Annotated in this window: 55 protein-coding genes (2 of these 55 cut by a window edge); 37 read left to right on the top strand and 18 right to left on the bottom strand. The window is 49.9% G+C overall.

Annotation, left to right across the window (positions count from 1 at the left end):
- From HGH92_RS28995 to HGH92_RS28960, 8 genes are all read left to right on the top strand, one after another.
- Window positions 1–739, top strand: partial view of a TolC family protein gene (locus tag HGH92_RS28995; protein ID WP_211092776.1) — the 3' portion only. The gene continues 716 nt to the left of window position 1, outside the view; only the last 739 of its 1,455 coding nucleotides appear in the window; its start codon lies off the left edge, out of view; its stop codon occupies window positions 737–739.
- 12 nt (window positions 740–751) lie between these two features.
- Window positions 752–1,741, top strand: a complete 990-nt coding sequence (locus tag HGH92_RS28990; RefSeq protein WP_168874301.1) for an HlyD family secretion protein — start codon at window positions 752–754, stop codon at window positions 1,739–1,741.
- On the top strand, window positions 1,738–2,907 hold the full coding sequence (locus HGH92_RS28985) for an ABC transporter permease (RefSeq protein WP_168874300.1): 1,170 nt from the start codon (window positions 1,738–1,740) through the stop codon (window positions 2,905–2,907). The genes HGH92_RS28990 and HGH92_RS28985 overlap by 4 nt, the downstream gene beginning before the upstream one ends.
- A complete protein-coding gene (locus HGH92_RS28980; protein ID WP_168874299.1) occupies window positions 2,900–4,072 on the top strand; it encodes an ABC transporter permease in 1,173 nt (390 codons plus the stop codon). Before HGH92_RS28985 ends, HGH92_RS28980 begins: the two co-directional genes overlap by 8 nt.
- Before the next feature lies 1 nt (window position 4,073).
- Complete coding sequence (locus HGH92_RS34245) at window positions 4,074–5,444, top strand: exonuclease domain-containing protein (RefSeq protein WP_168874298.1); 1,371 nt, start codon at window positions 4,074–4,076, stop codon at window positions 5,442–5,444.
- 85 nt (window positions 5,445–5,529) lie between these two features.
- Window positions 5,530–6,459: a phosphoribosylaminoimidazolesuccinocarboxamide synthase gene (locus tag HGH92_RS28970; RefSeq protein ID WP_168874297.1), complete on the top strand. Its 930-nt coding sequence runs from the start codon at window positions 5,530–5,532 to the stop codon at window positions 6,457–6,459.
- A gap of 104 nt (window positions 6,460–6,563) precedes the next feature.
- Window positions 6,564–8,360 carry an ABC transporter ATP-binding protein gene (locus HGH92_RS28965; protein WP_168874296.1) on the top strand — a complete coding sequence of 599 codons (1,797 nt, stop codon included), beginning with the start codon at window positions 6,564–6,566 and terminating at the stop codon, window positions 8,358–8,360.
- Window positions 8,361–8,517: 157 nt separating this feature from the next.
- Window positions 8,518–8,949: a DUF3276 family protein gene (locus tag HGH92_RS28960; RefSeq protein ID WP_168874295.1), complete on the top strand. Its 432-nt coding sequence runs from the start codon at window positions 8,518–8,520 to the stop codon at window positions 8,947–8,949.
- Window positions 8,950–9,068: 119 nt separating this feature from the next.
- Here the strand turns inward: HGH92_RS28960 and pgi are convergent, their stop codons facing one another.
- Window positions 9,069–10,724 (bottom strand): glucose-6-phosphate isomerase, encoded by a 1,656-nt coding sequence (pgi, locus tag HGH92_RS28955; RefSeq protein ID WP_168874294.1) that lies wholly within the window; start codon window positions 10,722–10,724, stop codon window positions 9,069–9,071.
- Window positions 10,725–10,769: 45 nt separating this feature from the next.
- Complete coding sequence (locus HGH92_RS28950) at window positions 10,770–11,576, bottom strand: tryptophan-rich sensory protein (protein WP_168874293.1); 807 nt, start codon at window positions 11,574–11,576, stop codon at window positions 10,770–10,772.
- 164 nt (window positions 11,577–11,740) lie between these two features.
- On the opposite strand from HGH92_RS28950, the gene prfB reads away from it, so the two are divergent.
- The 3 genes from prfB (at window position 11,741) to HGH92_RS28935 (ending at window position 15,049) form a co-directional block, all read left to right on the top strand.
- Window positions 11,741–12,836, top strand: a protein-coding gene (gene prfB / locus HGH92_RS28945; protein ID WP_168874292.1) for a peptide chain release factor 2 whose coding sequence is annotated in 2 segments (ribosomal slippage) — window positions 11,741–11,800 and window positions 11,802–12,836 — 1,095 coding nt in all. Because the reading frame shifts where the segments join, the coding sequence is not laid out codon by codon here.
- Between the two features lie 102 nt (window positions 12,837–12,938).
- Complete coding sequence (gene pruA / locus HGH92_RS28940; protein ID WP_168874291.1) at window positions 12,939–14,570, top strand: L-glutamate gamma-semialdehyde dehydrogenase; 1,632 nt, start codon at window positions 12,939–12,941, stop codon at window positions 14,568–14,570.
- Between the two features lie 89 nt (window positions 14,571–14,659).
- Window positions 14,660–15,049 carry a hypothetical protein gene (locus HGH92_RS28935; RefSeq protein WP_168874290.1) on the top strand — a complete coding sequence of 130 codons (390 nt, stop codon included), beginning with the start codon at window positions 14,660–14,662 and terminating at the stop codon, window positions 15,047–15,049.
- Window positions 15,050–15,074: 25 nt separating this feature from the next.
- Here the strand turns inward: HGH92_RS28935 and HGH92_RS28930 are convergent, their stop codons facing one another.
- Window positions 15,075–15,590, bottom strand: coding sequence for a peroxiredoxin (locus tag HGH92_RS28930; protein WP_247655069.1), 516 nt, complete (start codon window positions 15,588–15,590; stop codon window positions 15,075–15,077).
- A 247-nt stretch (window positions 15,591–15,837) separates the two neighbouring features.
- Between HGH92_RS28930 and pyrR the strand changes: the two genes are divergently transcribed.
- The gene (gene pyrR / locus HGH92_RS28925; RefSeq protein ID WP_168874289.1) at window positions 15,838–16,368 is read left to right on the top strand and encodes a bifunctional pyr operon transcriptional regulator/uracil phosphoribosyltransferase PyrR; all 531 of its coding nucleotides are present in this window, start codon (window positions 15,838–15,840) and stop codon (window positions 16,366–16,368) included.
- A 50-nt stretch (window positions 16,369–16,418) separates the two neighbouring features.
- The gene (locus tag HGH92_RS28920; protein ID WP_168874288.1) at window positions 16,419–17,354 is read left to right on the top strand and encodes an aspartate carbamoyltransferase catalytic subunit; all 936 of its coding nucleotides are present in this window, start codon (window positions 16,419–16,421) and stop codon (window positions 17,352–17,354) included.
- 78 nt (window positions 17,355–17,432) lie between these two features.
- Here HGH92_RS28920 and HGH92_RS28915 read toward each other — a convergent pair whose 3' ends face one another.
- From HGH92_RS28915 to HGH92_RS28905, 3 genes are all read right to left on the bottom strand, one after another.
- Window positions 17,433–20,825 carry a TonB-dependent receptor gene (locus HGH92_RS28915; RefSeq protein WP_168874287.1) on the bottom strand — a complete coding sequence of 1,131 codons (3,393 nt, stop codon included), beginning with the start codon at window positions 20,823–20,825 and terminating at the stop codon, window positions 17,433–17,435.
- 23 nt (window positions 20,826–20,848) lie between these two features.
- Complete coding sequence (locus HGH92_RS28910; protein ID WP_168874286.1) at window positions 20,849–21,850, bottom strand: FecR domain-containing protein; 1,002 nt, start codon at window positions 21,848–21,850, stop codon at window positions 20,849–20,851.
- Between the two features lie 70 nt (window positions 21,851–21,920).
- Window positions 21,921–22,463 carry an RNA polymerase sigma-70 factor gene (locus tag HGH92_RS28905; protein ID WP_168874285.1) on the bottom strand — a complete coding sequence of 181 codons (543 nt, stop codon included), beginning with the start codon at window positions 22,461–22,463 and terminating at the stop codon, window positions 21,921–21,923.
- A gap of 231 nt (window positions 22,464–22,694) precedes the next feature.
- Between HGH92_RS28905 and HGH92_RS28900 the strand changes: the two genes are divergently transcribed.
- The 13 genes from HGH92_RS28900 to HGH92_RS28845 all read left to right on the top strand — a co-directional run bounded on the left by HGH92_RS28900 (window position 22,695) and on the right by HGH92_RS28845 (window position 36,939).
- Window positions 22,695–23,327 carry a carboxypeptidase-like regulatory domain-containing protein gene (locus tag HGH92_RS28900; protein ID WP_168874284.1) on the top strand — a complete coding sequence of 211 codons (633 nt, stop codon included), beginning with the start codon at window positions 22,695–22,697 and terminating at the stop codon, window positions 23,325–23,327.
- Window positions 23,328–23,755: 428 nt separating this feature from the next.
- A complete protein-coding gene (locus tag HGH92_RS28895) occupies window positions 23,756–24,262 on the top strand; it encodes a hypothetical protein (protein ID WP_168874283.1) in 507 nt (168 codons plus the stop codon).
- Window positions 24,225–24,617 carry a helix-turn-helix domain-containing protein gene (locus HGH92_RS28890; protein WP_211092775.1) on the top strand — a complete coding sequence of 131 codons (393 nt, stop codon included), beginning with the start codon at window positions 24,225–24,227 and terminating at the stop codon, window positions 24,615–24,617. The genes HGH92_RS28895 and HGH92_RS28890 overlap by 38 nt, the downstream gene beginning before the upstream one ends.
- Window positions 24,618–24,763: 146 nt before the next feature.
- Window positions 24,764–25,213 (top strand): hypothetical protein, encoded by a 450-nt coding sequence (locus tag HGH92_RS28885; RefSeq protein ID WP_168874282.1) that lies wholly within the window; start codon window positions 24,764–24,766, stop codon window positions 25,211–25,213.
- 10 nt (window positions 25,214–25,223) lie between these two features.
- On the top strand, window positions 25,224–25,553 hold the full coding sequence (locus HGH92_RS28880; RefSeq protein WP_168874281.1) for a DMT family protein: 330 nt from the start codon (window positions 25,224–25,226) through the stop codon (window positions 25,551–25,553).
- 72 nt (window positions 25,554–25,625) lie between these two features.
- On the top strand, window positions 25,626–26,186 hold the full coding sequence (locus HGH92_RS28875; protein WP_211092774.1) for an RNA polymerase sigma factor: 561 nt from the start codon (window positions 25,626–25,628) through the stop codon (window positions 26,184–26,186).
- Window positions 26,187–26,256: 70 nt separating this feature from the next.
- Window positions 26,257–27,330 carry a FecR family protein gene (locus HGH92_RS28870; RefSeq protein ID WP_168874280.1) on the top strand — a complete coding sequence of 358 codons (1,074 nt, stop codon included), beginning with the start codon at window positions 26,257–26,259 and terminating at the stop codon, window positions 27,328–27,330.
- A gap of 219 nt (window positions 27,331–27,549) precedes the next feature.
- Window positions 27,550–30,789, top strand: a complete 3,240-nt coding sequence (locus tag HGH92_RS28865; RefSeq protein WP_168874279.1) for a SusC/RagA family TonB-linked outer membrane protein — start codon at window positions 27,550–27,552, stop codon at window positions 30,787–30,789.
- 6 nt (window positions 30,790–30,795) lie between these two features.
- On the top strand, window positions 30,796–32,241 hold the full coding sequence (locus tag HGH92_RS28860; RefSeq protein ID WP_168874278.1) for a RagB/SusD family nutrient uptake outer membrane protein: 1,446 nt from the start codon (window positions 30,796–30,798) through the stop codon (window positions 32,239–32,241).
- A gap of 170 nt (window positions 32,242–32,411) precedes the next feature.
- Window positions 32,412–34,898: a PIG-L family deacetylase gene (locus HGH92_RS28855; RefSeq protein WP_168874277.1), complete on the top strand. Its 2,487-nt coding sequence runs from the start codon at window positions 32,412–32,414 to the stop codon at window positions 34,896–34,898.
- 6 nt (window positions 34,899–34,904) lie between these two features.
- A complete protein-coding gene (locus tag HGH92_RS28850) occupies window positions 34,905–35,078 on the top strand; it encodes a hypothetical protein (RefSeq protein WP_168874276.1) in 174 nt (57 codons plus the stop codon).
- Between the two features lie 38 nt (window positions 35,079–35,116).
- Window positions 35,117–35,245, top strand: coding sequence for a hypothetical protein (locus tag HGH92_RS34095; protein ID WP_262888820.1), 129 nt, complete (start codon window positions 35,117–35,119; stop codon window positions 35,243–35,245).
- On the top strand, window positions 35,242–36,939 hold the full coding sequence (locus HGH92_RS28845; RefSeq protein ID WP_168874275.1) for a sodium:solute symporter: 1,698 nt from the start codon (window positions 35,242–35,244) through the stop codon (window positions 36,937–36,939). The genes HGH92_RS34095 and HGH92_RS28845 overlap by 4 nt, the downstream gene beginning before the upstream one ends.
- Window positions 36,940–37,023: 84 nt before the next feature.
- Here the strand turns inward: HGH92_RS28845 and HGH92_RS28840 are convergent, their stop codons facing one another.
- The 5 genes from HGH92_RS28840 to HGH92_RS28820 form a co-directional block, all read right to left on the bottom strand.
- Window positions 37,024–37,875: a DUF2911 domain-containing protein gene (locus HGH92_RS28840; RefSeq protein WP_168874274.1), complete on the bottom strand. Its 852-nt coding sequence runs from the start codon at window positions 37,873–37,875 to the stop codon at window positions 37,024–37,026.
- Window positions 37,876–37,913: 38 nt separating this feature from the next.
- Window positions 37,914–38,570 (bottom strand): response regulator transcription factor, encoded by a 657-nt coding sequence (locus HGH92_RS28835; protein ID WP_168874273.1) that lies wholly within the window; start codon window positions 38,568–38,570, stop codon window positions 37,914–37,916.
- Window positions 38,571–38,703: 133 nt separating this feature from the next.
- Window positions 38,704–39,498 (bottom strand): sensor histidine kinase, encoded by a 795-nt coding sequence (locus HGH92_RS28830; RefSeq protein ID WP_168874272.1) that lies wholly within the window; start codon window positions 39,496–39,498, stop codon window positions 38,704–38,706.
- Window positions 39,485–40,174, bottom strand: coding sequence for a hypothetical protein (locus HGH92_RS28825; protein ID WP_168874271.1), 690 nt, complete (start codon window positions 40,172–40,174; stop codon window positions 39,485–39,487). The genes HGH92_RS28830 and HGH92_RS28825 overlap by 14 nt, the downstream gene beginning before the upstream one ends.
- 9 nt (window positions 40,175–40,183) lie before the next feature.
- Window positions 40,184–40,603, bottom strand: coding sequence for a hypothetical protein (locus HGH92_RS28820; RefSeq protein WP_168874270.1), 420 nt, complete (start codon window positions 40,601–40,603; stop codon window positions 40,184–40,186).
- Window positions 40,604–40,982: 379 nt separating this feature from the next.
- Here HGH92_RS28820 and HGH92_RS28815 point away from each other — a divergent pair, with 379 nt between their 5' ends.
- On the top strand, window positions 40,983–41,873 hold the full coding sequence (locus HGH92_RS28815) for a hypothetical protein (RefSeq protein ID WP_168874269.1): 891 nt from the start codon (window positions 40,983–40,985) through the stop codon (window positions 41,871–41,873).
- Between the two features lie 71 nt (window positions 41,874–41,944).
- On the opposite strand, the gene xerD is transcribed toward HGH92_RS28815, so the two are convergent.
- Entirely contained in the window at window positions 41,945–42,856 is a 912-nt protein-coding gene (gene xerD, locus HGH92_RS28810) for a site-specific tyrosine recombinase XerD (protein ID WP_247655068.1), read from the bottom strand.
- A 63-nt stretch (window positions 42,857–42,919) separates the two neighbouring features.
- Between xerD and HGH92_RS28805 the strand changes: the two genes are divergently transcribed.
- Complete coding sequence (locus HGH92_RS28805) at window positions 42,920–46,387, top strand: pyruvate carboxylase (RefSeq protein ID WP_168874268.1); 3,468 nt, start codon at window positions 42,920–42,922, stop codon at window positions 46,385–46,387.
- A gap of 304 nt (window positions 46,388–46,691) precedes the next feature.
- Here HGH92_RS28805 and HGH92_RS28800 read toward each other — a convergent pair whose 3' ends face one another.
- On the bottom strand, window positions 46,692–47,108 hold the full coding sequence (locus tag HGH92_RS28800) for a nucleoside-diphosphate kinase (RefSeq protein WP_168874267.1): 417 nt from the start codon (window positions 47,106–47,108) through the stop codon (window positions 46,692–46,694).
- Between the two features lie 164 nt (window positions 47,109–47,272).
- Between HGH92_RS28800 and HGH92_RS28795 the strand changes: the two genes are divergently transcribed.
- Together HGH92_RS28795 and HGH92_RS28790 are read left to right on the top strand one after the other, a co-directional pair.
- Window positions 47,273–48,277 carry a DHH family phosphoesterase gene (locus HGH92_RS28795; protein WP_168874266.1) on the top strand — a complete coding sequence of 335 codons (1,005 nt, stop codon included), beginning with the start codon at window positions 47,273–47,275 and terminating at the stop codon, window positions 48,275–48,277.
- A gap of 41 nt (window positions 48,278–48,318) precedes the next feature.
- Window positions 48,319–49,206 carry an FKBP-type peptidyl-prolyl cis-trans isomerase gene (locus HGH92_RS28790; protein WP_168874265.1) on the top strand — a complete coding sequence of 296 codons (888 nt, stop codon included), beginning with the start codon at window positions 48,319–48,321 and terminating at the stop codon, window positions 49,204–49,206.
- 104 nt (window positions 49,207–49,310) lie between these two features.
- Here HGH92_RS28790 and HGH92_RS28785 read toward each other — a convergent pair whose 3' ends face one another.
- From HGH92_RS28785 to folP, 3 genes are read right to left on the bottom strand one after another with little or no spacing between them, the layout of a single operon-like run.
- Window positions 49,311–49,709 carry a thiol-disulfide oxidoreductase DCC family protein gene (locus HGH92_RS28785; protein ID WP_168874264.1) on the bottom strand — a complete coding sequence of 133 codons (399 nt, stop codon included), beginning with the start codon at window positions 49,707–49,709 and terminating at the stop codon, window positions 49,311–49,313.
- Between the two features lie 34 nt (window positions 49,710–49,743).
- The gene (locus tag HGH92_RS28780) at window positions 49,744–50,556 is read right to left on the bottom strand and encodes a diadenylate cyclase (RefSeq protein ID WP_168874263.1); all 813 of its coding nucleotides are present in this window, start codon (window positions 50,554–50,556) and stop codon (window positions 49,744–49,746) included.
- A gap of 20 nt (window positions 50,557–50,576) precedes the next feature.
- Window positions 50,577–51,440, bottom strand: a complete 864-nt coding sequence (gene folP / locus HGH92_RS28775; protein ID WP_168874262.1) for a dihydropteroate synthase — start codon at window positions 51,438–51,440, stop codon at window positions 50,577–50,579.
- A gap of 187 nt (window positions 51,441–51,627) precedes the next feature.
- Between folP and HGH92_RS28770 the strand changes: the two genes are divergently transcribed.
- The 7 genes from HGH92_RS28770 to HGH92_RS28740 all read left to right on the top strand — a co-directional run bounded on the left by HGH92_RS28770 (window position 51,628) and on the right by HGH92_RS28740 (window position 56,588).
- Entirely contained in the window at window positions 51,628–52,179 is a 552-nt protein-coding gene (locus tag HGH92_RS28770; RefSeq protein ID WP_168874261.1) for a DUF1599 domain-containing protein, read from the top strand.
- 53 nt (window positions 52,180–52,232) lie between these two features.
- Complete coding sequence (locus tag HGH92_RS28765) at window positions 52,233–53,315, top strand: BT_3928 family protein (protein WP_168874260.1); 1,083 nt, start codon at window positions 52,233–52,235, stop codon at window positions 53,313–53,315.
- A gap of 6 nt (window positions 53,316–53,321) precedes the next feature.
- Entirely contained in the window at window positions 53,322–54,374 is a 1,053-nt protein-coding gene (locus tag HGH92_RS28760; protein ID WP_168874259.1) for an ABC transporter permease, read from the top strand.
- 128 nt (window positions 54,375–54,502) lie between these two features.
- Window positions 54,503–55,015: an RNA polymerase sigma factor gene (locus HGH92_RS28755; protein WP_168874258.1), complete on the top strand. Its 513-nt coding sequence runs from the start codon at window positions 54,503–54,505 to the stop codon at window positions 55,013–55,015.
- The gene (locus HGH92_RS28750) at window positions 55,005–55,520 is read left to right on the top strand and encodes a hypothetical protein (protein ID WP_168874257.1); all 516 of its coding nucleotides are present in this window, start codon (window positions 55,005–55,007) and stop codon (window positions 55,518–55,520) included. The genes HGH92_RS28755 and HGH92_RS28750 overlap by 11 nt, the downstream gene beginning before the upstream one ends.
- A gap of 40 nt (window positions 55,521–55,560) precedes the next feature.
- Entirely contained in the window at window positions 55,561–56,076 is a 516-nt protein-coding gene (locus HGH92_RS28745; protein WP_168874256.1) for a DUF4252 domain-containing protein, read from the top strand.
- A 2-nt stretch (window positions 56,077–56,078) separates the two neighbouring features.
- Window positions 56,079–56,588, top strand: a complete 510-nt coding sequence (locus HGH92_RS28740; RefSeq protein ID WP_168874255.1) for a DUF4252 domain-containing protein — start codon at window positions 56,079–56,081, stop codon at window positions 56,586–56,588.
- Between the two features lie 9 nt (window positions 56,589–56,597).
- Here HGH92_RS28740 and HGH92_RS28735 read toward each other — a convergent pair whose 3' ends face one another.
- Window positions 56,598–56,885, bottom strand: coding sequence for a DUF721 domain-containing protein (locus tag HGH92_RS28735; RefSeq protein WP_168874254.1), 288 nt, complete (start codon window positions 56,883–56,885; stop codon window positions 56,598–56,600).
- Between the two features lie 114 nt (window positions 56,886–56,999).
- Window positions 57,000–57,671: the 3' portion of a DNA replication/repair protein RecF gene (recF, locus tag HGH92_RS28730; RefSeq protein ID WP_168874253.1), read on the bottom strand. 405 nt of this gene lie beyond the right edge of the window; only the last 672 of its 1,077 coding nucleotides appear in the window; the start codon falls outside the window, past its right edge; its stop codon occupies window positions 57,000–57,002.

Here is a 57,671-nt window from a genome sequence, read left to right as displayed (position 1 = left end):
GGCCAAAGTGTCTTACATACAGGCAACAAACCGCTATAGTAACCTGGAACTGGAAAAAGAAAACGCCCTGCTGGAAATGAACCAGCTGCTGGGCCGCCCCATCGATACGCTCATCACGATCAGTGATACCCTGCGCTATGAACAGGCCTCCGTCAATGCAGGGGAGGAGAACACCTTCTGGCGAAACAATCCTTCTTACCGCCTGCTGGAAAGCAAAACAGACCTGGCCAAAGTAGCGGTGAAGGCTACACGCTCTCTGTCTCTTCCCAACCTGTTCGCTGTCGGCAACGTATCGCTTTATCAGAAAGACCTGCCGGTGACGGTGCCGCCATGGCTGATAGGCGTGGAGCTGCAATGGACGCTTTTCGACGGTTTTCAGCGTAATAAACGCACCAAAGCCAGTAGGGTATTGGTGGAAGAAGCCGCTATGGCCGCCGAAAACACCAGAAGTTCCCTCGAACTGCAACTTCGTGTGGCCTCCAACAAGGTAAAAGCCTTACAGCACGATGTTGCCTCCCTGGACAGCGCCCGGCAACAGGCGCACCTGACCACCACGCTGGTGACAGACCGCATGCAAAATCAGCTGTCGTCCGTGAAGGACGTCAATGATGCGCTGCTGCTGGAAGAAGAGATGCATAAAGTATACTACACCGCTGTACTGGGCTACTATCTCGCATTGGCGGAATACTGGAACGTGGTAGGCACACCGGAATATTTTGCAACATACGTTAACAACTAAACGGTTATATACATGAGTGCCGTATTCAAAAATTACTGGGCATTACTGATACCAGTTGTGGTACTGATCATCGCGCTGATATTTTTCCTGAAGAAGCCCGCTGCTGCAGACAGCACGGTCATTGGTATGGTGGACGCCGATTATGTGGATGTGGCCGCAGAATTTCCCGGCCGGCTGGACAGCCTGCTGGTACAACAAGGCGACACGGTTAAAAAAGGACAGCTGCTCGGCGTGCTGCGGTCTACCGAGATCAACGCCATCCGTAATCAGGCACTGGCGGCCATTGAAGCGGCGCAGAGCCAGTTGCAGCTGCTGGAGAAAGGCGCCCGCCCGGAAGCCGTCAAGGCGGCCGATAACCTCTACAACATCACCCAGGAGCAGTATAAGCTGATGCAGAAAACCTATCAGCGGATGGAAAACCTCTTCAATGATGAAGTGATATCCGGACAGGAAAAAGACCTCGTATATTTTAAATTGCAGGCGGCCAAAAAAGAAATGGAAACGGCCAAACTGAATATGGACATGCTGAAACAAGGTACCCGCCCCGAAATGTTACAGGCGGCTTCAGCGATCCTCAAACAGGCACAGGAAGGGTATAATCTTACGAAGGCCTTATCTGATAATACGTATATCCATGCGCCGTCAGACGGTATCATCTCTTCCATGGTCATCGAAGAAGGAGAGATCGTATCTATCGGTTATCCGCTGATCACCCTGCAGAAGCCCAACACCTACCACGTACGGTTCAATATCCGGCAGGACGATATGAATAAGCTGCCGGTCGGCACCAAAGCCCGGTTGGACATACCCGGGTGCAGCCCTGAAAAATTTGAGGCGGTCGTGTACAAGGTGGCGCCATCGCTGACATTCGCCAACTGGATACCGGTAAAGGAAAAAGGAAAATTTGAACTGCGCACCTTTACCGTAGACCTGAAACCTGTTAACCCTTCCGCTTTGCAGGGATTGCGCCCCGGCATGACGGCTTCGCTCACTATGCCATGATACGCTCCATACTAAAAGTCGCTTTGCGGGAATGGAAACGCATCCTGGCGTTTCCGGTGTACTACCTGGCCATGCTGGTGCTGCCGCCGGTGTTGTGTTTGTTGTATGCCGGCATTTATAATAGACATTTTGCGGAAGACCTGCCGGTGGCTATCTGGGACGAAGCCAATTCACCGCTGTCGCGGCAGTTTACTTTTATGCTGGAACAGACAGAAAGCATTCATATCACACAGCAGGTACAGAGCGAAGGAGAGCTACAGGCCATGCTGCACAACGGCAAAGTGATGGGAGCTATTCATTTCCCGCGCCGGATGGACGAACAGATCAAAAGCCGGCAACCGGTTTACATTACGATCTACACCAACGTATCTTACCTGGTACCGGCAAAGCTGCTCTACAAAGACGCTGCGCAGGTGCTGCTCACCGCCGCCGCAGGGGTGCAGCTGCAAAAGCTCATGAAAACAGGTATGCCCGCCGGAAAAGCCATGGCGCTGGTGATGCCGGTGCAGCTACAATCGTTCACCTTATACAACCCGCGGTACGACTATCAGCAATACCTGGTACCGGGCGTTATTGCGGTGGCCATGCAAATGATGATGATCATGGTGGTGGCGCTGGCACTGAACTACGAGCATAAGACCCACTCACTGGGAGAGCTATACGAAGTGAGCAACGGATCGGCGTCCAATGCCATTATCGGAAAATCGCTGGCCTACCTCACTGTGGCCTGGGTTGACTATATTATGATCACGCTGGTGATCTATCCGTTGTTTGCGGCGGGGGCACAGTTGTTCAGCTGGGGGCTGTTTACCATCTTCACTTTGCTGATGCTGGCCTGTATCAGTGTAGGCATGATGGTGTCTGCCATCTTCAAAGATCTGTTGCTGGCCTGCGATGTGGGCATCTTCTATACGTCGCCTGCGTTTGTGTTCAGCGGGTTTACTTTTCCGCGGTGGGGCATGCCCTGGTATGATCAGTACTACGCGATGATCATGCCGCTGACGCCTTTTGTGGATGCTTTTTTTAAGGTGTATTTTATGGACCTGCCGCTGCGTTATGTTCGGCTGGAAATGGCGCATATGCTGCTGTTTGCCGTGGTCGGCCTGCCGGTGTCCATTGTTCTTTTTCAGCGTACCCTTCAACAATCAACAGTGCAACATGCCTGAGGTGAAAAACAACATAGGCGCATTGTTCCTGCGGGAAATAAGGCTGGTGGCCGGTAATCACAGCCTGTTGCTCACCCTGTTGCTGGCGCCGTTGTTTTATGTTTTCTTTTATGGCACCATCTATAGTTACAAGGTAGAAGAAAAGGTGGTACTGGCCGTGGCAGACGATGACCGGAGCGAGATGTCGCGCATGTTTGTGGAGCAGATGAATAATATGCAGATAGTGGCCGTCATGAGGGCGGCCTCCCTGGAGGAGGCGCAGGAGCAGATGTACAGGGGAGATGCACAGGGGTACTTTTATATCCCCAAAGGGATGCAAAGCAAAGTGCTGTCGTTGCAGCAGGCAGACGTGGTACTGGCGGTGAACGGGGCACGTTTCCTGCCTTCGAGTGAACTGACAGGCGCGATTACACAATTGGGATTGACCATCGGCGCCGGCGTGCGGCTGCAATACCAGGAAAAGATGGGACTCAACTCTACCATGGCCTTGCAGGAAGCGATGCCGGTGAATATTGATTACCGGCCGTTGTATAACCCGCAGGCCAGTTATGGCGGTTTTCTGTTGCCCGTGCTGTTGGTGCTCATCCTGCAACAGACTTTGCTGCTGGGGCTTTCCGGCAGCATCGCGCTGGAACGGGAGAATAATAACATCGGCCGGCTGGTGACGATGGGAGGAGGATTATCGGGCATGCTGTATGGCAAAGCAGCTTTTTACCTGCTGCTGTACCTGGCCTATGCCGCATTTTTTATGACGGTCAACTACCAGGTGCTGCACCTGCCGTTCCGGGGCAGCTACCGCGACCTGGCGGTACTGTTGTTCCTGTTTATCCTGACGCTGATTCCGATGGCCGTTTGGATAGGCACGTTGTTTAAGAGCCAGCTGCTCGCTGCTCAACTGATGGCCTTCTCTACATATCCGTTTTTTTTGATATGCGGTTACGCCTGGCCTTTTGAATCCATGCCGCCGGCATTGCAGGGGCTGTCGTCGTTGTTGCCGCTGACGCCTTTCGTGAAGGTGTATACGTCTGTCGTACAAACCGGTGGCACCCTCCGGGAGCATGCGGGGTCAGTAGTGCATCTGTTGTTGCTGTGGGTGTTTTATCTTTTGCTGGCATTATGGGGATTAAAACGATTGAACAAAAAGCAACAACCTTTATCTTTGTAAGGTGTACGCAATTGTCGATATAGAAACTACCGGGGGCCACGCCAGTGCCAACGGCATTACCGAAATAGCCATCTACCTGTTTGATGGCCGGGAAATCACACAGCATTACCAGACCCTGGTCAATCCTGGAGTGCCTATTCCTTATTACATCGAGTCCCTGACGGGCATCACCAACAGCATGGTGGCCGAAGCACCTCCCTTTGAAGCGGTGGCGCCCCTGATTTATGAGCTGTTGCACGATAAAATCTTTGTGGCGCATAACGTCAACTTTGACTATTCGTTCGTGAAGCACCACCTGGCCGCCGCCGGGCTGGACCTCCAATGCAAGAAGCTCTGTACCGTAAGGCTGGGGAGGAAGATCCTGCCGGGACTGCCTTCCTATAGTCTGGGCAACCTCTGCCGTCATCTGGAAATCCCCATCAATGGCCGTCACCGGGCAGGCGGGGACGCGGAAGCAACAACCAAACTGTTTGCCCTGCTGTTGCAGCAGGATAAAGAGAAAGCCATCGCGGCGGCGCTGAAGGCCGGTTCCAAGGAACAGTTCCTGCCGCCTAACCTGCAACCGGAAGTGGTGAAACAACTGCCCCAGGTGCCGGGTGTCTATTATTTTCATGACGTGAAAGGAAAAGTAGTGTACGTAGGAAAGGCCAAAGACCTGAAAAAGCGTGTCAACAGCCACTTTACAGGGCATAGCGCCAGCCGCCAGCGGCAGAATTTCCTACGCACCGTGTATAATATCACCTATCAGGAAACCGCCACCGATCTGATGGCCTGTATCCTGGAGTCGGTAGAGATCAAGCGCCTGTGGCCTGCTTTTAACGCGGCACAGAAGAGAGTGGAATTCCGTTATGGTTTTTATCTTTTTGAAGACCAGGAAGGATACCTGCGCCTCGCTATCGAAAAAAAGCGCAAGTTCAGTCATCCGGTACATGCCTTTAACCTGTTGATCGACGGGCACCGGCTGCTCAGGGCGCTGATCCGGCAGTTTGAGCTGTGCCCCAAATTGTGTTTCCTGCAAAAGGGCGGTGGCACCTGTGCCGGGAAAACAGCAGCCACCTGTCATGGCGCCTGTGAGAAAGCAGAAGCGCCGGAAGTATATAACCAGCGCGTAAAAGCGGCGATCGCCTTCCTGCAGGAGCAGCAGCCCTCCGTGGTGATCATGGACAAAGGCCGCAACAGCGAAGAACAAAGCTGCATCCTCATGGAGAAAGGCCGCTTCTATGGCATGGGGTATGTGCCGGTGCACCTGCAAACAACGGATGCCGAACAACTGAGGCCTCACCTGACACAGTATCCCGAGAATGAAATCATCATCAGTTTATTGAGGCCATATGCCGGTAACGGGCAACAGTTAGCATCTTCCCCGAAATGAATAGTGAAAAAAAATTGAAATCATGCGATCCGTGATTTACTTTTGCTCGCAAATCACCGATAATTCATTTTTAATTTCATAATTCATGTTAGATTCGAATTTCAAATTCCCGGGTCAGACCGCCTTCTACAAAGGGAAAGTTCGTGATGTGTACACCATCGGGGACAAGTTCATGGTAATGGCAGTAAGCGATCGTATCTCTGCGTTCGATGTGGTTTTGCCCCGCCCTATTCCTTACAAAGGACAGGTGCTGAACCAGGTGGCCGCCATTATGCTGGAAGCTACTAAAGATATCGTGCCTAACTGGGTGAAATCTACCCCGCTGCCTAATGTAACTATAGGTTTGAAATGCGAAACGTTCCCTGTGGAAATGGTGGTGCGCGGCAACCTCACCGGCCATGCCTGGAGAACTTACAAAACAGGTCAGCGTGTACTCTGCGGCGTTACAATGCCGGAAGGGCTGAAAGAAAATGATTTTTTCCCTCAGCCGATCATTACACCTACCACCAAAGCGCACGAAGGTCATGATGAAGATATTTCCCGTGAGGAAATCATCGCACGGGGATTGGTGGGCAAGGAAGACTACGAGCAACTGGAAAAATATGCCCTTGCCCTGTTTGCAAGAGGTAAGGAACTGGCGGCAAAACGCGGCCTGATCCTCGTAGATACCAAGTATGAATTCGGTAAAATCGGCGATACTATCTACGTGATCGACGAAATTCACACGCCGGACTCTTCCCGTTACTTCTATGCAGCCGGTTATGAAGAAAACCAGAAAGCCGGCAAACAGCAGAAACAACTGAGCAAGGAGTTTGTGCGCGAGTGGCTGATGGAAAACGGATTCCAGGGCAAAGACGGTCAAAAGGTACCAGAAATGACCGACGAATTCGTTAACAGCGTGAGCGAGCGTTACATCGAACTGTTCGAAAACATCACCGGCCGCAAATTCGTAAAGGAAGACGTGGCGCCGGAAGCAGCTGAAGCGAAAATCGTGGAAGCGCTGAAACAACTGTAATCAGTAGGATTAAAATATGCAAGAGCGGAGGTCAGAGCATGAGCTTTGATCTCCGCTCTTTTTCGTAAGCTACTTTGGCTTATTTTTGTGTCAAAACATTCCGATTGAAACATCTAGCTGCGCTTAATAAATACTTCGTGTCCAACAAATGGCGCCTTATACTGGGGTTGCTGTTTACGGCCATATCGATTGTCTTCAGTGTCTTTCAGCCTATCATGGTCCGGCAGATCTTTGACCTGTTGTCGCATAATCTTGACGAATACCGCCTGTTAAGCGACACCAGCCTGAAAAGCGCTTTCCGGGCCGACTTCTCCCGTATCCTCGCATTTTATGGCGTGAGCATTTTGATATTTGCCTTGCTGAGCGGCTTTTTCCTTTTCCTGCAGCGGCAAACGCTCATCGTGATGAGCCGGCATATTGAGTATGACCTGAAGAACGAAATTTACCAGCATTATCAGAAGCTGGACCTTAACTTTTTTAAGATGCACCGTACCGGCGACCTGATGAGCCGTATCACGGAAGACGTTTCCCGTGTACGCATGTACGTTGGCCCGGCCATCATGTACGCCTCCCGCACCTTGTTCCTGATCGTTATCATCGTGTACCTGATGCTGGAAGTAAATCCGCTGTTGACCTTGTATACCTTGTCTCCGCTGCCTTTCCTGGCACTGACGATTTATTATGTCAACAAAATCATCCACCGTAAAAGCGAAAGGATACAGGCGGAATTATCCAACATAACGTCCATTGCGCAGGAGTCTTACTCCGGCATCCGGGTGATCAAATCATACGTACAGGAAGATGCCAGCGGACGGCACTTCGAAAGCGCCAGTGAAGCCTACAAGCTCAGTTCTATCAGTCTTGCGAAAACAGATGCGTTGTTTCAGCCTATCATGGCGCTGATGATCGGGCTAAGTGTCATACTCACTATTTTCATTGGCGGTTACCAGGTAATAGCAGGAAATATCACCGTGGGCAACCTCGCTGAGTTTGTGATCTATGTGAACATGCTGATGTTCCCCTTCCTGTCAATAGGCCTGGTGGCAACGATGGTGCAGCGTGCGGCTGCCTCACAGCAACGGATAAACGAATTCCTGAGAATAGAGCCGGACATCAAAGACGAGCCTGGTGCGCATACCGTGCAGCTGGAAGGCGCAGTGCGGCTGGAAGGTGTTACCTTCACCTATCCCCATACCGGTATTACAGCGCTGAAGGATATCAATCTGCATATTGCGCCGGGCCAGAAAGTGGCGGTCATTGGCCGTACCGGTTCAGGCAAGAGCACGCTGGCGCAGTTGCTGATACGGATGTACGATCCGCAGCATGGCCGTGTGATGATGGACACGAATGACGTCCGTTATATGCACCTGGAGCAGCTCCGCAGCCAGATCAGTTATGTGCCGCAGGACGTGTTCCTTTTCTCAGACTCCATTGCCAACAATATCCGTTTTGGTGACCCTGCGGCCAGTTTGCAGGCAGTGCAACAAGCGGCCCGGCAGGCTTCGGTAGAGAAGGACATCCTTGGGTTCAACGAAGGGTTTGATACAGAAATAGGGGAGCGGGGCGTTACCCTCAGCGGCGGGCAGAAACAACGTATATCCATTGCCAGGGCGCTCATTAAAGACCCGGATATCATGATTTTTGATGACTGTCTCTCTGCCGTAGACGCCCGTACGGAAAAAGAGATCATTGGTAACCTGTACGCCTACCTGAAGAACAAAACAGCTATCATTATTACCCACAGGATCTTCTCCCTGTTTGAGTTTGACAAGATCATTGTGTTGGACGAAGGCAGGATTGTGGAAGAGGGAACACATGAGGAATTATTATCATTGAATGGTTACTATGCTGAACTGTACGCAAGACAGCAATCCGGCGATGAAGAAAGTGTAACTGAATAACAATCACGGTCTTGTATAAGCTCTGCCACGGCCTGTTACAGGGTTGTTTTATGATTTTTCAAAATCATTTAAAAATATTTTGATATTTGTAAAACAATAGTATATTTGTTCCTTATTGTAACAGGATTTGATTCGTTAACACTTAAATCTATCAACTGTGGCGTACGAAAACACCAATCAACAGGAAAGAAACAATGATAGCATCTTTTCTAAACGATTGAAAGCGGGCAAAAGAAGGACGTACTTCTTTGATGTAAAGACCACTCGGGGAAATGATTACTTTCTGACCATTACAGAAAGTAAGAAACGTTTTAATGACAACGGCTACGACAGGCACAAAGTGTTCCTGTACAAGGAGGACTTCAACAAGTTCCTGAATGCGCTGACCGAAACCATCAACTACGTTAAAACTGAGTTGATGCCCGATTTTGATTTTGATGCCTACAATCACGATTATGTGCAGGAAGACCAGGAGGAAACAGACGGCGATACTGAGGTGACCCGTACCGCAGAAGTAGCTGCCACTGTTGCTCCGATTGCGGCGTCCGCCCCGGCTTCACATAGCGCTGACGAGGTAGACAAATGGTAAATGTGATTCCCCTGATGAATTAACCAATAACTAACGCAGGAATCACCGTCGTATTAAGTTATAAAAGAATCGCCCACTGAATGTTCAGTGGGCGATTCTCTTTTATGTATAGCCTTGTATTACTGTTTTCTCATGGCTTTGAACGCATTGATCAGTCCGTTCGTACTGGCGTCATGGTTAGACACATAGTCGTCGTTTTGCAGCTCCGGAAGAATTTTGCCGGCCAGTTGTTTACCCAGTTCCACACCCCACTGATCGAAGCTGTAGATATTCCAGATAACACCCTGCACGAAAATCTTGTGTTCGTAGAAAGCGATCAGCATACCGAGGGAACGCGGCGTGATTTCCTTCAGCAGGAAAGAGTTGGACGGACGGTTGCCGGTGAATACCTTATAGGGCAGTACCCGTTTGATCTCTTCTGCTGATGTATTGGCCTGTTGCAGTTCCGCCCGCACTTCCGCTTCCGTTTTGCCGTTCATGAGCGCCTCCGTTTGTGCGAAGAAGTTAGACAGCAGTTTTACGTGATGGTCGCCGATAGGATTGTGGCTGATGGCCGGTGCGATAAAATCGCATGGAATAAGCCGGGTACCCTGGTGTATCAGCTGATAGAACGCATGTTGGCCGTTGGTACCGGGTTCACCCCAAACGATCGGGCCGGTTTCATACTGCACGGGTTGACCGTTGCGGTCCACATGTTTGCCGTTGCTTTCCATATTGCCCTGCTGGAAGTAGGCAGCGAAGCGGTGCATGTACTGGTCGTAAGGCAGGATGGCTTCCGTGGCCGCACCAAGGAAGTTGCCGTTCCAAAGGCCAACCAGCGCCATGATAGCCGGTATGTTACGGTCCAAAGGTGTTTGTGTGAAGTGGTTGTCCGCCGCATGTGCGCCATTGAGCAGTTCAATGAAATGCTCATAACCGATGGTCAGCGCAATGGACAAACCAATAGCGGACCACAGGGAATAACGGCCGCCTACCCAATCCCAGAACTCAAACATGTTGTTGGGATCGATGCCGAAGGCAGTCACGGCTTTCTCGTTGGTAGATAACGCCACAAAATGTTTGGCAACAAATTTTTCGTCTTTGGCATGTTCGAGGAACCAGTTGCGCGCAGTGTGCGCGTTGGTCATGGTTTCCTGTGTGGTGAACGTTTTGGACGCAATGAGGAAAAGCGTTTCCTCGGGAGTCACTTGTTTCAGTGTTTCCACGATATGGGTGCCGTCCACGTTAGACACAAAGTGAGGCTGTATGCCTGGCTTCCAGTAAGGTTTCAGTGCTTCTGTCACCATCACCGGGCCGAGGTCGGAGCCGCCGATGCCGATGTTAACGATATAACGTATAGGCTTTCCCGTGTATCCTTTCCACTCACCGGAATGTATCTGCCGGCAGATGTGGTCCATTTTGTTGAGCACGCCCAGTACGTCTGGCATCACGTCACGGCCGTCGAGCATAACTGGTTTGCCGGAGAAGTTGCGCAGTGCGGTATGCAGCACGGCACGGTTCTCCGTAACGTTGATCTTTTCGGCGCCGAACATGGCCTTGATAGCGGTGTTCACCCCGCACTCATCTGCCAGTGAAAGCAGCAGGCTGCGGGTATCTTCAGTGATCAGGTTCTTGGAATAGTCGAACAGGGTGTCTTCCAGTTGAAGCGAAAACGTTTTAAAACGTTCCTGGTCTTCCATAAACAAGGCACGCATTTGTACCTTTTTCATTTCATCGGCATGTTTTGATAATGCCTGCCACGCTTTGGTGGCCACTGGACTGGTAGATGGAAACATATAATAGCTTTAGTTAATTGCGCCTCAAAAATAATATTTTACTTTTTATGATCGTGGTTTCCTGTACAAATGCCAGGAAATAGCGATCGCGATAATACCAATGGCAATCACACAACAATGAATAACCGGTTGTTGTTCTGTCACACCGGCTTCTCTTCGTTTGACCAGGATGCCGTAGAACGCCCATACTGCCACCAGTGCGTGCAGGATATTGTTACGCCGCAACACCATCAGTATGCTGATCAGTGTGCCCACGGCAATCATGCTGATGGTCCACCATACCTGGAAGGTGACGCTGCCGGTCCATCCCGCATATACCAGCAGGGTCGTGATATTGGCGAGGGTGGCAATGCTGATCCATCCCAGGTAAATACTGAAAGGCACATGGATGAACAGCTTTTCAGGCATGCTGGCCGTAGTGCGGCCAATGCCGATGTTCACATGAATGATAAAAAGCGAAGCGAGTAAAATCAGTATGAGTCCGACGGTGACAGGGATCAGTTCATAATGCCAGGCAAACAGCCAGGTGGCGTTTACCACGCAGCTGATGAGGAACCACTCCTTGACGGCGCCCATTACACGGGCCAGTACGTCCGGACGTTTGCCCGAGAAAGCCAGCCATAGCTGATAGATCACAAAACAAAGTAACGACAGGTAGATAAGGCTCCAAATGGAAAAAGTGAAACCCGGTGGCGTGAAGATGTGGGGGTATTCATCGGATATCTCCCCGGTTTGTTTGCCGTTGATAGGCAGGAGCCATGCCAGCGCATTGGTGGCTATCATCAGCAAAAAAGCAAGGGTATTGAATATCGACTTGTTTTTATAGTGAAGGGTTTCATGGGAGGCCATCATTGCAATAGGAACTTTTTTTAATATTATTTTAAAATATTACCGATGTGGATTCCCGCTCCAGCTGCAAAAATTATGCTAAAGCTATGTTAAAGGATCGCAGCAGCCTATAATCGAATTGAGATGATATTAGCAGAATTGCACATTTTTATATACATTTGCCCGCTATGACAGCAGAGCAACTTAAAGCTATGAGGGACCGTCTTTATGTCCTGGGAGGTTTTCTTTAACGTCCCTGACCGAATAGCTAAAATAGAAAATGACAAACAACTGAGCCTGGCCCCCGGATTCTGGGATGATAACGCCAGAGCTACCTCAATCCTGAAGGAAATCAAGGTAAACAAATATTGGGTTGACCTCTACGATAACGTACAGACTTCTATCGAAGACTCCAGCGTGCTCAATGATTTCTTTAAAGAAGGAGAGGCTACGGAAGAAGAGGTGGAGCAGGCCTACAACACTGCATTGACCGCTTTGGAAGACCTTGAATTCAAATCCACCCTGAACCAGCCGGAAGATGAGATGCCGGCGGTATTGACCATTAACTCGGGAGCCGGCGGCACCGAAAGCCAGGACTGGGCTGAAATGCTGCTGCGTATGTACCGCATGTATGGCGAAAAACAGGGATGGAAAGTTTCGGAAATTGACACGCAGTACGGAGATGGCGCCGGTATCAAATCAGCTACCCTGGAGTTCGACGGCGATTTCGCCTATGGGCACCTGAAAGCGGAAAGCGGTGTACACCGGCTGGTACGTATTTCCCCTTTCGACTCCAACGCCCGCAGGCATACCTCTTTTGCTTCCGTATATGTGTACCCGTTAGTGAACGACACGATCGAGATCGCGGTCAATCCTGCCGACCTGGAATGGGAATTCTACCGTTCCGGTGGTAAAGGCGGACAGAACGTAAACAAGGTGGAAACAGCCGTGCGTCTGAAACACGTCCCTTCCGGCATTATTATCGAATGCCAACAGGCACGTACACAGGGTGAGAACCGCGAAAAAGCGCTCACCATGCTGAAATCACGCCTGTACGAAGAGGAACTCAGAAAACGCGAGGAGCTGAAAAACGCTGCCAACGCCAATAAGCGTAAGATCGAATGGGGTTCCCAGATACGTTCCTATGTGTTCCATCCTTACAAAATGATCAAGGACCACCGCACCGACTATGAAGTAGGTAACGTAGGCCCTGTGATGGACGGTGAGCTGAACGGATTTATCAAGGCTTACCTGATGATGCAGAAGGAAGAGGACAATAATTGATAATTATAGGTAAATAATTAATAGGTTTCTGCTGCAAATTTGACCGTAAATTTGCAGCGGAAACTTTTTTTGTTAATAGATACACCAACAAAATCTGAGGAAATGAATACAGGATATTTTCAATACGCAGCACCTGCTAACGAGCCCGTGTTGAGTTATGCGCCCGGTTCCCCGGAAAGAGCTGCGCTGAAAAAGCAATTGGCGGCATTTAAAGCTGAAGTGGCAGATATTCCGATGTATATCGGTGGCAAGGAAGTTCGTACCGGTAATACGGTAGACCTGCGCCCGCCGCATGAAATCAAGCACAAGTTGGGTCATTTTCACCAGGGCGATGCTTCTCACGTAAAAGCAGCTATCACTGCCGCACTGGAAGCTCGCGAGAAATGGGCAAACATGGACTGGGAAACACGTGCCGGCATCTTCCTGCGCGCTGCCGACCTGATCGCCACCAAATACCGCTACCACATGAACGCGGCCACCATGCTGGGCCAAAGTAAAAATGCCTATCAGGCTGAGATCGACAGCGCCTGCGAACTGATCGACTTCCTCCGCTACAACGTACACTTCCTGAGTGAAATATACCGTCAGCAACCGGTGAGCGCCCCGCTGACACACAACCGCGTGGAATACCGCCCGCTCGAAGGTTTCGTACTGGCCGTTACGCCTTTTAACTTCAGCGCTATCGCCGGTAACCTGCCTACTTCTGCTGCCATGTGCGGTAACGTAGTGGTATGGAAACCCGCGAACACACAGGTGTTCGCCGCCAGCGTATTCATGAAAATCATGATCGAAGCCGGTCTGCCTGAAGGCGTTATCAACCTCGTATACGCCGGCGGCCCGCTGATCGGCGATATCTGCTTCGCAGACCCGCATTTCGCCGGTATCCACTTCACCGGCTCCACCGGCGTATTCCAGACCATGTGGAAAACAATCGGTGAAAACATCCACAAATACAAAACTTATCCGCGTATCGTAGGTGAAACCGGTGGTAAAGACTTCGTCCTGATCCATAAATCAGCCGATGTGGACACCGCCGTGACCGCACTCGCCCGCGGCGCCTTCGAATACCAGGGCCAGAAATGTTCTGCCGCCTCCCGCGCATACATACCAAACAATCTTGCTGACCAGATAAAATCCAAACTGGTTGCTGAACTGAAAACCATGAAAATGGGCACCACAGAAGACTTCAGCAACTTCATCAACGCGGTGATAGATGAACGTTCTTTCGATAAGATCGCTACCTACATCGACAACGCGAAAAATGATCCGAAGGCTAAAATCATTGCCGGCGGCAACTACAACAAAACGGAAGGTTACTTCATCGAGCCTACCGTCATCGAAACCACCGATCCTAACTACGTGACCATGTGCGAAGAAATCTTCGGCCCCGTATTAACGATCCACGTGTACGACGGCGAGAAGTTCGAAGACATTATCCGCACCGTAGACAGCACCTCCGAGTACGCGCTCACCGGCGCTATCATCGCGCAGGACCGTTATGCAGTGGAACTGGCTACCAGGAAACTGGTGAACAGCGCCGGTAATTTCTACATCAACGACAAACCTACCGGTGCCGTAGTAGGCCAGCAGCCTTTCGGCGGCGCCCGCGCTTCCGGTACCAACGACAAAGCCGGTTCTATGCTGAACCTCTACCGTTGGTTAAGCGCCAGAAGCATCAAGGAAACTTTCGTTCCGGCTACCGACTACCGGTACCCGTTCCTGAAAGAAGCATAAGGACATCAAATGTTCATGATAAACAAAAAGGCGATGAATATTTATTCATCGCCTTTTACTTATTTTGTAACTGAAATTAATGACAAGACATGGAGACAGGAAAAGAAGCAGGCAGCACTATCGTACAACAGTATTTCTCGGAACATCATAAACAATGGCGGGTGGCCGATCTGGAACAGCGACTGATCGCCGGTGGCTATGTGCCGCAGGAAGCAGCACGGGAAGCCAGTCAGGCTTATGATGGTTATTTCACCCGGCAACTGAAGAAGAAAGGCACCAAGGTGCTTATATTCCTTGGCCTTGCCGCCGTTTTCCTGGTTAGAATATTACTGATGGCCGATAAACTGGGCAACGTCAGCCAACTGTCTGTTTTCCTTGCACTCACGGCCTATACGCTTGTACAGGGGCTGATCTGGAGCATACAATTGTTCCAGCTGAAAGAGGAAATAGCCTCGTTTCGCGATTTGCGCAAGCTTTGACCGGGGCCTCATCGGAGGTCAATAATTACATCTTACGCAACGCCTCCAGTGATTCTGTCACATGTTTTTCCCCGTCGCGCAGGCTGTTGAATTCATGCACCACAATACCCTTTTTATCTACCACGTAAGTCACACGCCCGGGAATGACAAAGGTTTTAGGCACACCAAACAGTTTGCGTACTTCATTTTTAGGATCACTGAGTAAAGTGAAGGGGAGATTATGATGGGTGGCAAAACTTCTGTGGGAAGCCACATTGTCGGAGCTGATACCGATCACCATGGCGCCGTAATGCTGGAAATCCTGATAGGAATCCCGGAAAGAACAAGCCTCTTTGGTACACACACTGGTTTCATCTTTCGGATAGAAGTAGATGACAAGCGGCTGCTTGCCCAGTACGGTGCTGACGTCGAAGGTTTTCCCGTTTTGGTCCTGCAGGCTGAAAGCCGGGATTTTGTCCCCGACTTTGATTTGGGCCTGGGAAGAAGAACCCCAGAATTGAAGGAAGGCGGCCATAGCAATGATTAACTTGAGTGTTTTCATACCAATATTTTGGTACGACTAAAGTACGACAGATAGCGGGAAATTAGCGCAACTAATTTCCCGCTGTTGTTTTAGAAGTGAAAGTTAATACCAAAGACTACACTGTTAAATATTAATTTCCTGCTATATAATCGAATTATCCCTACTGAAAAATGAAAGTCAGTGATATTTATCCAGCTGCTTTATGATTTTCATCTTTTTATGTGTGGCATTAATCCGTATTTTTGGCACTTAAAAGCGTATTGTTTTGAAAACCATACTAAACGGTAAACAGCTGGCTATTACGATAGACAGACTTTGCCATCAGCTGATCGAGAATCATTTGCAGTTTGAAAACACGGTACTGATAGGGTTGCAGCCACGCGGCATCTATCTTGGGGACAGGATTTATGAAACACTGAAGAAGCTGTTGCCCGGCACCATTATCCATTACGGCAAACTGGATATTACATTTTACAGGGACGATTACAACAAAGGCAAAACTTTGCATGTGCCCAGCGAGACCAACATTAATTTCTCCATAGAAAATAAAAAGGTGGTGCTGATAGACGACGTGTTGTATACAGGCCGGACCATCCGTTCGGCACTGGATGCCATGCTCGACTTCGGCAGGCCGGCTTCGGTAGAACTTCTGGCGTTGATAGACCGCCGTTTCAGCCGTCAGCTGCCCATTCAGCCCGATTATACCGGGCGCACCATCGATGCTCTTATTTCTCAGAAAGTAAGGGTATTATGGGAGCAAAGAGATGGGAAAGATGAAGTTATTCTGGTTGATTAACATAAACCGGATTTTTCAATTCAGATTTCACCCTTTATATTTGCACATTAATGTCACTTTCTGTAAAACACTTACTCGGAATTCGCGATCTGCAGCGCCAGGATATAGAACTTATTTTTCAAACCGCCGACCAGTTTAAGGAGGTTTTACAAAGGCCGATTAAAAAAGTTCCCACGCTGCGCGATACTACCATCGTTAATTTATTTTTTGAGAACTCAACCCGTACCCGCATTTCTTTTGAACTGGCGGAAAAGAGGCTGGGCGCAGATACTATCAATTTCTCCGCTTCCGGTTCCTCGGTGTCAAAAGGAGAGACGCTGATCGATACGGTCAACAACATCCTGTCCATGAAAGTGGACGTGGTGGTGATGCGCCATTCGGCCAGCGGTGCGCCGCATTTCCTGTCGCGCCATATCCAGGTGCCCATCCTGAATGCCGGCGACGGTATCAACGAACATCCCACACAGGCGCTGCTGGACGCTTTTTCCATTCGGGAAAAGCTCGGTACGGTGGAAGGTAAGAAGGTCGCCATCTGCGGCGATATTATGCACTCCCGCGTGGCGCTGTCCAATATTTACTGCCTGAAAAAACTCGGTGCTGAAGTGACCGTGGTAGGTCCGCCTACACTCATTCCCAAACATATGGCTGCCGCCCTCGGCGTGAACGTGAGCTACAATATCCGCGAAGCGCTGCAATGGTGCGATGTGGCCAATGTGCTCCGTATTCAGCTGGAAAGACAGAACACGCCGCTGTTCTCTTCCCTCCGCGAATATTCACTGGCCTACGGTGTTAATCGCCAGCTGCTGGACAGTCTCAACAAGGAAATCCTGATCATGCACCCCGGCCCGATCAACCGCGGCGTGGAACTGGATTCCGATGTGGCAGATTCCGGTCAGTCCATCATCCTCGACCAGGTGGAAAACGGCGTGGCTGTGAGAATGGCCGCCCTGTACCTGCTGGCAGGCAAAAAACAAGAACTGGTATAACACGAACTATATTGACTGAAAATAAACAGGCCGTCTCTCGCTGAAGAGACGGCCTGTTTATTTTTATGTCGGTCCCCATTAAAAGGAGGCATTCAATCCAATCGTATATGACCTGAAAAACGGATAGGCGTTACCGATATAGCCACCTGCCTGTTCCGGGTCATAGTAACGGATCTTCATCTTTGTGCTTTCCCAGAGGTCCTGTCCGGAGAAGTAAAGACGCAGGTTTTTAACAGGAATGCGTTTTAACCAGGCGGCGGGCAGGTTATAGCCCAGCTGCAGGTTTTTCAAACGGATATAAGCGCCATTCATCACCCAATGGCTGGAAGGAGCGGTATTCTGTTCATCGTGCAGATAGAGGCGGGGGAACAGTGCATTTGGACGGTCTGGTGTCCAGTAGTCCTGGTTGATGTCCCACGGCTGCTGCCCGCCATTGACAAAAGGAATATTATAGCGGGGATCAGGCATTACCTTACGGTCGCTGACACCCTGGAAGAAAATCGAGAATTCAAGGCCTTTCCAGGAGAAGCCTGCATCAATGCCATAGGCCAGCTGCGGATCTGTGCTGCCCAGGTATACAAGGTCACGGCCGTCAATTTGATGGTCCCCGTTGACATCCCGGTATTTGATATCACCGGGGCCGGTATTGGCGCTTTGGAAGGCGTGTTGCTGAACTTCCGCCTTTGTCTGGAAATAACCATCTGAGATATAACCAAACAACGATGCATAGGGGTAACCGGCGATGCCTACATTCCAGCCTGCTTGTGGAGTTACGCCATCGTTGCGCAGCACTTTCGTCTGGTTGTTGAACAGGTTGGCGTTGAGGTACCAGGTGAAAGGCCCATGGCTGCTTCGCCAGCCGGCGTTCACTTCCCAGCCCCATGACCTCATTTCTCCGGTATTGAAGCGAAGCGGCCATGCGCCGGCAGTAGAGGGCAGCTGTACCGGTATGCGCATGTCGCGGTTATGTTTCACAAAATAATCTGCAGAGAGCGTGAGCCTGCCGCGGAAAAGGGTAGCGTCCCAACCGTAGTTGTAAGTGGAAATATTTTCCCATCCTGATGCCTGGGGAATAGGATTTTTGTAGACAAAAGGAGAGAAGGGATTATTGTAACCAAAAGTAAAAGTGCTGAGCCTTTCATCATTGTCAATGCTGTTCCAGCTGTTGACATTTCCCAATCTTCCCCAAGACCAGCGCAGTTTAAATTCATTGAAGAAATGAAAGGCACGGTAAAACCATTCTTCGTTATTCAGCCGCCATCCGGCAGAAAACGAAGGGAAGGCCTGCCATTGTTTCATCGCCGGAAAAGCGCTGCTGCGCTGCGACAGGCGGCCGCCAATCAAATTGGCTTCCAGCAGATAACGGTTGTCATAATTATAGTTGATCTTGCCAAACAACGACATGAGCGTGCCATTGGTAAACTGGGTCATGGTGTATTGCGGCGGGCCATTAAAATAATAACTGTTAACATTGTCCGGCGAAAGATCATAAGACGCTGCGGTATTTTGATCGGTGTTATATGTTTCCTGCGTATAGCCGCCAAGTATATGAACATTGTGTTTGTTGGCTTTGATGTCGTAATCCGCCAGCAGCTGGAGGTTGCCTCCCTTGCCCTGTAGCTTGCTCTTTTGCAGCAGGCTGTGTTCCTGCACGGTTTCTACCGGCGACAGCTTGTTCCATAGCTGGATGCTGTTCCGGCCGAGGTTATCATACAGGGTGTGTTGTTGCGGACTGTACACGAGCCGGAGCGAGAGCCCTTTGGCAAGGAGACTGTCGGTCCGCAGCGTAAAGACGGCATCGATGTAGTTGTTTTTTTCCTCGCGGGTGCCACCATCATGCAACATGGCATAGATAGGCGCGGCGCCAAAGGCGTAGTGCTGCGTGCCTGGTACAAAAACAGGGACGTTGCCCGGGCCTCTGTAAAGCCCTGCCAGCAAGCCTTGCGGGCCTTCTGCCGGCTGCGAAGGGGAGAACGTGTTGGTTTGCGCGTAAGACAGGCGTGTTTCGAGGCTGATATGTTTGCTGAAGCGATTGTTGATGTTAAAGCGGGCGTTGACGCGGTGTGTCCTGTCCGGCCCTTCCACAAATAGTCCCTGCCGGCCGAAGTATCCGAAGGAGGCGGAGAACTGGTTCAACGAGTCGCCACCTTTAACAGAAACGTTGTAATTCTGTATACCGGTTTTCTTTTTGGAGAGCAGCGATAGCTGGTCGAAGTTGTAATAATAACGATAGTATCCCGGTTTCGTATAGTCATCTGCGTAATAATTGCCTTTTTGCATCAGGTCTATTTCTCCCTGTTGCCATGGCGCTATGCCGCCGGCGTTGACGGTAGCTTCATTTTCCATGCGGGCCTGTTGGGCCGAGGGCAGCCGGTGTGGTATCCGGATGGGCGTTTCGAAGCCTGCGAGCGTATTAAAATCGATCGCCAGTTTGCCGGGCTTGCCGGTGCGGGTAGTGACCAGTACCACGCCGCCGGCGCCGCGTGCGCCATAGATGGAAGCGGCAGAGGCGTCTTTGAGGATGGAAACGGATTCAATATCGTCCGGATTGAGCACGGCGAGGGAGCCGGGCACGCCGTCAACGATGACAGGTGTGTTGTTATTACCGGAGTTGACGCCGCGTACCTGTATATTAAAGCCTTCTTTGCCGGGCTGTCCGTTGCTTCGGGTGACCACCAGGCCTGTGGCGGTGCCTTGCAGCGCGGCCATCACATTGGGTACGGGCCTGCTTTTGAGCCGGGCGCCGTCTATCTGGGCAATGGCCCCGGTGATGTTGGCCCGCTTCTGCAGGCCATATCCGAGCACCACCAGTTCATTGAGTTTCTTCAGGTCGGGCTGCAGGGTGACGGAGAAATTGTGCCGGTCGCGGACGGCGATCTCTTTGGATTCAAAGCCTATCAGCGACACAGTGAGCACTGCCTGCCCCGAGGCGAGGTCCAGTTTGAAATTGCCGTTTTCGTTGGTGGCAGTGCCGTTGGAGGTGCCTTGTTCCCGCAGCGATACGCCGCTGAGAGGTACCAGTCCGTCAGTGACGGTGCCTGTCACCTGCCACCGGTTGTTATTGGCGGGCCGGTTGTTGGTATCGCCGGAGACATCAGTAAGTGCGGCATTTTGCGGTATGACGATGATTTGTCCGTCCCTGATTTCCACTTTATAACGGGAAACGGGGAACAGTTGCCGCAGCACGTCTGGCAACGCAGCATGGTGCACATGGATGCTGACGCCTTTGCGGGTTTCAAGTTCGTCGGTGGAAATAGCGAAAGTGTAACGGGTTTGTTTTTCGATGTCCCGGATAACAGTTTTCAGGCTGACGTTCACATATTGCAGGGAAATTCGCTTGGGTTGGGCATCAGGGGTTTGAGCGGCAGCCAGGGAGCCGGCAAATACCAGGATAACAAAGCAAAAAAAGAAAACAGGCACGCACCTGGACCTGGTATGAGAGCGCGGCGCCTGTAGCATAGCATGCTGCATAAGCAAAGAGGGTCGGGCGCCGGTTAGTAGATTTCTACCAGATTGTCTTTATAGGTGATGTTGATTTGAAGTGTTTTCCGCATGATGTCCAGTACTTCCTCCAGCGGCATATTGGGGAAGGTGGCCAGCAGTTTTTTGTCATTCAGTTGCTGGTTGCTGATATTTACCTGTACGTTATAGAAATCGGACAAGGCGGCTGCTACTTCGTTGAGCGGAGCGTCATCGAAGGTCAGGCATCTTGTTTTCCAGGCGAGAATGTTATTGTTTTTCTTATAAAAACGGGTATCGATCGTGTTGCCGTGGCGGGCAAGGGAGGCTTCCTGGCCTGGGGTCAGGATCACTTTTTTCCCGGAGCCATTGCTTTTATAGGCGGCACTTACTTTCCCGGACTGAACAAATACTTTTACGCCGGCTTTGGCTGCTTTCACGTTGAAAGCGGTGCCCAGCACTTCAACTTCCACATCGGGGGCGTCTACAGTGAAGGGGAGGGCATCATTTTTCACGACGTCAAAGAAGGCTTCGCCCTTGTCTATTTTGATATGACGGTTGTCTTTACCAAAAGTGCGGGAGTAACGTACGGTGCTGTGTGCATTAATATATACCATAGAGCCGTCCGGAAGGTGGAGGCTATCGAGGTTTTGAGCGGTGGTAATGGTTTTATAGCTGCCGGGTCCCAGCCAGGTCCAGGTAAGGCCAATCGCGAGCACGGCCGCAGCTGCCCACCAGTAGCGGGCTTTCATCTGAAAGACGCGGGTATTGCGGGAGGCTGTGGTAGCGGCAGGAGCGCTGATGGTGGCGGATGGCAGGGTTTCCAGGGTTGCATTTAGTTGTAGCCACTGGTTCTGGGTGTCGAAGGCGGATGCTGCCGGAAGAGGATCTCCCTGCCACATCGCTTTCATATCCAGAAAAATATCCAGATTAGCGGTGTCCTGTTGAATCCAGTCATTGAGCTGCTGTTTATGCTGCTCGTTGTCCGGATCTTCCAGGTAACGGATCACTATATCTATATCAGTTTTCTTATTCATGGCTACTTATTAACTATACAATCGGAAAATGGGTTACCACTAGTGGTAAAGAAAAAAAATTCTGGTTGTTTTATTCCTTATTAATTAAAACCACCCGCAGTTTTTTTAATGCGGTTGTCAGGTGCGCATATACAGTATTAATGGAGATGTTCAGTTGTTCCGCTATTTCCGCGGGAGACAGGCCTTTGAGGCGGCTCATCTCAAACACGCGGCGACATTGTTCCGGCAGCTTGTCGAGGGCCGACCGGTACTGGGCTTCCAGCTCCTTATGCTCCAGCTTCGAATGGGACGTCTCGGCAGGAGAGGCTGTCAGTAACTGCTCCTTTGCATATACTTCTTTCCGTTGTTCTTTTTTGATGCGGTTCAGACAGGTGTTAACGGTGGCGCGGGCGAGGTAATGATTAATAGGGGCCCTCTCATCCAGGTTTTCCGCACCTTTCCACAAATTGAGGAATACATCCTGCACCATATCGTTGGCATCATCTTCATCTTTTACATAGCGAAAGGCAATATTATACATAGAAGGAGCGAACTGTTTGAAGACAGCTTCAAACACCACTTTATTCCTGCTTCTGATGCCCTTTACTATTTCGTCGTTACTTAGTTGCAACATGCTTTGATCTTTTGTTTCCGCCAGTGCGAAGATAAATTTTAATCACTTCGCATTCAGTATTTATTGAATTTTTTGTCTTTAACATTTCTTTCACTAATGGTAAGTGCATTGTCGAATGTATTGTTAGTATACAGCCGGTTAAAGGATCTGTGCAACAATACAAAAATCATGCACAATCAACTGGTTATACGGTTGTCATCATTATTTTAACCATACAAAAAATTGAATGCCATGAAAAAAACAATCACAGGAATGCTCGCTTTAGCTGCAATGGTAGTAGGGATGTCTTCGTTTAAAAGTGCTGATGCAACGACTGTTAGGTCTTTGGATAGTGCTTCAGTTAAGATGGACTCACTGATGTCTGTTGACTCAGTGGCGCGTTTTGATTCCCTGTCTATCGGGGTGGATTCGCTGATGGGACTGGATTCCATTGCCAGCATTGATTCTATTGCCGGTATTGATTCTGTCGCCCGCATTGATTCCTTTGCCCGCGTAGATTCTTTCTCCCGTGTTGATTCCTTCTCCCGTGTTGATTCTGTGTCCAGAATGGACTCACTCTTCCGTAACGATTCCCTGCGTATGGATTCCGTAAAAGGTATGGATTCTCTCCGTACTGTAGATGGCGGTTCCATCAGCGGTAAAGTTACACCTGCCGACGGCGCTGCTGAAGTAGAAGCGGACAACGGCAGTGAAAAACTGAAAGGTGCCGTTTCACAAGGCGCTTTCGCAATTCCGGCTGCCAAAGCTGGTACTTACACCATCACCATCGTTGGTAAATCGCCTTACAAAAGCGCAGTTATCAAGGATGTAAAAGTGGAAAATGGTAAAGCTACCGATCTTGGCGAAATCAAGCTGGAACAATAAAATCGTATAGCATCCAACAATTCAATAGCATCCTAAAATGGAAACCCATTTTGGTTTGATCTCAGGGGAGCTTTTTCGGCCCCCCTTTTTTTATGCCCATAAGTGAGGGCTTTTTAAGATATTATTGCGTTATAAGTATATTAACTGATAGAAATTGATATATTAAAACTTAAAAAATGATTTATAAATCAATAAATATTTTTTCAGTTTGAAAAACTTTCCTACATTTGATCCTGTATTTGTATTTGAGTGAATTTTTTATTTTATCCATGTCGTTTGTTAAAGCCCCAGAAAAAGAGCCGGAAACGGCTCTTTCTTCAAAACTTCGGAGTTGGGCCGGATGGATAAAATTGTGTTTTAAGTTATTTAGGTAAATAATTGTCACCATATCAACCATTATCTGACATCGTTAAACCCAACTGATCTACGTGAATTACGAAATTATTGAACTGCAGCAGTTCTCCGGCAAGCGGGCCGGTATCTATTCTGTAATGATAGCTGACGACAATCTGACGTTGTTCGATCATTTTGTTAAAGCGCATGTACGCGAGCATGCCACAGAAATAAGAAGCATTACCCAGTATCTTTCTTATATTGGCAACCGCTACGGCATGCATAACAGGTTTTTTAAAGTAAAACGGGGCAGGCCTGCCGACGGGGTCTGTGCTTTGTTTGACCATCCGGAGAAAAAGCTCCGGCTGTATTGTTACCGGGTGGGAACGGCGGCACTGATCATTGGTGGTGGTACGCCAAGAACAGGAAGAAGAAGCGGAGTGGTCATCCCTGAAAAGCTGTTGACCTGGATTGCCCGCGACATCAGCCATAAAATCCGGACAGGGGATATTTATTGGTCGGAGCAGGAAGCCCGGCTATGGGGAAACTTAATATATAGATCAGATGGAAAACAGACATCAGGGCGCCAGGAAATACAGTAGTAAAATTATTGCCGATGTGATGGCCAGCATCACACCGCTGGAAAGCCTGCAGGTGGAAACACGTTTTGTGCTGGCCGGCCGCATTGCCGCAGTCATGGACGGCAAACGTATGTCCAACAAGGAACTGGCCGCCCGGATGGGCAAAAACCCCTCTGAAATTTCCCGCTGGTTAAGCGGAACACATAATTTTACCATTGATACGCTGTCTGAAATAGCCATCGCGCTGGAAGTGCCGGTCGTGACATTCTTTACGCCCGCGCCACCGCGGACCGTGAGGGATGTAAGGCTAACAGTCAGCTCCGGAAATATTCCAGAAAACCATGCTTCATTTTCGCCGGCCACAAACGTGCGCTGACAAGCCTTGTTGTTGCCGATGCAGGATTTGCAGCCGCGTAGTTCCGGTTCAGGAAATACCTGTGGGACCAGATACAAGATACCCATAGCTGCCCGTAACGAAGGAACTGCTATATCCAAATCCGAATTTATTGCCAATTTACGCTCATGACTAAACGATCATCACCGGCAAAAGCAGGGCCGCAACACCTCGTCCTTCTGGCCATAGACCTGCTGGACAGTTCCCTGCATTATCCAGGGGACCATCCCCCGTTTGAGAACTTTCATTTTGATATCCATATCACCAGCAAAGCAGATGATGAGAAAAGCCAGGTACTGGTAACCGTAAAAATCGGTGTGCACAACGAAAACATTACCCGGCAACTGGGAAGCCTTGCCCTCAATTGTACCTTCACCATGAGCAACTTTGCGGATGTGGTACGGCTCAATGCCGCCGGTCAGCCGGACATGCCGGACGATCTTGTGGAAGTCCTTCACAGTACAGCGCTTTCAACGGCAAGGGGGGTGATGTTTGCCACTTTCAGAGGAACTTTCCTGCATCATGCCATCTTACCAATGATCACTCCTGGTTCCATTATAGAAGACATAAAACAATAATCACTCATTTATGCGCACGGTTATCCTGCTACTTGTTTCCAATACTTTTATGACTTTCGCCTGGTACGGGCATCTTAAACATCAGGACACGGCTCTGTGGAAGGTGATCCTGATCAGTTGGGGCATCGCTTTTTTTGAATACTGTTTCATGGTGCCGGCCAACCGCTATGGAGCCCAGGAAGGGTTCAACGGCTTTCAGCTGAAGACAATACAGGAAGTGATCACCCTCACTGTTTTCAGCGTTTTCGCCGTGTTCTTTCTGAAAGAACCGCTTCGCTGGAACTACCTTGTCTCTTTTGTCTTTCTGATCGGCGCCGTGTACTTTATGTTCAAAAAATAAGCGGATTTTCACAATTCCTGATTATCTTTAGCCATTGCATCTCAATCAACCTGAAAATAACCGGCCATCCAATTGAGGGAGGAAGCGAATATACAACTGCTGGTGGAGCGCATTGCGTCGCTGGGCGACGAACAGGCCTATAAGGCCTTATTTCGTTTATTCTATAAACCACTCAGCCAGTTTGCCTTCTCCATTGTTAAATCATGGGAGTCGGCAGAAGAAGTTGCCTCCGATGTGTTCCTGAATATCTGGAGAAACAGGGAAAGGCTGCTGCAGGTGCAGAACATTAGAGTATACCTGTACGTCTCTGCTAAAAATATCGCGCTGAACTATCTGAACCGCGCATCCAGAACACAACATTTCAGCCTCGATGAACTGGAGGTGGACGTCAGCGCCGGTTATGCCACACCGGAACAAATATTTATATCCGGCGAAATGATCAAAAAGATTGAGTCGGCCATCAATCAACTCCCACCTAAAAGGAAAATGATCTTTAAACTGATCCGGGAAGACGGCCTGAAATACAAGGAAGTGGCCCAGATACTGGATATCTCAGTGAACACCATTGATGTGCACATGGCGCAGGCATTGAAAAAAATCAGCGAGGTGATACACCTTCATTTCTCCCGTTAAAAAAAAGTAAAAAAAAATTTAGTGAGGGAATAGTAGATTTTGGAAATCTGCATGTCCTTTTATTACAATCATGCTTTGTAACAACGACATGGAACAGGAAAGAATTTGGTTATTGCTGGGAAGAAAGGTATCGGGCGAGGCCACTATGGCTGAATTGCGCGAACTGGAGGAGTTGTTGGTGCAATATCCGGAGATGCGGTACCAGGTGTCGGTGCTCGGCAATTTGCCTGTACCGGTAGCTGCGCCGGGATGGACGGAGAAAACAGAACTGGCCCTGGAGAAACACATGGTCCGGCTTGGCGATGACCTGGCGGCCACGGAATTGCTGGCGGAGGGCATTACCCGTCACCGGAAAAGCAGGGCAGGGGTATTGGTGGCTTTGTCCACATTGGTCGTGGTACTGGCAGGGTATTGTGTTTTCCTCCTGAGCAGCAAAACTACCCATAAAGTGCCGGCGGAAATAGCCGAGATCCAGACCCGGAACGGTTCCCGTTCCCGTGCCACCCTGCCGGACGGCACAGAGGTATGGCTCAACGGTGGTAGCCGCATAACCTACCAGCGTGATATGAACACGCAACAAAAGCGGGAAGTGTTCCTCTCCGGAGAAGCCTTCTTTAAAGTGGCCAGGGATGCGGAAAACCCGTTCGTGGTGAAGACCAGCCGCATGGCAGTCAATGTATTGGGCACTGCTTTTAATATCAAAGCGTATCCCAACGAAGAACAAACAGAAACGTCCCTGATCTCCGGATCAGTGGAAGTAGTGCCGGCAGATGACCAGCAACACAGGGTACAACTGCAGCCCAACCAGAAATTTATTATCAGACATACACAGGACGGCAATGCCAGACCTACACTGGGTTACAGCATGGAACAAGTGAAGGCGAACGGGCAGGACGACCTGATCAATGAAACTGCCTGGTGTGATAATGTGCTGGTTTTCGACAATGAAAATTTTGGCTCCGTAGCACTGAAAATGGAACGCTGGTTTGGTGTGAAGGTTTATCTGACGGATAAGAAGCTGAAGGCGTACCGGTTTACCGGTACTTTCAAAAATGAATCACTGCCTCAGATTTTGGAGGCGCTGAAGGTTACATCATCTTTCCGTTGCGAGGTAAAAGGCAACGAGGTATTTATCAACCAGTAGCACGTTTATGTTCGGCAAAAAAGAAAAGATACCATTGGCATAAAAAAGGGCAAATGCTGCAAACATTTACCCTTTTGTTCAAGTCAAACGGCAGTTAGCTTCACTTGGCAATGTAGTACTGTCGTCGTTTTATTGACCTTTAACAACCTAAATGTATGCAAAAAAAACATACATTTTGTCATCCTTTTGCACATACATAAGGAAAATGTTGTACTGCTAATGAAACTGGTGTCCCTTATTATTCTGATTACCTCTCTACATATAACAGGTCACGTGTTCGGGCAAAGTGAACGAATATCGGTGAAGGCAGACCAGATGCCACTGACACGCCTGTTAAAGTTGATTGAGAAAAAAAGTAACTATCGTTTCGTATATCGCAACGATCTGATACCCGCGCACATCCGGGTTACAATCGACTTGAAAGAGGAACCAGCAGAGGAAGCCCTCCGGCATATATTGCAGGGAACCGGGCTCACTTACAAACCGCTGACCGATGGCCTTATTGCCATCGTACCCGGTGCACAGGCAGCTATCCCGGATATCATCGTCAGTGGTCAGGTGACCGACATCAGTGGTCACGCGCTGCCAGGGGTAAGCATCCGGATTGCCGGCGTCAATAAAGGCGCAACCACCGGCACTGACGGGCAGTTCCGGATGATGGCCCCTCCAACGGGCACACTGGTTTGCTCGTTTATCGGATACGAGGAACAGAAAGTAGCGATCAGTAACAGATCGACGTTGAATATCGTCCTGAAGGACGACGCCAGAGGACTGAATGAAGTAGTGGTAGTGGCCTATGGCGTTCAAACAAAAGGTTCTTTGACAGGTTCAGCTGTTATGGTTAACTCGGCGTTGTATGACAAGGCCCCCCGTAGCAGCTTCCAGGAAAGTTTACAAGGAAATGTCCCGGGACTTCAATCTACGAATGGTTCCGGCCAACCCGGATCGGTACCCAGTATCCGTATCCGTGGTATAGGCTCTATCACTGCCGGCAGCACCCCGCTCTATGTAGTGGACGGTGTACCGGTAGTGACAGATGACCTCACCGACTTTAATGTGAATTCACTAGCCGGTATCAACAGCGCTGATATCGCCTCCATCTCCGTGCTGAAAGATGCTGCCGCAGCCTCTATCTACGGCTCCCGCGCTGCCAACGGGGTGATACTGATCACCACCAAAACCGGCCGGCCCGGACGCACACGGATCAGCGTCAGCGCACAACAGGGCGTCAATACCCTCACCATCCCCAAAGGCAACTATCCGCTCAATACCCATGAGATGATTGAATTGCTGCGCGAAGGATGGTACAATAAAAATGACGGCAGTGGCGAGGCCGGCTTTATACGCGAATTACAGGCCCGCGGCATAGACACTACCGTCAATACCAACTGGATGAATTTATTGACACGTTCCGGCAGCTACACACAGGCTAATCTCTCCGCTGCCGGCGGTACGGACAAAACCCGCTTTTATGTGTCCGGTGGTTATTATGATTCCAAATCTGCGCTTCGCGGCGTAGACTATCAGCGGATGACCGGAAAACTCAATCTCAGCAATCAGGCTACAGACCGGCTCTCCTTTAACGTCAACCTGTCGTTGGCCTATCAGAAAGCCAATGCAGTAGGAGATGTGGGACTGCTCGCCAACCCGGTACGGTCATTCGCCCGTATACAGCCGTGGCTGAGGGTCTACAACCCTGATGGCTCTTATGATTTTAGTTACAATACCAGTTTCAACCCGGTGGCGGTACTCAACGAAGTAACCCGGACCGGTGCTATCTATGGGCTGCTGGCCGGCGCAGGCGCCAAATACGTCATCATCGACGGCCTGTCGCTCGAATCCAAAATAAGCCTCGATCTTAACTACGCCCGCAGCAACTCTTTCTACCCGCCTAACTTCGGTGATGGCAGAAATACCAATGGCAGGGCTTATGTCAACAACAATCTGTGGAATAACTGGGTGTCCACCAGCATTCTGCGGTACCAGCGCCGCTGGGGCCAACACGGCATTAATACTTTCGCAGGATTTGAAGCACAGCGCACCCGGAATACCGGTAACAACGCTTCTGCCACCAATTTCCTGCCCGGCAAAAGCGAACTCGCTGACGCCTCCAGGCCCGAATTCATTAGTTCGGTCAATGCTGCTAATTCCCTGACAGGCGTATTCCTTAACGCAGGATATGACTATCAGCAAAAATATTATCTCTCCGGCTCCATCAGACGGGATGCCTCTTCCCGGTTTGGCGCACAGAAACGCGGCGCCAATTTCTGGTCTGTCGGCGTAGCCTGGAATATCTATAAAGAAGGCTTCATGCATGATATTCCCGGCATCAATGAATTAAAATTACGTGCTAGCTACGGCAGCAACGGAAACCAGGCAATTGACAACTATGCCTCTTTGTCGCTGTACAATCCGGCTAATGATTATGATGGGAAACCGGGGTATGTGTTAGGACAATACCCCAATCCCTATCTTACATGGGAACAGAACAAACCCTTCAACGCAGGTATCGATTTCTCCGTACTGAAAAATCGTATATCCGGTACCGTTGAATATTACAACCGGGTAACCTCCCGCCTGTTACTGAACGTACCGGTATCATCCACCAACGGGATCACGACAGTATTCCGCAATAATGGCGAAATGCGCAACAGTGGCTGGGAAGTGTCTCTCAGCTCGCGTAACGTACTGCCCACACGCCCGGAATCTTTTTCATGGCGCACGGACTTTAACTTCTCTACCTTAAAGAATACGATCACAAGACTGGACAACCCGATGACGAGTATCTACAAACGGGAAGTCGGCGGTGATTTCTATCAGTTTTATCTCGTGGGATATGCCGGCGCAGATCCGCAGACAGGTGAAGCACTGTGGTATACCAACGCAGATAAAACAGCAACGACCAAAGTATACGGCGAAGCACAGCGGTTCAATCAGGGCAGTGCGCTCCCTAAATTTTATGGAGGCATTACCAACCACTTCAGCTACAAAGGTTTTGAGCTCAGCTTTCAGTTCTTCTATAACTGGGGCAACAAAGTGTACGATAACTGGGGCTCTTTTACGGAATCGGACGGCAGCGGCGGTTTTGGCGCTTCCTCCAAGCTCTCCCGGCGGATTTATGAAAACCGCTGGCAGCACCCGGGAGATATCACCAATATTCCTAAAGTGGTATTTGGCGGTACCCAAACAGGCCTCAGCAACCAGGCCTCTTCCCGCTTTCTGTACGACGGCAGCTTTATCCGCTTAAGAGACCTGCTGCTGGCTTATAACCTGCCTCAGCTATGGCTGTCCAAAGCAGGGCTCACCGAAGCAAGGGTGTATTTCAGGGGCAATAACCTCTGGATGTACGTAAAAGACCGGCAATTGACGATGGATCCGGAAGTGCCTGTGACAGGCGATTATGACCAACGGCCACCGATTTTCAAAACCTTTCTTGTAGGAGTAGACGTTAACTTTTAACCACGCATGTTGCAACGATATAAACATATTGCCTGGGTCCTGATAGCTGCACTGATCACCGGTTGCGGTAAGGATTTCCTTAACCAGGACCCAACGGCAGCAACGGAAACACGCCATGCCATTAAAGACCTGGCAGGCCTCAGGGCCGCCATTAACGGGGTGTATTCACTGATGCAAAATGAAAACTATTACGGACGCGCCATGTTACTGTTGCCCGACCTGCGGGGTGACAATGAATACATCAGTGTTCTCAACAGTAACAGGTACCGTAATCTGGACCAGTTTATCGTGACGGCCAACGACCAGTACATCACCGATACCTGGAACCAGCTGTATGCCGTGGTAGCCAATGCCAACATGATCATACAAAAAGGCCCTTCAGTGCTGCTGGCGCCATCTGCCGCAGACAGCACCGAAGCCGTGGGGATTGTGGCCGAAGCTTACGCCGTGCGCGGACTGGTGTTCTTTGATATCGCCCGGTTGTACGCCCAGGCATATAACTACACGCCGGACGCCATGCATATGGGTATCCCACTGGCCATCACCACAGATGTGGACGTGGTACAGTCGCCATCCCGCAGCAGTGTGAAAGACACCTACGTGCAGATCATCAAAGACCTAAGCCAGTCCATCCGTCTTTTCAACGACAGTAAGAACACCGCATTCAGCTCAGGTCGGATCAACCTGTACAGCGCACGGGCCTTGCTTGCGAGGGTGCTGCTTTACAAAGGCGACTGGGAAGGTGCGGAAGCCGCCGCCAGCCAGGTGATCAGCAGCAGTAAATACAGCCTGCTGGCTACAGATAAGGTAGTGAGCGATTTTAACCAGACCGGCAACAGCGAAACGATCTTTGAAATCATCAATACCCCGGTTGACAACCGCAGTACGGACGCACTGAGCTTTATGTTCAGCCAGGCAGGCTACGGAGACGTACTGGCCACGGACGACGTAAGAGGGATATATGACGATAAGGATGTCCGCCTGGGATTTTTGAAAAGAGATAAACGGGCTGGTAACGGCGGGGAGAATCCTGCCAATATCATCACGAAATATAAAGACGTCACCAATTTTTCGGAAAGCATTAAAGTGATGCGGCTTGCAGAGCTGTACCTGGTCCGGGCGGAAGCCCTTGCCCGCCTTGGCAGGGAGGAAGATGCCCGGCAGGCGCTCAACAATATCGTATTGCGGGCCAATCCGGGAACGGCACCGGTAACAGCCGGCGGGAAAGCGCTGCTGGATGCCATCGCACTGGAAAGGCGCAAAGAGCTTGCCTTTGAAGGACACCGGCTTTTTGACCTCGCCCGCACCGGGACACCCTTTGTAAAATACCTGGCTAGTAACAGAACCATCACCGTGGCACTGCCCGGTCCAAAAATAATCTTACCCATCCCTCAAAGGGAGCTGGATGCCAATCCGAATATACGCCACCAGCAAAACGAAGGATACAACTAATCTAAACCGCCTTTGTTGACAATTGGTTTTTGCAAGCTGGTTGGTTTTTGCTTGTAGGGTCCCGGTTACACACCGGGACCTTTTTTATTTATTCGCCGTTCAACCAATAATCCCTTCCTTCGCATAAATTTATTCCTATTTTTGGCGACCTGTAAATCACGTTTTACTACATGTTTCTAAGAATCCGCACTGCACTGGCTTTACTGATAGCGATAACGGCCGGCGTCCCTGCCATGGCACAGCCGTCGCCTGTATGGAATGCTGCCGATATCAAGCTGCAACTGAAAAAGCTGGACACGCTGGCCAGCGTGTTGTACCTGGCAGCCCATCCTGATGATGAAAACACCCGTTTGCTGGCTTACCTGGCCAAAGAAAAACTGTACCGGACCGGTTACCTGTCCCTCACCCGTGGTGATGGTGGCCAGAACCTGGTAGGCAACGAGCAGTCCGAACTGCTGGGGCTTATCCGTACGCAAGAGCTGCTGGCCGCCCGTCGCACCGATGGTGCTGAACAGTTCTTTACCCGGGCACAGGACTTCGGCTTCTCTAAAAATCCCGCTGAAACCTTCACTATCTGGGACAAGAAAAAAATCCTGGGCGACGTGGTATGGATGATCCGCAAATTCCAGCCGGACGTGATCATCTGCCGCTTCCCGGCCGACAGCCGCGCCGGCCACGGCCATCATACCGCCTCCGCCATGCTGGCGGCAGAAGCATTTACCGCCGCCGCCGATCCCAAACAATATCCGGAACAACTCAAATACGTTAAACCCTGGAAAACGACACGCCTGTTGTGGAACACCTTTAACTTCGGTTCCGCCAACACCATTTCGGAAGACCAGTTCAAAATAGACGTAGGCGCCTATAACTACCTTTTAGGAAAGGGTTATGGGGAGATAGCCGCAGAAAGCCGCTCCCAGCACAAAAGCCAGGGCTTCGGCGTTCCCGCCGGAAGAGGCTCCAGCATGGAGTACTTCATGACCATCAAAGGAGATGCGCCCCGGCAGCAACTGCTCGACGGCGTAAATACCTCCTGGTCACGCATCCCCGGCGGAGCGGCCGTCGGCGCAATGGTAGACAAAGCCATCCACGATTACAATATCGAAGATCCGGCCGCATCGGTCCCTGCGCTGCTGAACATCCGCAAGGCGGTACAGGCGCTGCCCGACGGCTACTGGCGCAACCAGAAGCTGAAAGAGACGGAACAGCTGATCTATGCCTGCACAGGATTGTGGGCGGAAGCATATAGCGCTACGCCTTCCGTAGTACCAGGCTTCGGTATGGAAGCCACCGTACAGCTGATCAACCGCGGACAGTTCCCTGTAAAGCTGCGTAAAGTGGACTTGCCTGGTAAACCGGATGCCGCCGGCGCCCGGGAGCTGGACTACAATAAATTCAACAGCATTTCCCAGTCACTGACCGTTCCTGCTGACATAAAAATATCACAGCCTTACTGGCTCGCAGCATCCCATCCATTGGGAACATACGCCATCCCGGACCCGCTGCAGGTGGGCAATCCGGAGAATATCCCTCCGCTGGTGGCCCGCATTTACCTGGAGATAGGCGGACAGGAGTTCCTGATAGAACGCCCCCTGCAATACAAATACACTGATCCGGTAAAAGGCGAATTATACGAGCCGCTGGTCATAGCGCCGCCGGTAGTCGCCAATCTGAACAACCAGGTATATATCTTCACCAACAATCAACCGCAAACAGTGCCTGTGAAGCTTACCGCTTCCGCTGACGGGGTGACAGGCAATGTACAGCTGCGGCTGCCTGCCGGCTTCGCTGTAAAGGAAAACAGCCAGCCTTTCCGTATGGACAAAAAAGGAGATGAACAGGAACTGCGGTTCACCATCCATCCGATAGCGGCCACTTCTGCCAATCACGTAGATACGTTCACGGTAGTGATGAGCTGTAACGGAAAAGAATATACGCAGAGCATCCAGCATATCCGATATGACCATATTCCGCTGATCACCCTGTTCCCTGAAGCTTCCGCAAGACTGGTAACGGTAGACCTGAAACACAATGGCAACAAACTGGGGTATATTCCCGGCGCCGGTGATCTGGTAGCAGCTTCCCTGCGCCAGGTAGGATATGATGTTACAGAACTGGGCGAGAAAGAAATCATGGGTAACCAGTTGTCACAATACGATGCCATCATCGTGGGGGTAAGGGCCTACAATACCAATCCCCGCATGAAATACTGGCAAAGCCACCTGATGGACTATGTCAGCAACGGCGGTACCATGCTGGTGCAGTATAATGTGAACAGTCCGCTGGTGACCACCAACCTCGGGCCATTTCCGTTTAGCCTTTCCCGTGACCGTGTGACAGATGAAAACGCGGCAGTGACCTTCCTGCAGCCGGACGATGCGGTGATGCATTATCCCAATGAAATCACCAGCGCGGACTTCAGCGGCTGGGTACAGGAGAGAGGCTTGTATTTCCCTGCAAACATTGATAAAGCATATAAGAAATTATTTACGATGAACGATAAGGGCGAATCGCCGCTCGATGGCTCCACTATCATGGCGCAATACGGCAAAGGCAGGTATGTGTATACCGGGCTGGCATTTTTCCGTGAGTTGCCTGCAGGCGTTCCGGGTGCCTATCGTTTGTTCGTGAACCTGATTTCTGCGAAACAACATTAAAACAAAATGGCTGGTAAACACGTACAGAACCGCCCCAGGCTAAGGATCGCAGCTATCCTGTGTATCCTGCTGGGACTGTTCATCGGATTTGAGATAAAGAGGGTCCACATCGGACTGCTGATTGGTATCGGCCTTGGATTGCTGACAGGAAGCATGTGGACCAAAAGTTCAGACGACTAATGCTGAAATAACAAATATCTAAATAACAAAATATCTACATGGCTACAGGTCCGGAAGAAGAGAAGCCACCACTGTTTCCAACCTGGCGTTACTGGTATGTGCTGGTGATCGCCTGGCTGGGTGTACTGATCGTACTCTTCTATCTATTCACCAAAACATATTCATGAGTTCATTAGACTGGGTGGTGTTGATTGCCACTCTCGCGATCATTATATTGTACGGGGTCTGGAAAAGCCGGGGAGAGCAGAGTATGGAAAGCTACTTTCTCGGCAATCAGTCTATGCCCTGGTATATTGTGCTGTTGTCTATCATCGGTACACAGGCCAGTGCCATAACCTTTATTTCGGCGCCCGGCCAGGCCTATACTGACGGGATGCGTTTCGTGCAGTATTATTTCGGCCTGCCGCTGGCCATGGTGGTACTGTGTATCACTTTTGTCCCGATCTTTCACAAACTGAAAGTATATACTGCCTATGAGTTCCTGGAAAAACGGTTCGATCTGAAAACCAGGACTCTGACGGCTTCGCTGTTTTTAATACAAAGAGGGCTGTCTACCGGGATCAGTATCTGCGCCCCGTCTATCATCCTGTCGTCCTTGTTGGGTTGGAACCTCTACTGGACCAATATGATCATGGGCGGCCTGTTGATCATTTACACAGTGGCGGGCGGTACCCGCGCCGTGGCCTATACCCAAACGCTGCAACTGGCCATCATCTTCGGAGGTATGTTCCTCGCCGGCTGGATGGTCGTTCACCTGCTGCCGGCGGACATCGGTTTTAAACAGGCCTTGCAGGTGTCCGGTAAAATGGAGAAGCTGAATGTGATTGTGACCAAATTCAACTGGACGGACAAGTACAATATCTGGAGTGGCCTGATAGGCGGCTTTTTCCTTGCCTTGTCCTATTTCGGGACAGACCAGTCGCAGGTAGGACGTTACCTTACTGCCAGGTCCGTAAAAGAAAGCCGTATGGGCCTGCTGATGAACGGCCTGGTGAAGGTGCCGATGCAGTTCCTCATCTTGTTGATTGGCGCGATGGTGTTTGTGTTTTATCTCTATTTCCGCGCACCCATTTTCTTCAACGAAGCGCAGTTGGCAAGAGTCCGGAATACCGCACAGGGACCGGCTTTAGTGCAACTGGAAAGTCAATACGGCCAGCTGGCCACGCAGAAGCAGCAACAGGTGAAACAGCTGGCGGCTGCCCTGGAACAGGACGACGCTGCAGCTGCGGCCACCGCCAAAAAAGTACTGAAACAGACCGATGAGCAGGCCCAGGCCGTCAGGGCAGAGGCGCTTTCACTGATGAAGAAAGCCGATCCCGCTGCGGACACTAACGATACCAACTATATCTTCCTGCATTTTGTGGTCAACAACCTGCCTAAAGGACTGGTAGGCCTGTTGATCGCGATTATCTTCCTGGCAGCATGGGGGAGCATTGCGGCGGCGCTCAACTCACTGGCTTCTACCACAGTGATCGATATTTACCAACGGCTGTATAACGGTAACGCCTCTCCGGAGCATTACCTGCGCGTGTCGAAGTTATGGTCATTGATATGGGGCGTATTTTGTATTGTGGTAGCACAGTTTGCCAGCGGCCTGGGAAGCCTCATTGAGGTGGTAAACGTGCTGGGCTCCTGGTTCTACGGCGTAACGCTGGGTATCTTTATGGTGGCGTTTTACCTGAAACGGGTAGGAGGCACTGCTACTTTCTGGGGGGCCATTGCGGCGGAAGCAGTTGTACTGGCTATGTATGGGACCGAACAGGTGTCATTCCTCTGGCTCAATGCTATCGGATGTGTGCTGGTTGTGGTATTTGCCCTCATGATACAGCCCTTTGTAAAACAAAAGGCCACAGCGATTTGATATTTTGCTATAGGGAGAATAAAAAATGCAGCGGAAATTATCCGCTGCATTTTTTTGTCGCATATTTTATAGCCGGGACTAAAATTATTTCAGTGTGGCCAGCAGTTTGTTGTTCAGCGCTACGTAGTCATCGTTCTTCGCAGCTTTAGCCAGCTCTATGGATTTCAGAGCAGCTTCTTTAGCAGCAGCTTTGTCTTTCGCTTTCGCGTAGATTTTTGCTTTCTGATGCCAAACCCAGAACGCATCAGGGCTTTGGGCAGCAGCTGCATCTATCCATGTTTTGGCTTTGTTGATGTCCAGGTCGTGCTCGAGGTAATAAACGGCTGACTGGAAGTAGGGTTTTTTATCGCCGGGAGCAGCCATCGCAGCATCGATCTGGCCCAGCACTTTGTTCTGGATATCAGCAGTGATGGCAACAGGTACTTTTACTTTGTCCCAGCTGATCACCAGGTTCATGGAAGATTCTTTCACATCTTCAAAACCGATGGTAAAGCTTTCCTGCGCGGCTTGTGCTACTGGTTTAACCTGTACACGGGCTACGTCGTTTTCCTGTTTGTACAGCGACGGGCTGTTCACATCCAGGCTGCTGGTGAGGATAACGGTCCACTGTTGTGCACCCGGAATGGTGAGCAGGCCGTATTTGCCGGCTTTCACCGGTTTGCCGCCGAAGCTTACATCTTCGCCGAAAGTGATAACGGTGGGGGAGTTAGCGCCTGTTCTCCATACTTTGTTATAGGGAACGATATCGCCCATGATCACCCTGCCTTTTTTCACGGGGCGGGAATAGTTGAGTTCCACGCTGGAGAGGGCGAAGTCTTGTTTTACAGTCTGGCCGGGGCTCGGAGCCGGCATCTTAATACCCTGTGCTACAGAGGCACCGGCATATAACAGCAGCATGGCAGCGGCTGATGCGGTGAAGTTCCTTACAGTTTTCATATAGAGTGTATAATTGGTGGCAAAGGAAAAGGGGCGTATTATTCGATGAGTCCATTACGGAACGCATATAATACCAGGCCCACGCTGTTTTTGACGTTCAGTTTTTCCAGCAGCTTTTGACGGATACCTTCTACAGTACGTGGGCTGAGGAATATCTGTTCAGATATTTCCTGTGTGGTCAGCTCCTGGCAGATGAGTTTCAGCACTTCCTGCTCACGGTCGTTGAGCTGTATTTCGTTTTTAAGTGTAGGCTTAAATTGTTGTTTATTTTTGTGTAGAACTTTCTTTAATAAAGCCAGGTTTACGTTTTCATTAAAATAGAAGCCTTTCTCATAAGTCGTGCAGATGGCTTCATAGATTTCTTCCGGGTCTGCATTTTTCAGCAGGTAGGCGTTGGCGCCGTTTTCCACGAGGTGAACGATGAAGTTGTCGTCCTCATACATGGTGAGGATAATTACTTTCACGTCAGGGTACTTCTCCTTCACTTTAATGGTGGCCTCAATGCCGTCCATGTTGGGCATTTTAAGGTCCATCAGAATTACGTCGGGTTGTTGCTGTTCCATATGCTGCAACAGGTGCAGGCCATCATCCGCTTCAAATACAAAGCGGATGTTGTCATAGGGTACCAGCGTGTTGATCACTCCACTGCGGAAGATCTTATGATCGTCAGCAATAGCCACTTTTATGTGTGCCATAGTGAACAGTTTATAGAGAAATAAATTATTTTTTTGTTAATAAATTACTGGAAGTCATGTTGTTACATATGGGTACAACAAAACCGGATGGCAATTTAGTAATAAAACAACATATCCATTCACTATTCTGTACCTAAACCTGATAATTTTCTACGGTAATGGTAGCGAGTGTGCCAATTGGATCGCCCGCGGCGAAGGTAATATTTCCGCCGATTATATTGAGGCGGCTCTCGATGTTTTTGAGGCCCAGGCTTCCTGTTTTCTTTTTGTTGGCATCCAGTGAAGGCAGCAGCAGCCCGTTGCCGTTGTCTGCAACAGTGATCGTCAGCAGGGAGGGGGTGGTCTGGTAAGTGATGGTCACCTCTGTTGCCGCTGCATGTTTCAGGATATTGTTGATCAGTTCCTGCACCACGCGGTATACGTTCAGTGCTTTTTCCTTGTCTACAGGCTGAGGGTTGTCTGTTACCCGGAAGAGTATTTTTACCGCCTTGTTTTTGTTCATAAGGCTGCAGAAGGAATCCAGCGCATGGGCCAGGCCAAGGTTTTCCAGCGCCTGGGGGTGCAGGCTTTGGGAGATGAACCGGAGTTGTTGTATAATAATGTCCGTAAAGTCTTTGGTTTCCTTCAGCCTTTCAGCTTCCCCGTTGCCGGTTTTCAGCAACGGCATCAGTCCGCCGATACTGAGTTTCAGCACAGACAGCTGCGCGCCTACTTCATCGTGCAGATCTTCGGCAATACGTTTGCGTTCCTGTTCCTGGCCCTGTAACACAGCCACCAGTCGTTCCCGTTGCAGTTGCAGATCTTTGTCCCTGATCAGTAGCTTGTGTTGTATAACCTGTTTCTGTTGGAACATCACGAGCAAAATCACGATCACTCCAAGGATTAACATTACTGTAGTACCAATTACAATAATATCAATTGTCTGCATACCCTAACCGTTTAGTTTTTGTGAGGCCAATATACAGCAGAAACATGGTAATTATGGCAACAATATAGCTAACGCTGATGACCGTAGATACTTTTGACCATCTTGTGGCTTCTGGTTCCAGTGCCTGTATGAGGTTAAAGCTGATAGAAAATAAAAAGGAACTACAGAAATAGATAAAGACGCCGGAGTTATACCAGAATACCGGCAGCGTATTAATGTAGATAGCGTTTTCAATCAGTTCCTTATCGGTTAGTAACTGAAGGAAGAAGGTGACTCCATAAGCAATGATAATAGCGGATTTCAGGCCGGCACTGATGGAGTTATAATGTTGAATGCCTTCAAATTTGAAGAAGTCGGCAATACAAAGTATCAGTACCAGTACAGGAAGATAAGTGATGATCATTTTGGCTGTGGGGTGCTTGATAACAGTCCAGTAGAAGCACGAAAGAATGCCAAACTGAAGGAAGTTCATCAGACTGAAGAGCCACATATTATTGATGCCCATATTGGCTGTAATAGCAGATCCCAAAGCAAAAACCACGCTGCTGATGATGTAGTAGCACATCCACTTGCTGGCAGCGTCCAGCGTTCTGAATTTTAACAGGAAGGGGATCAAAATCAAAGCTTCGATCCCCATCATCGTGTAAAATATACCAAGGAATATATTCAGATTCACGTTTTTCCTTTATTGGGTGGGTGGTTTGGTACCTCCGCCGGAGCAATAAGTCGGGCAGGGGAGGCCCTGGTCAAGAATGAGCGCTGAAGACATGCTTTTCGCAACGGAACCCGTAGCGGGATCGCCTGCCGGAGGAAGGATGTCGTTACCTTCGCTGTCAACAGCTACCAGCACCATTTTCTTTTCTTTGATGCCGTCACCGTCCGTATCAATTTTCAGACCATAGTAAATTCTCAGTGCGGTACAATCAGGTTGATTCAGCAGTTCCAGCACTTTGTCTTTACCAAAACACATGGCCTTTACGTGCGTGCCCATGGATTTCTGCTGGGCATGTTCGTCGTCATGGTTCTTACATAATGTCTCCATTTCCTCTCTGGAAATGAAACCACCTGCGTCAGCAGGAATCGGTCTTTGTGTAGAATCGCTCATAATTGTGGGTAGTTTAAGGTTTTGGGGTAAAATTATTACAATATTACATGTTTGCAAGATTGGTTGTGTGAGTCGCGTTTCGGCCCGTAAAACCGGCTGCTGGCCGGGAATGTAGCATGGAAAAGGATTGTGCCTGAAAAGAGGTTAACAGGAAGTACTGAAATAGCGTAACAGTCACTTAAAAATGCGTATTTATACGCATTTATTTTTTTCAGGTTTACAACGCTTGCTTAGCATCCTGATGTTGTTAATCTTTGTAACTGCAACCGGATCGAACTAACTGTTACACATATCGGATTAATGCACTAGGGCCTTTCTACCATGTTTGTTTTTAGTATGCAGCGGGTTTCTATCATTGCCCCCTTTAAAATTAAAAAACATGAGTTACCTGTTAATTGGAAATATCTCTGCTCTTATCTGTGACGACTGCATCGAGCCCCTCTCGCAGGCACGGATACGTGTTTACCTGCCGGACACCCGTTATCCGGCCATCAACCCCAAAGGAATTTTCAGTGACCTGCAACCCTTGTCAGCCAAAGAAGTATTGATGAAAGCGGACCGCCTGCTGGCGGAAGCTATACTGGACGATCAGGGTAATTTCACCCTATCGTGGAAACAGGAACACCTTTTTACTGAACCACTGGAGTTAGATCTCTGCCTGGACACGCTCCCCGGCAAAACCGGTATCCGGCAACCCCGCAATTTTCACCTGTGTACAGCCGTGCTACACTGGAAACGCAGTATTAACGGTTATATAGGGGCCTATGCCTACGTTGTTCCTTCCGCCATTTGGAACTCCATCCAGGGAGAAGCCGGCGCCTGGGTGATCACCGGTACTGTCAGACAACGCCGGGAGACGGGAAATGACCAGCCACCATTACGGGTGGAGGCATTCAATGCGCTCTCCGGCAAAAAGATCGGTACTGCTTTTACAAATGAATATGGCCGTTATACACTGCGTTTTTCCCGGAAAGACCTTTACCACGGCTCCTTACAGCCCGTCCGTCAAGGACGCCGGAATATGGGGCCGGATGTGTATTTCCGTATATATAATAATGACAAACTGGTGTTGTCGGAAAATGAATCACATGCTGCCTCACCGGAAAGACAAGACCTTCCGCCCTGCAGTTGCGTCAACCTGGTGTACCGTTCGTCTATGGTCAAATGGGCATCAGGGCATATACAGGGATGGATCAACGATATGAAAGTACTCTCTGGAAAAAGCAGAAAGAAACGGGAGCAATTGCACCTGAGCAATGCGCTGTTTTAACTCCTGGTGGAAAGTATTTTGTTTGACCCCTTTTTTATCGTGTACCAGCCGCCTTCGGGCGGCTGTTTGTTTTAAAACCGGGGATGAAAACGGGAGAGGGTGTCGCGCAGGTATTCCCTGTCCAGATGGGTATAAATCTCTGTGGTGGAAATGCTTTCATGTCCGAGCATTTGTTGTACGGCCCTCAGATCGGCCCCGCCTTCCACCAGGTGCGTGGCAAAAGAATGCCTGAACGTATGTGGCGACACGTTCTTTTCGATGCCTGCCAGTTTGGTCAGTTCCTTGATCACGAGAAAAATCATCACACGGCTGAGCGGCCCGCCACGGCGGTTGAGGAACAGGGTATCTTCTTCCCCGTGTTTAACGGGCAGGTGTATACGTACATTGCGCCGGTACACATCAATATGCCGCATGGCGTCCCGGCCGATAGGCACCATCCTTTCTTTATTGCCCTTACCCACCACCCGCACAAAACCTACGTCCATATGCAGCTGGGTGATCTGTAAATTAGTGACCTCACTGACACGCAGGCCGCAGCTGTACATGGTTTCGAGGATGGCTTTGTTGCGGTGCCCTTCGGCCGTGCTGAGGTCTACCTGTGCAATGATTTTTTCTATCTCTTCAAAGCTCAGCACGTCTGGCAGCTTGCGCTGCAGCTTGGGAGCTTCCAGCAGTTGTGTCGGGTCGTCCTGCGTCATGTCTTCCAGCAGCAGGAACTTGTAAAACGCTTTGATGCCGGAAATGGTCCGTGCCTGGGAGGCCGGTGTCATGCCCAGTTTGGACACCCACTGTATGCAGCCTTGTAGATCGGACAGCGTCACGTCCTGTGGCCGCAGTTTCTCGCCGCCGTGTGCCTGGAGATATTGCTCGAGCTTCTCTACATCACGCAGATAGGCCTCTACGGAATTGTCCGACAGCGACCGCTCCAGCTTCATATATCCTTTGAATAGTTTCCGGAATGATTCCCACATAATTGAAGGCAAGTTAAAAGTTTTATCCTATTTTTAATTCTACCAGTCTTTATAACTACCAACCCTTCATTTATTATGTCTGCCCCCGCTTTTAGAAAAATAAACAAACTATTGGTGGCCAACCGTGGCGAAATCGCTGTACGGGTACTGAGGGCCGCCGCTGAGCTACGCATCCGGACTATCGCCGTATTTACGTATGAAGACCGCTATTCGCTGCATCGCTATAAAGCGGACGAAGCCTATCAGATAGGTCGCGATGATGAACCGCTGAAGCCATACCTGGACATCGAAGCCATCATCAACCTGGCGAAGACACAACAGGTGGACGCCATCCATCCGGGCTACGGTTTCCTCAGTGAAAACGTACAGTTCGCCCGCCGTTGCCGCGAAGAAGGCATCATCTTCGTCGGCCCCGCGCCGGAAGTCATGGCGCAGCTGGGCGATAAGGTCGCCGCAAAAGTGATCGCTAGGGAGGCGGAAGTACCGTTGATTGCCGACAGCCAGGTGCGACTGACGGATGTGAGCATCGTTTTAGCGGAAGCAAAACGTATAGGCTTTCCGGTGATGCTGAAAGCCGCCGCCGGCGGCGGTGGCCGCGGAATGCGCATGGTGGCCGAAGAATCGGCCCTGGAAAGGGCTTTCCTGGAGGCGCGCAGCGAAGCAGCCAAAGCTTTCGGCGATGATACCATCTTCATTGAGAAATTCATCGAAGACCCTAAACATATTGAAGTACAACTGATGGGTGACAGGCACGGCAACATTGTGCATCTCTATGAACGGGACTGCTCCGTGCAACGGCGGTTCCAGAAAGTGGTGGAGATTGCCCCGTCGCCCAATCTGCCCCAACATACCCGCGATAAATTATATGAGTACGCCCTGCGCCTCGCACATAAAGTAGGGTTCGACAATGTAGGCACAGTGGAATTCCTGGTAGACAGGTCCCACCATATCTATTTTATAGAAGTCAATCCCCGTATCCAGGTAGAGCATACCGTTACCGAAGAGGTGACCGGCATCGATATCGTCCGCTCGCAGATACTGATAGCGCAGGGGCACCGGCTGTCCGACCCCGAGATATTCCTGAAAGGCCAGGAAGACGTGCGGCTCAACGGTTTTGCCATCCAGTGCCGTATCACCACAGAAGACCCGGAAAACAATTTTAAGCCTGACTACGGCACCGTGATCGCTTACCGCAATGCCGGTGGTTTTGGGATACGGCTGGATGAAGGCAGCACTTACTCAGGCGTAAAGATTTCGCCCTTCTTCGATTCCATGCTGGTAAAGGTGACGGCCTGGGGCCGCACGCTGTCTGGCGCTTCCAGCCGCCTGCACCGCACGCTGCGGGAATTCCGCATCAGAGGGGTGAAAACCAATATCCGTTTCCTTGAAAATGTGATCACCAATGACGTCTTCAGGAAAGGCAACTGTACCGTTGCTTTCATTGACCAGCACCCTGAATTGTTTAAGTTGTCACAGATACGGGACCGGGGCACGAAAACCCTGATGTACCTGGCTGATGTGACGGTGAACGGGCACCCGGACGTAAAAGGCAAAGCGGAGAACAAGACGTTCCGTACGCCTGAGATCCCGGCGTATGCATCGTTGCAGCCGTACCCGGCCGGCATGAAGGACCGGCTGGAGCAAATGGGAAGGGAAGGGTTTACACACTGGCTGAGGGAAGAGAAGCCGGTCTATTATACAGACACCACTTTCCGGGACGCGCACCAGAGTTTGCTGGCCACCCGTGTGCGTACCAAAGACATGCTTGCCGTGGCCGAAGGGTACGCCAAAAACAATCCGGAGATATTCTCCATGGAAGTATGGGGAGGGGCCACCTTTGATGTGGCCATGCGTTTTCTGCATGAGTGCCCGTGGCGGCGGCTGCAACTGTTGCGTAAAGCCATGCCCAACATGCTGCTACAGATGCTGTTCCGTGGAGCTAACGCTGTCGGCTACTCGGCATATCCCGAAAATCTCATCGCTACATTTATAGAAAAGGCGGCAGAGAACGGGATCGACGTGTTCCGCATTTTCGACTCGCTCAACTGGGTAGAGGCCATGGCGCCGAGTATCCGGTTTGTACGGGAACGCACCAACGCTATTGCGCAGGCGGCCATCAGCTATACCGGTGATGTGCTGCGGGCAGATAACAATAAATATACCCTTCAGTATTATACAGACCTGGCGCGCCGCCTGGAAGACGCCGGCGCGCATATGCTGGCGGTGAAGGACATGGCCGGGCTGCTGAAGCCGGAAGCGGCGTCAGTCCTGATCGGCGCGCTTCGTGACGCCGTGAAACTGCCTATTGTGCTGCATACGCACGATACTGCCGGGATACAGGCGGCCACCTACCTTAAAGCTATTGAAGCTGGGGTGAATGTGGTGGACACGGCGATAGCCTCGCTCAGCGGGCTTACGTCACAGCCCAACCTTAACTCGTTGGTGGCTATTATGGACGGGCATCCGCGCGGGCGGAAGATGAACCTCGCTTCGCTGAACGAGCATAGCAACTATTGGGAAGATGTAAGGGAGTTCTATTATCCGTTTGAGTCGGACATGAAGGCCGGCACAGCGCAGATATATGAAAATGAGATCCCCGGCGGACAGTATTCCAACCTGCGGCAACAGGCGGAGTCACTGGGGCTGGGAGATAAACTGGAACAGATCAAGCGGAACTATGCCGTGGTGAACCAGCTCTTTGGCGATATTGTGAAAGTCACGCCCAGTTCCAAGGTAGTGGGTGATATGGCTTTGTTCATGACCAGCAATCAGTTAACAGCCGCTGATGTGCTGGATGGTTCGCGTAACCTGGCTTTCCCTGCTTCCGTGAAAGGTTTTTTCAGGGGGGAACTGGGCGTGCCTTTTGGTGGTTTCCCTGCTGAGCTGCAACGGATTGTGCTGAAAGGAGAAAAGCCGATAGCCGGTAATCCCAATGCGCAGTTACCGCCCGTGGATTTTGAGGCCGACTTTGCAGCCTTTCAAACGAAGTACCCGCATGCTGAGTTCCTGGACTATCTCAGTTACCAGATGTTCCCGAAGGTGTTCGATGAGTACTATCAGCATGCGATGATCTTTGGTAACGTGGAGGCTATTCCCACGCCGGCGTTTTTTTATGGGCTGAAGCAGGGGGAAGAGATACTGATCACGCTGAGCAAGGGCAAGACAATCATTGTGAAGCTGCTGTATGTGTTGCCGGCCGATGAGCACGGGATGCGGACGGTGGTGTTTGAGCTGAACGGTTATGCCCGTCGTGTCCAGGTGAGGGACCATGCGGTGAAGAGCGTGGCAGTGGAGAACCGGAAGGTGGTGGACGCCGTAGTGGAAATCGGGGCGCCGTTGCCGGGCAGGTTGTCCCGGGTGCTGGTAGAAGCCGGAGCTGTGGTGACACCCAATATGCCGTTATTTATCATCGAGGCAATGAAGATGGAAACAACGGTAACGGCTACCCGAAACGGGAGCGTCAAGGCTGTGCTGTTAGGGGAGGGAAGTATGGTGCAGCAGGATGATTTGGTAGTGGAAATGGAAAAACAGGCTTCTGTTTAAGAGATAGGTTTAAGTATATGAAATTAAATTATTGTAAATCAGTTAATTAAAACAATTGATTTTTGGTATCAAAAACCGCTTTTTGCGAACGAAATGTATAAATTTGAGGGTTGAAAATCAAGTGATTTTACTCTTTTGTCGGGTGAAATTGGTCAAATGTCGTCTTATTAAAACTAGTACTTTAATAAATACTGGTTAATTATTTAAAAACCAATAATTTATATTTAAAAAATTCTAGCCTAAGAACAAAAAAATAACCTGGCCCCTGGCCAGGTTATTTTTTTGCTTTTCCGTTGGACGGAGATTAGAATTTTTCAAGGCCGCTGAAGAAGAAATCTCCTTCGATGGCAGCATTCTCATCAGAGTCAGAACCGTGAACAGCGTTACGGCCGATAGACTCAGCGTATTTTTTACGGATGGTACCTTCTTCTGCGTTGGCAGGGTTGGTAGCGCCGATCAGTTTACGGAAATCTTCTACTGCATTGTCTTTTTCCAGGATAGCTGCTACAATGTGGCCGCTGCTCATGAATTCTACCAGTTCGCCGTAGAAAGGTCTTTCTTTATGCACTGCATAAAATTCACCCGCTTTGGCTGCAGACAGCTGTGTCATTTTCATGGCTACGATGCGGAAACCTGCGGCATTGATCATGTTCAGGATGCCACCAATATGCCCGTTTGCTACCGCATCAGGCTTAATCATTGTAAATGTTCTGTTGCTCATATTTGTTTTATTCCGAATTACAGATTAGGCCGCAAAAGTAATTACATTTTCTTTAGTGGTAAAAAATTTTGAAATTCTGGCTCAAATAAAGATCTTCGCACTTCATTTTCTGTCACAAATTATTGGTTGTGACAAGAAATTAGTCTTAACATTACAGTTTTTTAATGAAGCCGATCGAGGAAATTAAACCTTTACTGGAAGCGCCGAAGAAAGTGGTGATCACAATGCATCAGAAACCGGATGCAGATGCCATGGGGTCTTCACTGGCACTATACCATTATCTGATTCAGAAAGGCCACCAGGTAACGGTCATTTCTCCAACTAATTTCCCGGACTTCTTAAAATGGATGCCAGGAGCGGAGGGTGTGATTGATTTTGAATCTTCTACAGACAAGGCGATGGAGGCACTGAAAGATATACAACTGCTTTTCTGCCTCGATTTCAACGCTTTGTACCGTACCAAGAACATGGCGCCGCATCTGGAAGCCGTTAAATGCACCAAAATACTGATCGATCACCACCTGGAACCGCAGCCGGACTTTGAGTATGGGGTAAGCGACACTTCGGCCAGCTCTACGGCGCAACTGGTGTACGAAACGATCTATAAGCTGGGCGATGAAAAGCTCATTAACCTGGACATTGCCCAATGCATATATGCCGGTACGGTCACAGATACCGGTTCGTTCCGTTTTGCGTCCACTACCGCCCGGGTTCACCGGATGGTGGCAGACCTGATGGACAGAGGACTACGTCACGAGATCATCCACCAGGAGATCTATGACAATTTCCTGGAGAACCGTCTCCGCTTCCTCGGGCACAGCCTGTTGAACCGCATGGAGGTGTTCTATGAGTATAATACGGCTATGCTGGCCATTCCCTATTCCGACCTGAAGCGTTTCGACCTCCAGACCGGCGATACAGAAGGGCTGGTCAACTTCCTGCTGTCTATCCAGGGCATTAAGATGGCCGCATTGATCATCGACCGTAATTCAGAAGTGAAGCTGTCATTCCGTTCCAAAGGTAATTTTGACGTGAATACCTTCGCCCGCAGGTATTTTGAAGGAGGAGGACATTTCAACGCCTCCGGAGGAAGAAGCACCGATTCCCTGGAAAAAACAGTCAACCGGTTCATCAAGGCAGTGGAAGAAAACGAAACGCTTTTACAATAAGGCACAACTGTTACAAGTATATCAACTACTAATACAATCAAATGAAAAGAAACAATCAGTTATTAGTTGCAGCGTTCGGCTTACTGATAGCCAGCTGCGGAACGGGTGGCGTTAAAAAGACACCAGGCGGTATTGAATATATCGTTCACAAATCCGGCAGCGGAGCACAACTGAAGCTGGGAGATACTGCCCTTATGAATGTGACGCAGCGTATCAACGACTCCATTCTGGGTGAGTCCCGCAAAATCGTTGGTGCTGCAATCCCTGTTCTGATTTCCAAACCACAGAACAAGTTCGACCTGATGGAAGGACTGGCGCTCCTGCATGAAGGTGACAGTGCCACCTTCGTTATTCCCTGGGATTCATTGCCAGTTAACGAACGTCCTCCCTTCGGTAAAAAAGGTGATAAGCTGAAAATCACTTTCGCGGTAGAAAACAAATTCTCTGCTTCTACCCAGAAAGAAAAAGATGAGAAAGCTATCAAGGAATACATGGAGAAAAACAAAATCAACGCTACCAAAAATCCTGACGGCGTATACATCGCTATTCAACAGGAAGGTACCGGTGGAACTCCTAATGTTGGCGATACCGTTGTAGTACACTACACTGGTAAACTGACTTCCGGTAAAGTATTTGACTCCAGCCAGGATTCTACCCTGCGCCCGGGCATGCCTTTAGAGCCTATCAAATTCCCGATCGGCCAGGGCTTCGTCATCAAAGGATGGGACTCCGGTCTGAAAGGCCTGAAAAAAGGTACTAAAGCTACCCTGCTGATCCCTTCTACAATGGCTTACGGTTTACAGGGCAGCCCTCCGGCAATTCCTGCCAACTCTATCCTGGTATTTGATGTACAACTGGTAGACATTAAACCTGGTACCCCTGCGCCTGCCGCTCCTGCTGCAGCAGCTCCGGTTCCTGGTAAAAAATAAATCCTGCTCCGGCAGTGAATAAAAAAAGCCTCCCGTTCGGGAGGCTTTTTTTATGTAGCGTTCCCAGGGCTGAAGCCCCGGGGCATATTCTGTTTCAGGTATCTTTATATTTTATCCAGGAACCGCTCCTTAATTTCAGGAGTGGGGACCATGCAGCTGTCTTTCCTGCCAAACCAACGGTAACGGTTACGCGCAATTATATTATACACGCCATCCCTTATAAAGCGGGGAAAGATTATTCCGGCATATAACAACTTCCACGGAAAGGGCAGTTGCCTGGCTACCCGAAGGGCGGCCGTACTTTTCGTATAAGCCTTACCGTTTTGTACCAGTATAAAAGACGCCATTTGGGAGATGTCTATTTGATGGGTGGCTGCCAGCGTGGCCGCTGCATCAGACTGTAACGGCGCAAACCGGAAATGTCCCCGGCGGTCGTGCCGTATCACAAAATTGATACTACCATTACATAAGTTGCAGACCCCGTCAAATAATATAATGTCCATGGTCTAAATCGTTGTGCCGTTTACGTTAACTCTCTCACGCATAACCATCGATCAACACCTCGTAGAGTTTTACTTTAAGGTCTTCCAGCGAAACATCCGTCACCAGGTTGCCGTCCTGTGCATAGGCGATGGTGCCTCTTTCCTCGGAAACGATAATGGCCAGGTTGTCACTGTGCTCCGTGATCCCCACGGCCGAACGGTGGCGCAGTCCCACCCGCGTAGGCAGGTTGGGGTTTTCGGAAACAGGCAGGATCACCTTGGCAGCCAGGATCTTATTGCCGACAATGATCAGTGCGCCGTCGTGCAGCGGACTGTGTTTGTCGAAAATGCTCTCTATGAGCTTGGCGCTGACGTTACCGTCGATGGTGATGCTGGAAGCGGTATCGAACTTCAGGCGGTAGGTGGTGGCAATCACGATCAGTGCGCCGGTAAAGGTGGCCTGCATATGGCTCACGGCCACAATCACCTCGTTGATAATATTTTCTTCGTCTTTATAGCTTTTGAACTTGTCGGGCAGGAACAGTTTGGTCAGAAAGCTGTCTTTGCTCAACGGTGTTTTTTTGCCCAGCACCAACAGAAACTTCCTGATCTCGGGCTGGAATATAATAATGATGGCAATGATGCCGACGTTGATAAAGTTCTGCAGGATACTGGTGAGGATAGGCATCTGTAACGCCCGTACCAGGAAGAAAGCTGCGTATACCATCAGCAGGCCGACAAAAATATTGAAAGCCAGGCTGCCTTTCAGCAGACGATATAACTGTATAATCAGAAAAACTACGATCAGCAGGTCCAAAACATTCAGCCAGCGAAACTCATATCCATAAAATTGTATTACTTCCTTCATAGTTGTAAAAATACTAAGATTTAATTGCCTTTCATTTTCTCTGTGATCCTGACTGCTTCTACGGCTGCTTTAACGTCATGTACCCGCAGCAGATGGGTGCCATGCAACAGCGCAATGGTATTGAGCACGGTGGTGCCGTTGAGGGCTTCCGCTGGTGTGATGTCCAGCAGTTTATAAATCATGGATTTGCGGGAGATGCCCGTCAGTACCGGCACCCCCAGTATCTGATGGAAAAGGGAGAGGTCCTTCATCAGGGCGTAGTTATGTTCCAGCGTTTTCCCGAAACCAAACCCCGGATCTGCGATAAAATCGCGGATGCCTGCGGCACGGCATTGCGCCAGCTTGCGGGCCATATAGTCCAGTACCTCGCGCACCACGTTTTCATATTGCGGTTTATGTTGCATCGTGGCAGGCTCGCCCTGCATATGCATCGCAATGTAAGGCACCTGCAGGCGGCCTGCCAAAGGGATCATGTCCTTGTCCAGGTCACCGGCGCTGATGTCATTGATGATGGCGGCGCCGGCGTGGACCGTCTTTTCCGCGACGGCGGCATACCAGGTGTCGATCGAAATAATGGCCTGGGGGTAGTGGTTCAGAATAGCATGAATGGCCGGCAGGAGCCTGTTGAGTTCTTCTTCCGGTCCCAGCATGGTGGCGCCCGGACGGGTGCTTTGTGCGCCCAGGTCCAGTATGGCAGCGCCTTCCTGCAGGTGTTGCCCGGCTTTCTCCACTACCTGGTGCAGCCCATGCATCCGGCTGCCTTCATAAAAGGAATCGTCTGTAACGTTGATAATGCCCATCACTACCGGCCTGGCCAGCGATAACAGCTGCCCCCGACAATTGATGGACGGTTCCTGTAAGGTATTGATATGGTGTGGTCGCATTTAATGGTTTTTATTCTTTATTTTGCCCTCTGAATCGCTGTTCACAAATTTAAGTAATGCAAAATAAAGGAATTACACATGCAAAGCAGCAAAATGGTTAAAGATCACGGACTTTGATTTGTACGTTTTGTTTACGATCTTTATCAGATTGCGCCTTGGGGTGTAAGGAACTGTTACGTTTAGGACCATGAATACATTAGCACAATACGATGCCGCGGTGGCGGGCTGCAAAGACATTTTTATCAAAAAAACCAAAGATTATGGCACCTCCTGGAGGGTATTACGTCCCATTTCAGTGGTAGACCAGATCTTTATCAAAGCGCAGCGTATCCGCAACCTGCAGGAGATAGGCGTACAGAAAGTGGAAGACAACATCGAAGGTGAATTCAAAGGGATCGTCAACTACGGTGTGATCGGGCTTATTCAAATGGAACAAAACGGCAACCCCTATACGGACTTGCCCGTGGAAGAAGTGGAACAGCTCTATAGCAAATACATTCAACAGGTAAAGGCCGTAATGGAAGATAAAAACCACGACTATGGCGAAGCGTGGAGGGACATGAGCCAGGAGTCCTTCGTGGACCTCATTCTGACCAAACTGCTGCGTATTAAACAGATTCTCCGTAACCAGGGTAAAACCCTGATCTCGGAAGGTATCGATGCCAACTATACAGACATCATCAACTATGCATTGTTTGCACTGATCAAGATCAGTGAGGATAGCCCTGAACGTTCATAGCGCAGGGCTTCAGCCCTGAACCAGAATTCATTGCTTAACCATTAAACTATTTTATGAAAGTTGTCCTGAACCTATTGCGGATTATTGTAGGAGTGCTGTTTATTTTTTCAGGCCTGATCAAAGCCAACGATCCATTAGGCCTTAGTTATAAGATGGAAGAGTTCTTTGAGGTGCTGCACCTTACTTTTCTGTCGCCCTATTCCCTTGCCTTCTCAGTGATCATGAACGCTTTCGAGATCATTGCCGGCGTGGCGGTACTGGTAGGATACCGTATGCGTGTCTTCTCTGTGCTGCTGTTGCTGCTGATCCTGTTCTTTACCTTCCTTACCGGTTATGCGCTCTTCAGTGGCACCATCCGCGAATGCGGCTGTTTCGGCGATTGTATCAAACTCACTGCTGAACAGACTTTCTGGAAAGATGTGGCCCTGCTGGTGATGATACTGGTGATTTACATTTACCGCAAAAGCGTACAGCCGTTGTTTAAAGGAGCGGGACTGGTGCTGTTGTTGTCGGCGATTGCTTCGTTTGGCGTGCAATGGTACACCCTTCGCCATCTGCCGTTTATAGACTGCCTGCCCTATAAAGTGGGCAATAACATCTCAGAGAAGATGAAACTTCCTCCCGGCGCCACTCCCGATGTGTACGAGATGATCTTCATCTATGAGAAAAACGGTGAGAAAAAAGAATTCACGGCCGACAACTATCCCTGGTCAGACAGTACCTGGAAATTTGTGGACCGCAAAGATAAACTGATCAAGAAAGGCAATGCTGAACCGGCCATCAAAGACTTCATCCTCACAGATGCGGATGGCGTTAATCAAACCCAGGCCATCCTCAATGAAGACAAAACCGTGTTTCTGTTCCTCGTACAGAACGTGGAGAAAGCCGGAGAAGGCTGGGACAACAAAATGAAAGCCCTGCAGCAGAAGTGGAAGAACCAGGAAATACTGATCTATGGCGTGTCAGCATCTACCAAAGAACAGATTGCTGCTTTTAAACAGCAGCATGGGCTGGAGTTTCCTTTCGTGCAGATGGACGGCGTGGCTATCAAAACAGCTGGCAGGGCCAATCCATGCCTGATCGAACTGAAAAAAGGCACCATTGTAAGTAAATGGCATTATAACGATATTCCGTAAGACACTATGTTACGCTTTCTTCTCCGGAAAACAGGATATGGGTTGCTGGTACTGCTGGGCGTGGTGGTAGTGGTGTTTTTCCTGTTCAATGTATTACCCGGCGATCCGGCCCGGCTGACGCTCGGTCAGCGGGCAGATGTGTCTTCTCTTGAAAACGTCCGTAAAGAACTGCACCTCGACCAGCCGGTAGGGGTGCAGTTCCTGCTTTATCTTAATGATCTGTCGCCCGTAGGCGTGCATCCACTGGCGGAAGCAACGGAAAACCTGCATTACGTGACCCTCGCCCACCTGTCAGGCGAAAAGATACTGGTGCTTAAAACACCTTATCTGCGCCGTTCCTATCAGGGCAAGAAGCCGGTATGGGAAATCCTGATAGAAGCGCTGCCGGGCACATTATTGCTCGCCACTGCGGCCATGCTTTTCGCCACGGTGGCCGGTATAGGGCTGGGCGTGTTGTCCGCTGTCAAACAAAACACCTGGATGGACACCAGCGCGGTGTTTGCCAGTGTGATTGGTATTTCGGCGCCTTCCTTTTTTGCCGGTATCGTACTGGCGTACCTGTTAGGATTTGTGCTCAGCGGTTATACCGGCCTGCATATGACCGGCAGCCTGTTCGATATAGATCCTTTCCGGGGCAGGGTGCTGAACCTGCGCAACCTGATACTGCCCGCGCTTACCCTGGGCATTCGTCCGCTGGCTATTATCGTGCAGCTCACCCGCAGCGCCATGCTAGATGTGCTGCATCAGGACTACATCCGCACGGCCTATGCTAAAGGGCTGTCCCGCAGGGTAGTGATCTGGCACCATGCGCTGCGTAATGCGCTCAACCCGGTGATCACCGCCATCACAGGCTGGTTTGCTGAACTGCTGGCGGGCGCTTTTTTTGTGGAGTACATCTTTGGCTGGAAAGGGATCGGCAAGGTGACGGTAGATGCGCTCGACAAATTTGATTTCCCGGTGGTCATGGGCGCTATCCTGTTTACCGCAGGCATCTTTGTGCTGGTCAATATTCTGGCAGATATGTTGTATTCGGTAGTAGACCCGCGTATTAAACTATAATCTGTTTACAACCAATTATTTATGATGATATCGTGACCCAGGCCCGAAGGCCTGGGAATTTTTTTTTAGAAATGTTGTAACATCGTCTTTTGTGAGTCGTCTTCTCATTATAAAACGCAATATCCCGCATGTCATTGGACTTATTTCTTAACCAGGTCGTTCCCGTCAGGCAAAAGCTTTTCCGCTTTGCATACCGCCTGCTGGGCAACGAAGAGGACGCGCAGGATATTACACAGGATGCTCTGATGAAGGTATGGAGCCAGCAGGAGAAGATGCCGGAGCTACAGAATATGGAAGCCTGGTGTATGCGCATCACGCGCAACCTGGCGCTGGACAAAATCAAATCAAGGAAATACCGTATTGCTGATGAACTGGACAGGGCAGGGGAAGTACCATCGGCCCAGCACAGCCCCCATACCATGGCAGAGAAAAATGACGTCATGGTAAAAGTAAGACGGATCATCCACGAGTTACCGGAGAAATACCGGACCATCATTCAGTTAAGGGACATGGACGGCTATTCCTATCAGGAAATCGCTGACATACTGGAACTGGACATGAACGACGTAAAAGTCAACCTGCACCGGGCACGCAAGGCGGTGCGGGAGAAACTTCAAAACATACAGGTATATGGATTATAATCACATCATCGCGTTACTGGACCGGTACTGGGAAGGGGAAACCACCCTGGAGGAAGAGGCGTTGCTACGCCGGTTTTTCAGCGAATCCCACCCTGATATGCCGGAGCCGTTGCAGGAAGCAGCCCCGTTATTTGGCTTCTTCCGCGAGGAAATGGAAAACGAACAGGCATTGGAAGAGCGGTTGCCCGGACCAGAAATGCCGGTTGAAACCGGGGCGGTTAAGATAGTGCCGCTGTCACCGCTCCGCCATTGGATGAAGTACGCGGCCATATTGCTGATAGCTGTCGGCATAGGTTATGCCATGAAACAACACCAGCGGCAGGAAGTAAAGGTCCGTATCGCGGAAATACAGCAGCAGAAAGAGGAGGAAGAAACCAGGATGGCTTATCTGGAAACGAAGAAAGCGTTGCAGCTGTTGGCCAGAAACCTGAACAAGGGAACAGACAAAATGCAGAAGCTGGCTTACTTCAACGAAGCGACCGGCCTGATTACAGGAACTAATTAAACATGCCCATTTTAAAACCTGATATAAAATCCAGAAGAAGATGAAACGTTCACTTTTATTGCTGGTAGCGGTTTTTGCCAGTATGCACCTCTTCGCGCAGAGTAGCATAGACCGCTTTTTCCAGAAGTACGAAAACGACCGGAATTTTACCCTGGTCAGTATCACGCCCAAAATGTTCTCCATGTTTTCCAAACTGGACATGAACGATCCCGATGCCAAAAACCTGATGAGGGTGGTACAGAAACTAAAAGGATTGCGCATTCTCGCTAAAGACAACACGAAGGACGGACAACGGCTGTACAAGGAAGCAGCTGTGTTCCTGACCGGCGACTTTGAGGAGCTGATGACCGTAAGGGACAAAGACAGCGATCTGAAGTTTATGGTAAAGGAAAACAGCCGGGGAAACATTAACGAGCTGATTATGCTCGTAGGCGGTACCAATGACTTTTTGGCCATGAGCCTGGTGGGAGACATTGATCTGAATGAAATATCACAGATCGCAAACTCTGTCAACATCCAGGGTATGGACAAACTCAAAAACCTTAAAAAGAAATAACGATGAAAAAATTATTGTTAGGAGGTTGCTTACTGCTGGCCGGTGCGTCCACCTTAGTGGCCCAGGACAAATCACTGCGTGAATTCCGTAACAAATACCGGGGAAAAGCCGATGTGGTGAGCGTTAGGGTTGGGAGCTTTCCGTTGCGGCTGGCGGGGTTTGTGATGTCGTTCGTGCCGAATGACGAAGATGTAAAGACGCTGAGGCCCGTTTTAAAAAGTGTCCGTAAGCTCAGGGTGCATACCATCGAAAATCCGCGGGGGGCCAATGTTAGCAGTGAAGACGTAGCAGCGCTTATGGAAAAGCTGCAAACAAAAGATCAGTTTGAAACGCTGATGGAAGTACGTGACAAAGGTACTCTGGTACACATACTGAATAAAGGAAAGGACGATGAACTGGGCAACGTGGTAATGCTGATCCAGGAAGACAATGAGTTTCTGATGGTCAACGTGCAAACAAGCCTCAAAATAGCTGATATCAACCGCCTGATCCATCAGTTTGCCTCCAACTGATAACTGTCACTATCGGATCATCACTTCCTTTACCACATTTTCCCCCAACATTTCATTCACCAGTTTGATGATCTTGTCTTTGGAATAAGTTAATTCCTGTTTTAAGGGTGCTACCGAAGTTGTTATGATGAGTTTTTGCTCAATCAGCTGGATGCCTTGTGTGTAGCGCGCAATGGTTTTGCCCATAATTTTCTCCCAGTTCTCCTGAATACGAACTTCAGTAAGACGGGGTTTAAGGCGGCTTTTGTTCATAAATTCCCGGAGGGCATCTCCGATACTGGTTGTTCCGTGGCGCATGGCGTCAAAGCTACGAATATTTAGGGATTTTTTGATTTGGGTATTTTTAGATTTGTCTGTTATGGTGATAAATTTTCACTGTCAGCCAACTAAAAAAAACTGATCAGAAAATCCCTAAATGCTGATGAGCTGTATTGTCTGGCCTGTACCTTCGAAGCTGTGCTGCAGGCGTTCTGCGTGCGTATCCGTAATGAAGACCTGGCCGTAGGAAGGGCCGGCCACCAGTGAGATGAGGCGGGTAACACGTTCCTGGTCCAGTTTTTCAAATACATCGTCGAGCAGGAGCAGGGGCGCAAATTTTTTGAACTGTCTGATGACTTCGAACTGGGCGAGTTTCAGGGCAAAGAGGAAACTTTTGCGTTGTCCTTGTGAGGCGCTGCTTTTCATCGGATGGTCGTTGAGCAGGAACAGCAGGTCGTCGCGGTGAATGCCGGTGGAAGTACGTTGCAGCTGAAGGTCTTTGAAGCGGGCCGCCCGCAGCTGGATAGCATAGTCTTCTTCCTGGAGGGTGCATTGGTAGCGGATGTTCACCACTTCGTGTGTGCCTGAGATGTAGTCGTACAGTTGTTGCACCTGGGGGATAAAGCCTGTCAGGAAAGCTTTCCGTTGTTCGAAGACGGGGATGCCATGGTGTACCAGTTGTTCGTCAAACACATCCAGCAGGCTGTGTTCTTCGCCGGCGCCGGTCATGTTTTTCAGGAGCGTATTGCGTTGTACCAGTATTTTCTGGTAGGCGATGAGGTGTTCGAGGTAGTCGGGATACAGCTGGGACAGGAGAGTGTCGAG

This window comes from Chitinophaga varians, assembly GCF_012641275.1.
Lineage (GTDB): Bacteria > Bacteroidota > Bacteroidia > Chitinophagales > Chitinophagaceae > Chitinophaga > Chitinophaga varians_A.
This window is presented reverse-complemented; position numbering and strand designations above follow the sequence as displayed.

What these genes read in the sequence shown, in the direction of transcription:
- HGH92_RS28865 (WP_168874279.1), top strand. Translation starts at nt 27,550, where the DNA reads ATGAAACTGGTGTCCCTTATTATTCTGATTACCTCTCTACATATAACA.
- HGH92_RS28815 (WP_168874269.1), top strand. Translation starts at nt 40,983, where the DNA reads ATGAGTTACCTGTTAATTGGAAATATCTCTGCTCTTATCTGTGACGAC.
- HGH92_RS28755 (WP_168874258.1), top strand. Translation starts at nt 54,503, where the DNA reads ATGTCATTGGACTTATTTCTTAACCAGGTCGTTCCCGTCAGGCAAAAG.
- HGH92_RS28860 (WP_168874278.1), top strand. Translation starts at nt 30,796, where the DNA reads ATGTTGCAACGATATAAACATATTGCCTGGGTCCTGATAGCTGCACTG.
- HGH92_RS28795 (WP_168874266.1), top strand. Translation starts at nt 47,273, where the DNA reads ATGAAGCCGATCGAGGAAATTAAACCTTTACTGGAAGCGCCGAAGAAA.
- HGH92_RS28845 (WP_168874275.1), top strand. Translation starts at nt 35,242, where the DNA reads ATGAGTTCATTAGACTGGGTGGTGTTGATTGCCACTCTCGCGATCATT.
- HGH92_RS28910 (WP_168874286.1), bottom strand. Translation starts at nt 21,850, where the DNA reads ATGAATAAGAAAACTGATATAGATATAGTGATCCGTTACCTGGAAGAT.
- HGH92_RS28935 (WP_168874290.1), top strand. Translation starts at nt 14,660, where the DNA reads ATGGAGACAGGAAAAGAAGCAGGCAGCACTATCGTACAACAGTATTTC.
- HGH92_RS28820 (WP_168874270.1), bottom strand. Translation starts at nt 40,603, where the DNA reads ATGAGCGATTCTACACAAAGACCGATTCCTGCTGACGCAGGTGGTTTC.
- HGH92_RS28780 (WP_168874263.1), bottom strand. Translation starts at nt 50,556, where the DNA reads ATGAAGGAAGTAATACAATTTTATGGATATGAGTTTCGCTGGCTGAAT.
- HGH92_RS34095 (WP_262888820.1), top strand. Translation starts at nt 35,117, where the DNA reads ATGGCTACAGGTCCGGAAGAAGAGAAGCCACCACTGTTTCCAACCTGG.
- HGH92_RS28990 (WP_168874301.1), top strand. Translation starts at nt 752, where the DNA reads ATGAGTGCCGTATTCAAAAATTACTGGGCATTACTGATACCAGTTGTG.
- HGH92_RS28750 (WP_168874257.1), top strand. Translation starts at nt 55,005, where the DNA reads ATGGATTATAATCACATCATCGCGTTACTGGACCGGTACTGGGAAGGG.
- HGH92_RS28985 (WP_168874300.1), top strand. Translation starts at nt 1,738, where the DNA reads ATGATACGCTCCATACTAAAAGTCGCTTTGCGGGAATGGAAACGCATC.
- HGH92_RS28740 (WP_168874255.1), top strand. Translation starts at nt 56,079, where the DNA reads ATGAAAAAATTATTGTTAGGAGGTTGCTTACTGCTGGCCGGTGCGTCC.
- HGH92_RS28930 (WP_247655069.1), bottom strand. Translation starts at nt 15,590, where the DNA reads ATGAAAACACTCAAGTTAATCATTGCTATGGCCGCCTTCCTTCAATTC.
- HGH92_RS28950 (WP_168874293.1), bottom strand. Translation starts at nt 11,576, where the DNA reads ATGATGGCCTCCCATGAAACCCTTCACTATAAAAACAAGTCGATATTC.
- HGH92_RS28785 (WP_168874264.1), bottom strand. Translation starts at nt 49,709, where the DNA reads ATGGACATTATATTATTTGACGGGGTCTGCAACTTATGTAATGGTAGT.
- HGH92_RS28735 (WP_168874254.1), bottom strand. Translation starts at nt 56,885, where the DNA reads ATGCGCCACGGAACAACCAGTATCGGAGATGCCCTCCGGGAATTTATG.
- HGH92_RS28915 (WP_168874287.1), bottom strand. Translation starts at nt 20,825, where the DNA reads ATGCAGCATGCTATGCTACAGGCGCCGCGCTCTCATACCAGGTCCAGG.
- HGH92_RS28885 (WP_168874282.1), top strand. Translation starts at nt 24,764, where the DNA reads ATGACTAAACGATCATCACCGGCAAAAGCAGGGCCGCAACACCTCGTC.
- HGH92_RS28745 (WP_168874256.1), top strand. Translation starts at nt 55,561, where the DNA reads ATGAAACGTTCACTTTTATTGCTGGTAGCGGTTTTTGCCAGTATGCAC.
- HGH92_RS28800 (WP_168874267.1), bottom strand. Translation starts at nt 47,108, where the DNA reads ATGAGCAACAGAACATTTACAATGATTAAGCCTGATGCGGTAGCAAAC.
- HGH92_RS28900 (WP_168874284.1), top strand. Translation starts at nt 22,695, where the DNA reads ATGAAAAAAACAATCACAGGAATGCTCGCTTTAGCTGCAATGGTAGTA.
- HGH92_RS28805 (WP_168874268.1), top strand. Translation starts at nt 42,920, where the DNA reads ATGTCTGCCCCCGCTTTTAGAAAAATAAACAAACTATTGGTGGCCAAC.
- HGH92_RS28830 (WP_168874272.1), bottom strand. Translation starts at nt 39,498, where the DNA reads ATGCAGACAATTGATATTATTGTAATTGGTACTACAGTAATGTTAATC.
- HGH92_RS28765 (WP_168874260.1), top strand. Translation starts at nt 52,233, where the DNA reads ATGAAAGTTGTCCTGAACCTATTGCGGATTATTGTAGGAGTGCTGTTT.
- HGH92_RS28970 (WP_168874297.1), top strand. Translation starts at nt 5,530, where the DNA reads ATGTTAGATTCGAATTTCAAATTCCCGGGTCAGACCGCCTTCTACAAA.
- HGH92_RS28870 (WP_168874280.1), top strand. Translation starts at nt 26,257, where the DNA reads ATGCTTTGTAACAACGACATGGAACAGGAAAGAATTTGGTTATTGCTG.
- HGH92_RS28835 (WP_168874273.1), bottom strand. Translation starts at nt 38,570, where the DNA reads ATGGCACACATAAAAGTGGCTATTGCTGACGATCATAAGATCTTCCGC.
- HGH92_RS28850 (WP_168874276.1), top strand. Translation starts at nt 34,905, where the DNA reads ATGGCTGGTAAACACGTACAGAACCGCCCCAGGCTAAGGATCGCAGCT.
- pruA (WP_168874291.1), top strand. Translation starts at nt 12,939, where the DNA reads ATGAATACAGGATATTTTCAATACGCAGCACCTGCTAACGAGCCCGTG.
- HGH92_RS28890 (WP_211092775.1), top strand. Translation starts at nt 24,225, where the DNA reads ATGGAAAACAGACATCAGGGCGCCAGGAAATACAGTAGTAAAATTATT.
- pgi (WP_168874294.1), bottom strand. Translation starts at nt 10,724, where the DNA reads ATGTTTCCATCTACCAGTCCAGTGGCCACCAAAGCGTGGCAGGCATTA.
- HGH92_RS28770 (WP_168874261.1), top strand. Translation starts at nt 51,628, where the DNA reads ATGAATACATTAGCACAATACGATGCCGCGGTGGCGGGCTGCAAAGAC.
- HGH92_RS28760 (WP_168874259.1), top strand. Translation starts at nt 53,322, where the DNA reads ATGTTACGCTTTCTTCTCCGGAAAACAGGATATGGGTTGCTGGTACTG.
- HGH92_RS28855 (WP_168874277.1), top strand. Translation starts at nt 32,412, where the DNA reads ATGTTTCTAAGAATCCGCACTGCACTGGCTTTACTGATAGCGATAACG.
- HGH92_RS28790 (WP_168874265.1), top strand. Translation starts at nt 48,319, where the DNA reads ATGAAAAGAAACAATCAGTTATTAGTTGCAGCGTTCGGCTTACTGATA.
- folP (WP_168874262.1), bottom strand. Translation starts at nt 51,440, where the DNA reads ATGCGACCACACCATATCAATACCTTACAGGAACCGTCCATCAATTGT.
- HGH92_RS28905 (WP_168874285.1), bottom strand. Translation starts at nt 22,463, where the DNA reads ATGTTGCAACTAAGTAACGACGAAATAGTAAAGGGCATCAGAAGCAGG.
- HGH92_RS28980 (WP_168874299.1), top strand. Translation starts at nt 2,900, where the DNA reads ATGCCTGAGGTGAAAAACAACATAGGCGCATTGTTCCTGCGGGAAATA.
- HGH92_RS28840 (WP_168874274.1), bottom strand. Translation starts at nt 37,875, where the DNA reads ATGAAAACTGTAAGGAACTTCACCGCATCAGCCGCTGCCATGCTGCTG.
- HGH92_RS28920 (WP_168874288.1), top strand. Translation starts at nt 16,419, where the DNA reads ATGTCACTTTCTGTAAAACACTTACTCGGAATTCGCGATCTGCAGCGC.
- HGH92_RS28880 (WP_168874281.1), top strand. Translation starts at nt 25,224, where the DNA reads ATGCGCACGGTTATCCTGCTACTTGTTTCCAATACTTTTATGACTTTC.